At 70.5% G+C, this 55,867-nt stretch carries 56 protein-coding genes, 1 tRNA gene and 1 pseudogene (1 of these 58 cut by a window edge); 28 read left to right on the forward strand and 30 right to left on the reverse strand.

What is annotated here, in order from left to right:
- Nucleotides 1-285: 285 nt before the first annotated feature.
- Nucleotides 286-909, forward strand: coding sequence for a TetR/AcrR family transcriptional regulator (locus tag FPZ12_RS28355; protein WP_144749111.1), 624 nt, complete (start codon nucleotides 286-288; stop codon nucleotides 907-909).
- Between the two features lie 2 nt (nucleotides 910-911).
- Nucleotides 912-1,703: a maleylpyruvate isomerase family mycothiol-dependent enzyme gene (locus tag FPZ12_RS28360; RefSeq protein ID WP_144749112.1), complete on the forward strand. Its 792-nt coding sequence runs from the start codon at nucleotides 912-914 to the stop codon at nucleotides 1,701-1,703.
- A gap of 40 nt (nucleotides 1,704-1,743) precedes the next feature.
- On the opposite strand, the gene FPZ12_RS28365 is transcribed toward FPZ12_RS28360, so the two are convergent.
- From FPZ12_RS28365 to FPZ12_RS28395, 7 genes are all read right to left on the reverse strand, one after another.
- A complete protein-coding gene (locus FPZ12_RS28365; protein ID WP_208026048.1) occupies nucleotides 1,744-2,538 on the reverse strand; it encodes an aldo/keto reductase in 795 nt (264 codons plus the stop codon).
- 21 nt (nucleotides 2,539-2,559) lie between these two features.
- On the reverse strand, nucleotides 2,560-3,228 hold the full coding sequence (locus FPZ12_RS28370) for a M24 family metallopeptidase (protein WP_144749113.1): 669 nt from the start codon (nucleotides 3,226-3,228) through the stop codon (nucleotides 2,560-2,562).
- Between the two features lie 23 nt (nucleotides 3,229-3,251).
- Nucleotides 3,252-4,562, reverse strand: a complete 1,311-nt coding sequence (locus FPZ12_RS28375; RefSeq protein WP_208026049.1) for an MFS transporter — start codon at nucleotides 4,560-4,562, stop codon at nucleotides 3,252-3,254.
- A 144-nt stretch (nucleotides 4,563-4,706) separates the two neighbouring features.
- The gene (locus FPZ12_RS28380) at nucleotides 4,707-5,939 is read right to left on the reverse strand and encodes an aminotransferase class I/II-fold pyridoxal phosphate-dependent enzyme (protein WP_144749115.1); all 1,233 of its coding nucleotides are present in this window, start codon (nucleotides 5,937-5,939) and stop codon (nucleotides 4,707-4,709) included.
- 1 nt (nucleotide 5,940) lies between these two features.
- A complete protein-coding gene (locus FPZ12_RS28385; protein WP_208026050.1) occupies nucleotides 5,941-6,918 on the reverse strand; it encodes a 5-oxoprolinase subunit C family protein in 978 nt (325 codons plus the stop codon).
- Nucleotides 6,911-7,633, reverse strand: a complete 723-nt coding sequence (locus FPZ12_RS28390; protein WP_144749117.1) for a 5-oxoprolinase subunit B family protein — start codon at nucleotides 7,631-7,633, stop codon at nucleotides 6,911-6,913. Before FPZ12_RS28390 ends, FPZ12_RS28385 begins: the two co-directional genes overlap by 8 nt.
- Nucleotides 7,633-8,412, reverse strand: coding sequence for a LamB/YcsF family protein (locus tag FPZ12_RS28395; protein ID WP_208026051.1), 780 nt, complete (start codon nucleotides 8,410-8,412; stop codon nucleotides 7,633-7,635). Before FPZ12_RS28395 ends, FPZ12_RS28390 begins: the two co-directional genes overlap by 1 nt.
- A 134-nt stretch (nucleotides 8,413-8,546) precedes the next feature.
- Here FPZ12_RS28395 and FPZ12_RS28400 point away from each other — a divergent pair, with 134 nt between their 5' ends.
- Complete coding sequence (locus FPZ12_RS28400; RefSeq protein ID WP_144749118.1) at nucleotides 8,547-9,473, forward strand: LysR substrate-binding domain-containing protein; 927 nt, start codon at nucleotides 8,547-8,549, stop codon at nucleotides 9,471-9,473.
- On the opposite strand, the gene FPZ12_RS28405 is transcribed toward FPZ12_RS28400, so the two are convergent.
- The 11 genes from FPZ12_RS28405 to FPZ12_RS28455 all read right to left on the reverse strand — a co-directional run bounded on the left by FPZ12_RS28405 (nucleotide 9,443) and on the right by FPZ12_RS28455 (nucleotide 20,010).
- Nucleotides 9,443-10,306 (reverse strand): NAD(P)-dependent oxidoreductase, encoded by an 864-nt coding sequence (locus tag FPZ12_RS28405; protein ID WP_144749119.1) that lies wholly within the window; start codon nucleotides 10,304-10,306, stop codon nucleotides 9,443-9,445. The two genes, FPZ12_RS28400 and FPZ12_RS28405, sit on opposite strands and share 31 nt — an antisense overlap.
- Nucleotides 10,303-10,980 carry a 4-carboxy-4-hydroxy-2-oxoadipate aldolase/oxaloacetate decarboxylase gene (locus FPZ12_RS28410; protein ID WP_144749120.1) on the reverse strand — a complete coding sequence of 226 codons (678 nt, stop codon included), beginning with the start codon at nucleotides 10,978-10,980 and terminating at the stop codon, nucleotides 10,303-10,305. The genes FPZ12_RS28405 and FPZ12_RS28410 overlap by 4 nt, the downstream gene beginning before the upstream one ends.
- A gap of 17 nt (nucleotides 10,981-10,997) precedes the next feature.
- Nucleotides 10,998-12,023: a zinc-binding dehydrogenase gene (locus tag FPZ12_RS28415; protein ID WP_144749121.1), complete on the reverse strand. Its 1,026-nt coding sequence runs from the start codon at nucleotides 12,021-12,023 to the stop codon at nucleotides 10,998-11,000.
- Nucleotides 12,024-12,048: 25 nt separating this feature from the next.
- Entirely contained in the window at nucleotides 12,049-12,816 is a 768-nt protein-coding gene (locus tag FPZ12_RS28420; RefSeq protein ID WP_144749122.1) for an SDR family NAD(P)-dependent oxidoreductase, read from the reverse strand.
- Entirely contained in the window at nucleotides 12,813-13,580 is a 768-nt protein-coding gene (locus FPZ12_RS28425) for an SDR family NAD(P)-dependent oxidoreductase (protein ID WP_144749123.1), read from the reverse strand. Before FPZ12_RS28425 ends, FPZ12_RS28420 begins: the two co-directional genes overlap by 4 nt.
- Nucleotides 13,577-14,530: a sugar phosphate isomerase/epimerase family protein gene (locus FPZ12_RS28430; protein ID WP_144749124.1), complete on the reverse strand. Its 954-nt coding sequence runs from the start codon at nucleotides 14,528-14,530 to the stop codon at nucleotides 13,577-13,579. The genes FPZ12_RS28425 and FPZ12_RS28430 overlap by 4 nt, the downstream gene beginning before the upstream one ends.
- 31 nt (nucleotides 14,531-14,561) lie before the next feature.
- Nucleotides 14,562-15,311 carry an SDR family NAD(P)-dependent oxidoreductase gene (locus FPZ12_RS28435; RefSeq protein WP_144749125.1) on the reverse strand — a complete coding sequence of 250 codons (750 nt, stop codon included), beginning with the start codon at nucleotides 15,309-15,311 and terminating at the stop codon, nucleotides 14,562-14,564.
- Nucleotides 15,308-16,330 carry a 2-hydroxyacid dehydrogenase gene (locus FPZ12_RS28440; protein WP_144749126.1) on the reverse strand — a complete coding sequence of 341 codons (1,023 nt, stop codon included), beginning with the start codon at nucleotides 16,328-16,330 and terminating at the stop codon, nucleotides 15,308-15,310. Before FPZ12_RS28440 ends, FPZ12_RS28435 begins: the two co-directional genes overlap by 4 nt.
- A gap of 126 nt (nucleotides 16,331-16,456) precedes the next feature.
- A complete protein-coding gene (locus FPZ12_RS28445; protein ID WP_144749127.1) occupies nucleotides 16,457-17,200 on the reverse strand; it encodes an SDR family oxidoreductase in 744 nt (247 codons plus the stop codon).
- A 164-nt stretch (nucleotides 17,201-17,364) separates the two neighbouring features.
- Nucleotides 17,365-19,050, reverse strand: coding sequence for a serine/threonine-protein kinase (locus tag FPZ12_RS46095; protein ID WP_144749128.1), 1,686 nt, complete (start codon nucleotides 19,048-19,050; stop codon nucleotides 17,365-17,367).
- A gap of 321 nt (nucleotides 19,051-19,371) precedes the next feature.
- Nucleotides 19,372-20,010, reverse strand: coding sequence for a TetR/AcrR family transcriptional regulator (locus tag FPZ12_RS28455; RefSeq protein WP_150980536.1), 639 nt, complete (start codon nucleotides 20,008-20,010; stop codon nucleotides 19,372-19,374).
- Nucleotides 20,011-20,101: 91 nt separating this feature from the next.
- Here FPZ12_RS28455 and FPZ12_RS28460 point away from each other — a divergent pair, with 91 nt between their 5' ends.
- Nucleotides 20,102-21,064 carry an SDR family oxidoreductase gene (locus FPZ12_RS28460; protein ID WP_144749130.1) on the forward strand — a complete coding sequence of 321 codons (963 nt, stop codon included), beginning with the start codon at nucleotides 20,102-20,104 and terminating at the stop codon, nucleotides 21,062-21,064.
- A gap of 46 nt (nucleotides 21,065-21,110) precedes the next feature.
- On the opposite strand, the gene FPZ12_RS28465 is transcribed toward FPZ12_RS28460, so the two are convergent.
- From FPZ12_RS28465 to FPZ12_RS28485, 5 genes are all read right to left on the reverse strand, one after another.
- A complete protein-coding gene (locus tag FPZ12_RS28465; RefSeq protein WP_144749131.1) occupies nucleotides 21,111-21,491 on the reverse strand; it encodes a cupin domain-containing protein in 381 nt (126 codons plus the stop codon).
- 66 nt (nucleotides 21,492-21,557) lie between these two features.
- Nucleotides 21,558-24,434, reverse strand: coding sequence for an ATP-binding protein (locus FPZ12_RS28470; RefSeq protein WP_144749132.1), 2,877 nt, complete (start codon nucleotides 24,432-24,434; stop codon nucleotides 21,558-21,560).
- A gap of 53 nt (nucleotides 24,435-24,487) precedes the next feature.
- Entirely contained in the window at nucleotides 24,488-24,826 is a 339-nt protein-coding gene (locus FPZ12_RS28475) for a YciI family protein (RefSeq protein ID WP_144749133.1), read from the reverse strand.
- 29 nt (nucleotides 24,827-24,855) lie between these two features.
- On the reverse strand, nucleotides 24,856-25,239 hold the full coding sequence (locus FPZ12_RS28480) for a PPOX class F420-dependent oxidoreductase (RefSeq protein ID WP_144749134.1): 384 nt from the start codon (nucleotides 25,237-25,239) through the stop codon (nucleotides 24,856-24,858).
- Entirely contained in the window at nucleotides 25,239-25,796 is a 558-nt protein-coding gene (locus FPZ12_RS28485) for a dihydrofolate reductase family protein (protein WP_144749135.1), read from the reverse strand. Before FPZ12_RS28485 ends, FPZ12_RS28480 begins: the two co-directional genes overlap by 1 nt.
- A gap of 94 nt (nucleotides 25,797-25,890) precedes the next feature.
- On the opposite strand from FPZ12_RS28485, the gene FPZ12_RS28490 reads away from it, so the two are divergent.
- The gene (locus tag FPZ12_RS28490) at nucleotides 25,891-26,343 is read left to right on the forward strand and encodes a winged helix-turn-helix transcriptional regulator (protein ID WP_144749136.1); all 453 of its coding nucleotides are present in this window, start codon (nucleotides 25,891-25,893) and stop codon (nucleotides 26,341-26,343) included.
- Nucleotides 26,344-26,368: 25 nt separating this feature from the next.
- Here the strand turns inward: FPZ12_RS28490 and FPZ12_RS28495 are convergent, their stop codons facing one another.
- Entirely contained in the window at nucleotides 26,369-26,905 is a 537-nt protein-coding gene (locus tag FPZ12_RS28495; RefSeq protein WP_144749137.1) for a chorismate mutase, read from the reverse strand.
- Nucleotides 26,906-27,075: 170 nt separating this feature from the next.
- On the opposite strand from FPZ12_RS28495, the gene FPZ12_RS28500 reads away from it, so the two are divergent.
- The 13 genes and pseudogenes from FPZ12_RS28500 (at nucleotide 27,076) to FPZ12_RS46645 (ending at nucleotide 40,813) form a co-directional block, all read left to right on the forward strand.
- A complete protein-coding gene (locus tag FPZ12_RS28500) occupies nucleotides 27,076-27,720 on the forward strand; it encodes a TetR/AcrR family transcriptional regulator (RefSeq protein WP_144749138.1) in 645 nt (214 codons plus the stop codon).
- Between the two features lie 250 nt (nucleotides 27,721-27,970).
- Entirely contained in the window at nucleotides 27,971-28,546 is a 576-nt protein-coding gene (locus FPZ12_RS28505; RefSeq protein WP_144749157.1) for a TetR/AcrR family transcriptional regulator, read from the forward strand.
- Between the two features lie 230 nt (nucleotides 28,547-28,776).
- Nucleotides 28,777-29,391, forward strand: a complete 615-nt coding sequence (locus FPZ12_RS28510) for a cysteine hydrolase family protein (protein ID WP_243770072.1) — start codon at nucleotides 28,777-28,779, stop codon at nucleotides 29,389-29,391.
- Nucleotides 29,392-29,402: 11 nt separating this feature from the next.
- Nucleotides 29,403-30,143, forward strand: coding sequence for an alpha/beta fold hydrolase (locus tag FPZ12_RS28515; RefSeq protein WP_144749140.1), 741 nt, complete (start codon nucleotides 29,403-29,405; stop codon nucleotides 30,141-30,143).
- The gene (locus tag FPZ12_RS28520) at nucleotides 30,140-31,753 is read left to right on the forward strand and encodes an FAD-dependent oxidoreductase (protein WP_144749141.1); all 1,614 of its coding nucleotides are present in this window, start codon (nucleotides 30,140-30,142) and stop codon (nucleotides 31,751-31,753) included. Before FPZ12_RS28515 ends, FPZ12_RS28520 begins: the two co-directional genes overlap by 4 nt.
- 21 nt (nucleotides 31,754-31,774) lie before the next feature.
- Entirely contained in the window at nucleotides 31,775-33,877 is a 2,103-nt protein-coding gene (locus FPZ12_RS28525; protein WP_144749142.1) for a hydantoinase/oxoprolinase family protein, read from the forward strand.
- Between the two features lie 13 nt (nucleotides 33,878-33,890).
- A complete protein-coding gene (locus tag FPZ12_RS28530; RefSeq protein ID WP_144749143.1) occupies nucleotides 33,891-36,215 on the forward strand; it encodes a hydantoinase B/oxoprolinase family protein in 2,325 nt (774 codons plus the stop codon).
- Between the two features lie 166 nt (nucleotides 36,216-36,381).
- Nucleotides 36,382-36,942: a hypothetical protein gene (locus FPZ12_RS28535; protein ID WP_144749144.1), complete on the forward strand. Its 561-nt coding sequence runs from the start codon at nucleotides 36,382-36,384 to the stop codon at nucleotides 36,940-36,942.
- On the forward strand, nucleotides 36,938-38,383 hold the full coding sequence (locus tag FPZ12_RS28540; protein ID WP_424923650.1) for a dihydrolipoyl dehydrogenase family protein: 1,446 nt from the start codon (nucleotides 36,938-36,940) through the stop codon (nucleotides 38,381-38,383). The genes FPZ12_RS28535 and FPZ12_RS28540 overlap by 5 nt, the downstream gene beginning before the upstream one ends.
- A 112-nt stretch (nucleotides 38,384-38,495) precedes the next feature.
- A complete protein-coding gene (locus FPZ12_RS28545; protein ID WP_144749146.1) occupies nucleotides 38,496-39,311 on the forward strand; it encodes an alpha/beta fold hydrolase in 816 nt (271 codons plus the stop codon).
- Nucleotides 39,241-40,155 (forward strand): VOC family protein, encoded by a 915-nt coding sequence (locus FPZ12_RS28550; RefSeq protein WP_243770073.1) that lies wholly within the window; start codon nucleotides 39,241-39,243, stop codon nucleotides 40,153-40,155. Before FPZ12_RS28545 ends, FPZ12_RS28550 begins: the two co-directional genes overlap by 71 nt.
- Before the next feature lie 153 nt (nucleotides 40,156-40,308).
- Nucleotides 40,309-40,649 (forward strand): annotated as a pseudogene (locus FPZ12_RS46640) (SDR family NAD(P)-dependent oxidoreductase).
- Entirely contained in the window at nucleotides 40,577-40,813 is a 237-nt protein-coding gene (locus tag FPZ12_RS46645; RefSeq protein WP_243770074.1) for an SDR family oxidoreductase, read from the forward strand. Before FPZ12_RS46640 ends, FPZ12_RS46645 begins: the two are co-directional and overlap by 73 nt.
- A 143-nt stretch (nucleotides 40,814-40,956) precedes the next feature.
- Here FPZ12_RS46645 and FPZ12_RS28560 read toward each other — a convergent pair.
- Nucleotides 40,957-41,030: transfer RNA gene (locus FPZ12_RS28560), tRNA-Leu, on the reverse strand.
- 196 nt (nucleotides 41,031-41,226) lie between these two features.
- Here FPZ12_RS28560 and FPZ12_RS28565 point away from each other — a divergent pair.
- The 6 genes from FPZ12_RS28565 (at nucleotide 41,227) to FPZ12_RS28590 (ending at nucleotide 47,057) form a co-directional block, all read left to right on the forward strand.
- On the forward strand, nucleotides 41,227-41,844 hold the full coding sequence (locus FPZ12_RS28565) for an ANTAR domain-containing response regulator (RefSeq protein WP_144749147.1): 618 nt from the start codon (nucleotides 41,227-41,229) through the stop codon (nucleotides 41,842-41,844).
- A gap of 272 nt (nucleotides 41,845-42,116) precedes the next feature.
- Nucleotides 42,117-43,289, forward strand: coding sequence for a branched-chain amino acid ABC transporter substrate-binding protein (locus tag FPZ12_RS28570; RefSeq protein ID WP_144749159.1), 1,173 nt, complete (start codon nucleotides 42,117-42,119; stop codon nucleotides 43,287-43,289).
- A 91-nt stretch (nucleotides 43,290-43,380) separates the two neighbouring features.
- Nucleotides 43,381-44,376 (forward strand): branched-chain amino acid ABC transporter permease, encoded by a 996-nt coding sequence (locus tag FPZ12_RS28575; protein ID WP_144749160.1) that lies wholly within the window; start codon nucleotides 43,381-43,383, stop codon nucleotides 44,374-44,376.
- Nucleotides 44,373-45,446, forward strand: a complete 1,074-nt coding sequence (locus tag FPZ12_RS28580) for a branched-chain amino acid ABC transporter permease (RefSeq protein WP_144749148.1) — start codon at nucleotides 44,373-44,375, stop codon at nucleotides 45,444-45,446. The genes FPZ12_RS28575 and FPZ12_RS28580 overlap by 4 nt, the downstream gene beginning before the upstream one ends.
- Nucleotides 45,443-46,357, forward strand: a complete 915-nt coding sequence (locus tag FPZ12_RS28585) for an ABC transporter ATP-binding protein (protein WP_144749149.1) — start codon at nucleotides 45,443-45,445, stop codon at nucleotides 46,355-46,357. Before FPZ12_RS28580 ends, FPZ12_RS28585 begins: the two co-directional genes overlap by 4 nt.
- Entirely contained in the window at nucleotides 46,344-47,057 is a 714-nt protein-coding gene (locus FPZ12_RS28590) for an ABC transporter ATP-binding protein (RefSeq protein ID WP_144749150.1), read from the forward strand. The genes FPZ12_RS28585 and FPZ12_RS28590 overlap by 14 nt, the downstream gene beginning before the upstream one ends.
- A 54-nt stretch (nucleotides 47,058-47,111) precedes the next feature.
- On the opposite strand, the gene FPZ12_RS28595 is transcribed toward FPZ12_RS28590, so the two are convergent.
- Nucleotides 47,112-47,549: a PaaI family thioesterase gene (locus tag FPZ12_RS28595; RefSeq protein WP_144749151.1), complete on the reverse strand. Its 438-nt coding sequence runs from the start codon at nucleotides 47,547-47,549 to the stop codon at nucleotides 47,112-47,114.
- A gap of 62 nt (nucleotides 47,550-47,611) precedes the next feature.
- Here FPZ12_RS28595 and polA point away from each other — a divergent pair, with 62 nt between their 5' ends.
- The 4 genes from polA to FPZ12_RS28620 all read left to right on the forward strand — a co-directional run bounded on the left by polA (nucleotide 47,612) and on the right by FPZ12_RS28620 (nucleotide 52,045).
- Nucleotides 47,612-50,344: a DNA polymerase I gene (gene polA / locus FPZ12_RS28600; protein WP_144749152.1), complete on the forward strand. Its 2,733-nt coding sequence runs from the start codon at nucleotides 47,612-47,614 to the stop codon at nucleotides 50,342-50,344.
- Nucleotide 50,345: 1 nt separating this feature from the next.
- The gene (locus FPZ12_RS28610; protein ID WP_243770075.1) at nucleotides 50,346-50,855 is read left to right on the forward strand and encodes a helix-turn-helix domain-containing protein; all 510 of its coding nucleotides are present in this window, start codon (nucleotides 50,346-50,348) and stop codon (nucleotides 50,853-50,855) included.
- Nucleotides 50,856-50,917: 62 nt separating this feature from the next.
- Nucleotides 50,918-51,421 carry a VOC family protein gene (locus tag FPZ12_RS28615; protein WP_341771240.1) on the forward strand — a complete coding sequence of 168 codons (504 nt, stop codon included), beginning with the start codon at nucleotides 50,918-50,920 and terminating at the stop codon, nucleotides 51,419-51,421.
- A gap of 21 nt (nucleotides 51,422-51,442) precedes the next feature.
- Nucleotides 51,443-52,045 carry a Rossmann-fold NAD(P)-binding domain-containing protein gene (locus tag FPZ12_RS28620; protein ID WP_243770076.1) on the forward strand — a complete coding sequence of 201 codons (603 nt, stop codon included), beginning with the start codon at nucleotides 51,443-51,445 and terminating at the stop codon, nucleotides 52,043-52,045.
- Here FPZ12_RS28620 and FPZ12_RS28625 read toward each other — a convergent pair.
- From FPZ12_RS28625 to FPZ12_RS28640, 4 genes are all read right to left on the reverse strand, one after another.
- Entirely contained in the window at nucleotides 52,021-52,647 is a 627-nt protein-coding gene (locus tag FPZ12_RS28625; protein ID WP_144749153.1) for a TetR/AcrR family transcriptional regulator, read from the reverse strand. The two genes, FPZ12_RS28620 and FPZ12_RS28625, sit on opposite strands and share 25 nt — an antisense overlap.
- Nucleotides 52,644-54,524, reverse strand: coding sequence for a YhgE/Pip domain-containing protein (locus tag FPZ12_RS28630; protein ID WP_150980539.1), 1,881 nt, complete (start codon nucleotides 54,522-54,524; stop codon nucleotides 52,644-52,646). Before FPZ12_RS28630 ends, FPZ12_RS28625 begins: the two co-directional genes overlap by 4 nt.
- Nucleotides 54,521-55,138, reverse strand: coding sequence for a P-loop NTPase family protein (locus FPZ12_RS28635; protein WP_144762171.1), 618 nt, complete (start codon nucleotides 55,136-55,138; stop codon nucleotides 54,521-54,523). The genes FPZ12_RS28630 and FPZ12_RS28635 overlap by 4 nt, the downstream gene beginning before the upstream one ends.
- Nucleotides 55,139-55,222: 84 nt before the next feature.
- A protein-coding gene (locus FPZ12_RS28640) for a GNAT family N-acetyltransferase (protein WP_144762167.1) crosses the window boundary here: on the reverse strand, nucleotides 55,223-55,867 show its 3' portion. 279 nt of this gene lie beyond the right edge of the window; the window shows 645 of its 924 coding nt (coding positions 280-924); its start codon lies beyond the right edge, outside the window; its stop codon occupies nucleotides 55,223-55,225.

The following is a 55,867-nucleotide window of genomic DNA, read 5'->3' on the forward strand; positions in this document are numbered from 1 at the left end:
ATCCCCAGCCTGCTCTTGCGATCTTGACGCTGGGTCAAGGCATCTTTCCCGCCTTGACGCGGCGGCAAGATCGCGAACACTCACAGATCGGGGCGGTGGTGGGGTGTCACACAGCGCGGCCACGCGCGTCCGTTGCTGCCCCAACGCACCGTTGCTCCCCCCAACGCAACAACCGCAACAACCAACAACCAACAACGCAACCACCCAACCCACCTTGCACCCCACCCCCACAAAGCTATACCCTCTAGCCAAGCCCAAGCTAGACCCTATAGCCGGGAGTCCGGAATGCCACAGCAGGTCGCGCGGCGGCGCGGGGGAGAGACGCGGCGGGAGATCCTGGACGCGGCGGTCGAGGTGATGGGGGAGCGCGGCGTCGCGGGGCTCAGCTTGTCCGAGGTGGCAAGGCGCGTCGGGGTGCGGCAACCCTCGCTGTACAAGCATTTCCCGTCCCTGCACGCGGTGTACGACGAGCTGTTCCGGGCAGGCGCCGAGCGCCAGCGGGACGACGTGGCCCGCGCAGTCCGGGACAGCGCGCCCGGGCTGGCGGCGCTCACCGCGGCGATCGAGGCGCTCGGGCGGAACGCGATGGCCGGTCCGGTGGTGGCGCAGTTGTTGTCGTGGCGGCCGGTGCCGGAGTTCGAGCCTTCGGCGGCGGCGATGCGGCCGAGCATCGAGATGGTCGAGATCATCCGCGGGACGCTGAAGGACGCGGTGGCCGCGGGCGAGCTCGATCCGGCGGCGGATTCGGACGAAGGCGTCGCGCTCGTCTCGATCGTCGTCTCCGGGGCGCTGACCCAGCAGCTGGCCAACGAGCCCAAGGCGGGCTATGAAACCGGCCGTTTCAGCTCGCTGCTGCCCCGTGCGTTCGACATGTTCGTCCGGTACTTCGCCCCGAAAACGGAGGTGTAGGCATGCATCAGGTCCGCGCCGAGCAGGCGATCGACATCCCCCGGCCGTCGCCAGGGGAAGCGGCGGCCGAGGGACTGGCGGAGGTCGCGGCGCTCAACGCGTTGCTCGCCTCCCTCTCGCCGGACGAATGGCGCCTGCCGACGGCGAGTGCGGGCTGGACCGTGCGGGACACGGTCGCCCACCTCGTCGGCCAGCACGTCGAATCGGCCCGGCCGTGGACGATTCCCGGGAAACTGCGCCAAGCGCGCCGCCGGTTCCCGGGACGCACCGCCCTGGACGCGCACAATGCCTTACAGCTCAGCGAATACGGCCGACGTTCGCCGGAGGAGCTGCGCGGCCTGCTCGCCCGGTTCGGCCCGAAAGCGGTGCGTGCGCGGCGGCGTTCGCCGGGGTTGATCCGGCGGCGGAGCTTCGCGCGGTTCTTCCCCGAGGAGCAGCTGCCGGACCTGACGTTCGCCTACCTCTTCGACGTACTGTCCACTCGCGACACCTGGCTGCACCGCCTCGAAATCGCGCGGGCGACGAGACGTCCGTTCGTCACCGGGGACCACGACGGCGGCGTCGTGGCCCAGGTGGTGCGCGACCTCGCCCAGGCATGGTCCGGCCCGCCGGTCACCCTGGTGCTGAACGGCCGGGGCTGGGCGCTCGGCGGCCCCGAGCCGGTCGCGGTCGTGCGGGCCGAGGTGCCCGACTTCCTCTGGCACCTCTCCGGACGCGAGGGCAGCCCGCCGCCGGCGATCGACGGCGACCTCACGGCGGCCGACGCCGTCCTGGCCGCCCGCGTCGAGTTCTGACCTCGCGCGCAGGACGTGGCTGGGGGTCGCGTCCTGCGCGTCAACCGGTCGCGAGCGCGTTGATCCTGGCGATCTCCTCCGGGGACAGCGTGACTCCGGCCGCGGAGAGGTTCCGCTCCATGCGGTCGCGGTGCGCGGACTTGACCGTGACCGCGACCCCGTGGTGCAGGTTCCACGCGACGACGACCTCGTGCACCCCGCAGCCGTGGCGCCCGGCTGTTTCGGCGAACACGGGGTGGCTGAGATCGGTGCTGCGTAAGGGACTGTGCGCGCTGAGCACGATGCCGCGGCGCCGGTGGGCGTCGGCGAAGTCGGCGTCGTAGTCGCCCGGGCCCCACTGCCGCTGGTTGACCGCCGGGTACTCGCCCGTCGCGTCGTGCAGGGCGTCGATCAGCTCGACCGGATAGTTGCTGACGCCGATGGCGCGCGCCAGGCCCTCGTCGCGAGCCCGGCGGAACTCGCGCCAGCTGGTCACGCCCGGGTACCCGCCCGGCGGCCAGTGGATGAGCCACAGGTCCACGTAATCGGTGCCGAGCGCGGTGAGGCTTTCCTCCAGCGTCCGGCGCTCCAGGCCGACCCGGTCCGGCGGCATCTTGGTGGTGACGAACAACTCCGCGCGCGGCACGTCGGTCCGCGCGAGCGCGGCGCCCACGGCCTCTTCGTTGCGGTAGCGGGTGGCCGTGTCGACGAGGCGGTATCCCGCCGCCAGCGCGGTCAGCACGGCTTCGGTCGCTTCGTCGCCGCGCATGGGGTGGGTGCCGAAGCCGATCAGCGGCATGGCGCGGCCGCGCAGCTCGGCGGTGGGCACACGGTCCACTGTGGACTCGGTGGTCAAGGCTGTTCTCCTTCGACGGGGTCAGTACAGCTCGACGAGCCGCAGCGGGGTCTTCGCCAGTGGTTCCGCGCCGCCGGCCGTGATCGCGACGGTTTCGGCGAACTCGACAGCGCCGCCGCCCGGCACCGGCACGGTGGTGCGGACGCCGACGACGGTGCCGGGTTCCGCGACGAGGTCCCCGGGCAAGGGTTCCGCCGCGCCGCCCCGCAAGGCCACGATCAGGCACCGGGCTTGCGGGTCGGCCGCTTCGGCGTCGAAAGCCCGGTACGCGGTGTGCAGGGGAGCGCCGGGGGCGAGCGCCTCCAGGAGCGCGTCCGTTGCGGCGGAACACTTTTCGCCCGCCGCGCGCAACGGCGGGCTCGCCTTGCTGAGGATCGCGGTGGCCGCGGCGTACCCCTGCACTCCATCGAGCAGCGGGTGCAGGGTGTAGCGGACGGGCTCCGCCGCCGTCAGCGTGGCCGTGGCGGGATCGTGCCCGCGCAAGGTCACGAGGTCGGAGCCCGCCGTGCCGGGGGCGAGCTCCGGGTACCAGCCGAGCAGGCCGCCGGCGCGACGGGTGGAGCGGTCGACGTTCGCGGTGATCTCCCGGACGTCCTGGCCGGGGCGCAGGTGGTCCATCACCGCGGTGTAGCCGACGGCGGCGAGCTCGGCCGCGGCGGCGAAGCGTTCGAGGTCAAAGGTTTCCGGCATGGGCACCGTCCTTTCCGGACTGGTCAGCGCTTGAGTGGTTCGAAGGCGGTCTCGCGGATGCGCAGGGCGGCGAACCCGGCGGCCACGGAGGTGAGCACGAGATAGAAGGCCGGCACCCACGTGCTGCCGGTGGCGGCGATGAGCGCGGTGACCAGCAAGGGCGCCGCGCCGCCGAAGATCGCGGTGCCGAGGTTGTAGCCGATGCCGTAGGCCACGGTGCGCACACGGGTCGGGAACAGCTCCGCCAGCGTCACCTGCATGACGCCGTTGGTCCCGGCGAAACACAGCGACATCAGCACGGCGCCGAGCGTGGCCAGCGCGAACGAGCCCTGGGTGAGCAGCCAGTAGCACGGGAACCCGATGACCACCATGGCGAACGCCGACGTGGCGAGCATCCGCTTCCGGCCGACCCGGTCGGACAGCCTGCCCGCGTAGAGCACCGCGAACGTGCCGACGGCCAGCATGATCCCGGTGACCAGCAGCCCTTCGACCGCGGTGAAATGCATGTCGTTCTTCATGAACGAGGGCATGTAGATGAACAGGATGAAATAGCCGGAGCTGTTGAACAGCGGCAGCACGACGCACATCAGCATGGCGCGGACCGTGGCGCCGGAGGCGAACGCCTCACGCAGGGGGCTGCGCGTGACCTCGCCCTCGACCGCGGCTTCGGTGAACTCCGGGGATTCGTCGGCCGCGCGGCGGATCAGCAGGCCGATCACGCCCAGCGGCAGCGCGAGCAGGAACGGCAGCCGCCAGCCCCACGAGTGCATGGCCTCGGTGCTGAGCACCGCCGTGAGCAGCGCGGCGAACAGGGTGCCCAGCAGCATCGCGATGAAGGTGGCGGCGTTGGCGTAGCTGACGACGCGGCCCCGGCGCCCCTCGCCCGCGTGTTCGGCGAGGAACGAGTTGCCGTTGCCCGGTTCCCCGCCCATGGCGAACCCCTGCACGAGGCGCAGCGCCACCAGCGCGATCGGCGCGAACGCCCCGGACGCGGCGTAGCTGGGCAGCACGCCGACCAGGCCGGTGGACAGGCTCATCAGGGTCACCAGCACCAGCAGCACCCGTTTCCGGCCGAACCGGTCGCCCCACGAACCGGCCACGGCGGCGCCGAGTGGGCGGAAGAAGAACGGGATGGCGAACGCGACGAAGGTCAGCAGCACGCCCGTTTCCGGCGCGTCACCGGGGAAGAAGACGACGGCGAGCGTGCCGGCGACGAACCCGTAGACCGCGTTGTCGTACAACTCGATGAAGACGCCGACGAGGCCGCCGAAGATCGAGGTTCGGGTGGAGCGGGCCGGGGCCCGGACCACCGTGGCGGAAATATCACTGTTCACGAGGACCACCTTTCTCGGGGGTGACTCCGTCGTCACCGGAAGGTTAGCGCGAAAGAACTGTGACCCCCTGATATTGCGCTGACATTACCGGGATGAATGCGCGGTTACCAGATCCAGTCGTATTACGGGTGGCGCCATCGCGGATCACGATTTCCGTTGGCGCAGCAAGGAAACAGCCCGGCCGATCCCGGTGACGGCTTCGGCGAGCGTGGCGGAATCGAGTGCGAAACTGGCCCGGAAATGGCCGGGGCAGCCATAGGAGTCCCCGGTGATCACCACGACGCCCGCGGTTTCCAGGAAATACTCCGCGAGATCGGCGTCGGTTTCCAGGACACGGCCTTCCGGGGTGCGGGCGCCGGACAGCGCGGAGGCGTCGGTCCACACGTAGAAACCGCCCTCGGGGGTGAGGGGGCGCAGGCCGGCGACGGCGTCCAAACCGGACACGAGCAGGTCCCGGCGTTCGCGGTAGACGGCCACCGTTTCGTCGATGAACTCCCGCCCGCCGTTCAGCGCCGCCGCGGCGGCGGCCTGGCTCACCGAGGAGGGGCACGAGGAACTCTGGGACTGCAGGGTCGAAATCGCCGCGCACAACTCGGGGGAGCCTGCGCCGTACCCGATGCGCCAGCCCGTCATGGCGTACGCCTTGGACACCCCGTTGGCGAGGAAGATCCGCTCTCTGAGGTCGGGTGCGACGGTGACCAGGCTCGGTACCGGCCGCGTGCCGAAGTTGATCTCGTCGTAGATTTCGTCGCACAGCACGGAAATCCGGGGATGCGCGCGCAGCACACCGGCGAGCGCTTCGAGTTCGGCCTCGCCGTAGACGGCACCGGTCGGATTGTTGGGGGTGTTCAGCACGAGCCATTTCGTGCGGTCCGTAATGGACTCGCGCAGCGCCCGGGCCGTGAGCTTGTACCCGGTTTCGGCTCCGGCGGCGGCCAGCACCGGGCTGCCGCCGTTGACGGTGACCATGTCCGGATAGGACACCCAGTGCGGCGCGGGGACGATCACCTCGTCGCCTTCGTCGAGTGTGGCGAGGAAAGCCAGGAAGATCAGCTGTTTCGCGCCGCCGCCCACGGAAATCTCGCCGGGACCGTAGGCCTGCCCGGTCTTGCGGAGCAGCCGGTCCCGGATCGCCGCCTGCAGCGCCGGGGTCCCGTTCGCCGAGGTGTACTTCGTCTCCCCGGCGCGGATCGCGGCGATCGCCGCCTCCTTGACGGGGCCCGGGGTGTCGAAGTCGGGCTCGCCGATGGTCAGCGGCAGCACCTTCCGGCCCGCCGCCTGGAACTCGCGGACCCGGTCGGCGACGCGCGAGCTCGGTGACTCCTTGACCCGCGACATCCGCCCGGCCAGTCCGGGCGCGGCCTCGGTGACGGTCATTTCAGGTTCCTTTCGTGGTGTGGGCCGCGAACGCGGTCCTCGCGCGGACGGCGACCCGGTCGAGCAGGCGGCGTTGTTCCAGGAAAGCCGCGGTGGCGGCGGTGACCGTGGTGCGGCGGAAGCGGATCCGCTGCCCCGGCCGCAGCTGCGCCGCGCGGTCCTGCGCGAGCGAAGTGAGCACGGCGAGCACGGGGTAGCCCGCGGTGATCCCGCGCCCGCGCATCAGCACGAGCAGCTCGTCGCCGGTGGGAGCCTCGATCGCGCCGACCGGCACGCCCCGCGACAGCACTTCACCGGTGACCGACCGGCGGGGCACGTGGCCGCTCAACCGCAGGCCGACGTGGTCGATGCGCGGCGTCACGGTGTACGGCGCTTCGAAGAGCTTGTCCAGTTCCGGGCCGAACTCCCCGGCGTCGGGCCCGTCGATCACGTCGAGCACCGACGGCGGCGCCGGGACGGACAGGCCGAAGTGGAAGACGGTCGCGCCGAACAGCGAGTTGACCAGTGGCGGGTGGGAGCGCAGCAGGCGCAGCCGCGAGCCGGGCCGCACGCCGGTGCCGAACCCGATCATCGAGTCCGGCGCGCAGCTGCCCAGCAGCCGGGGCACGTCGAACGACCCGTGCACGGCGACGTAGGCGCGCAGCCCGGTCTCGGAGATCCCGACGTGCACGGTCTGCCCGGCGCGCACCGACAGCGGTGACCAGGGCGGCTGCGGTTTCCCGTCGACCGTGGGCACGGCGGGCGTGCCCGTGACGGCGATGAGGACGTCGTGGCTGGGCCGGAAGGTGAGCCCGAACCCGGTCACTTCCAGCAATGGGTCCGTCGCCCGGTTCCCGGCCAGCGCATTGGCCGCGCGGGCCGCGAACTGGTCGAGCGCGCCGTTGACGGCGAGCCCGCGCGCGGGGCCCGCGGCGCGGCCGAGGTCGGTCACCACGCACGAGCCCGCCGGCCCGACGTGGAGCACGGGCCCGTCAGTCATCGTCCCGGTACCGCATCGGGACGCCGTCCAGCGCGGCGTACGTGCGTTCGTCGATCGCGGTGAACCGCACGCGGTCCCCGGCACGGTAGGGCACGACCTGTTCGCCCTCGGTGCGCAGGATGGTCAGCGGGGTGCGGCCGATCTGCCGCCAGCCGCTGGGCGCGGCGACCGGCCCGAGCACGGCCTGCCGTCCGGCGACGGACACGGCGCCGGGCGGCACCCGCAGCCGCGGGGTCGCCAGCCTCGGGATGGGGACGCGGAAATCCGGCCCGTCCGTCATCGCGGAGGCGGCGGGCCCGCCGAGGCAGCGGATGAGGTACTCGCGCTCGCACAGCATTTCGACGACCCGGCCCACCGGCTCGCCGGCGATTTCGGCGACCCACGGCAGATCCGGGCCGTGCTCGCCGCCGAACAGCACCGGCACGTCGACCACCCGCGAGGGCGCCGGATCCGCCGGCGCGACGGCGAAATCCTGGGAGAGGATGCGGACCGTCAGCTCGTCGGCGGTGGTCCGGTACGGGTCGAACTCCACGAGGACGGCGTCATAGGTGGGCACGGCCGACACCGTGCCACCGGCCTCGCCCCGGTTCAGCCGTTCCGCCAGGTGGTGCACCGTGGCCCACACCTCCTCGCTGTCGGCGCCGTCGACCTTGATCCGCAGCGCGGCGTCCCCGCACGGGGTGATCTCGGTCTTGGCCGCGGTCCAGCCGTCCATCACGCGGCCGGCAGGCCGAGGACGCGGTCCAGCGGCGCGGGCCGGACACCGGCGGCCTCCAGCTCGCCGCGGATCCGCTTCGCCAGCCGCAGCGCGGTGGGCCCGTCGCCGTGCAGCTGCACGCAGTCGGCCTTGATCGGCAGGTCCTTCCCGTGCCGGCTGGTGAGCAGGCCCTCGGTCACCATCCGGACCGTGCGGCGGGTGACCTCGTCCGGATCGGACAGCACCGCGCCCGGTTCCGAACGCGACACCAGCGTGCCGTCGTCCTCGTAGGCGCGGTCGGCTATCCCGACCATCGCGATCCGCAGCCCGCGTTCGCGGGCCAGCGCGGCCATTTCCCCTTCCTGCACAAGGATCACCAGCGAGGAGTCGAACGCCTCGACGGCGTCGGCGACCGCGCGGGCGTAGTCGCGACGCGTCACCACGAGGTTGCCGAGTTTGCCGTGCGGCGCGAGGTGGCTGATCCGCGTGCTGTGCGCCCTGGTGAACGCGGACAGCGCGCCGAGCTGGTACAGCACGTCGGTGCGCACCTCGTCCTCGGTCAGCTCCATGGCCCGGCGGCCGAACCCGGCCAGATCGGGAAAACTCGGGTGGGCGCCGATCCGGACCCCGCGTTCCACACAGGCGCGCACGGTCCGGTCCATCACCCTCGGGTCGCCGGCGTGGAAGCCGCAGGCGATGTTCGCGGACGTGAGCAGGTCCAGCAGCGCGGCGTCGTCGCCCATGGTCCACGCGCCGAAGCTCTCGCCGAGGTCGGCCACCAGATCGACGATCGTCACGCCGGGCTCCCTTCCACGTTGGGTTATGTTCTGCTGTGAGACGGTAGTTCCGGTTCCGGCAGGGACGAAGCCACATCGCGAAGCCCCATGGCCGCATCTGCTTTCCCGATGGGGCTTCGCGCGGGAGGAGCACGATGGACACGCGCAGGCTCGGCTACTTCGTCCGCGTGGTCGACATCGGGAACATCACGAGGGCGGCGGACTCGCTGCACATCGCGCAGTCCGCGCTGAGCCAGCACATTTCCGCGCTGGAGAACGAGTTCAAGACGCGGCTGCTGGAACGGACCGGGCGCGGGGTGGTCGCCACGGGGCCGGGCCGGTCGCTGTACCGCTACGCGCAGGGGATCCTGCGCCTGGAGAAGGCGGCCCGGCTCGATCTGCGCGACGGCACGGATTCCCCGGCGGGCCTGGTGACGGTCGGGCTCGCGTCGTACAGCATGGCCTCCAGCGTGGCGGTCCCGTTGCTGCGCGTGGTCCGCGAGCGCTACCCGGAGATCCAGCTGCAGCTGATCCAGAACCTGACCGTGGTGATGAGCCAGGCCGTGCTGCTGGGCCAGGTGGACATGGCGCTGATCTACGACCCCGGTTACGTCAAGGGGGTGGCCTTCGAGCGCGCGCTGGAGGAGGAGTTCCACCTCGTCGTCAGCGCCAGTGCGCCCAGGGTGACCCCGCGCGGTGACACGGTGACGCTGCGCGAAGCGTCCACAGTGGACTACATCCTGCCGAGCGAGGTGCACACGGTCCGGCAGCTCACCGACGGCGCGTTCCACGCCGCGGGCCTGCACTGCCGGGTGGTCGCCGAGATCGAGCCGAGCACCGTGCTGCGGGACGCGGTCGTGAGCGGGCTGGGCGCGACGATCCTGCCGCTTTCGGCCGCGCGGACGTACTTCGCGCCCGAAGAGGTGCGCGTGTACCGCTTCAGCGACGCGCGCCTGCGGACCAGGATGTCCTTGTGCACCTCGGAAGCACAGCCGTTGTCCGAGCCCGCCGAGCTGGTGGCGGAGGTGCTGCGCGGGCTGCTCGCCGAGGTTCACGGCTCGTCGGCGGACACCACTTCGTAGACGGCCGAATGGTCCGCGTCCGCCAATCCACAGTGGACGGTCTCGGTGAACAGCGCGCCGGCTTGGCGTGCCTGGGAAAGCCGGGCGCCGAGCTCGTCGGCCAGCGCGATCGCGTACCGCAGGTCCTTGAGCTGGTTGCCCGAGCTGCCACCGAGGCTGTACTCGCGGCCCAGGATCTTGGGCGCTTTCGCGTCGAGCACGGCGCTGGACGCGAGCCCCGCCCGCAGGACCCGGGCGAGCTGGGCGCCCGGGATCCCGGCCCGGCGGGCCAGGTCGAACGCCTCGGCCACGCCGACGAGCGTCGAGGCCACCACCACCTGGTTGCACAGCTTCGCCACCGTGCCCGCGCCCGGCGGCCCCAAGTGCTCGATGACCGCCGAGAACGACCGCAGCACGGGCTCGATCGCGGCGTACGTTTCCGGGCCGGCGCCGACCATCAGGCTGAGTTCGCCCGCGCGGGCCCCGGCGTCGCCGCCGCTCATCGGCGCGTCGGCGACGGCGATGCCGGACGGCCCGAGGCGCCCGGCCAGTGCGTGGATCTTGTCCCGCGACGTCGTGCTGAGCACGACCACGTAGCGCGTGCCGTGCGCGGCCCACGCCCGGACTACAGGGCCGGGCGCGATCTCGTCGAACTGGTCCACGTCGGGCAGCACCGACAGGACGATCTCCGCCCTGACGTCCGCCGGGGTCGCGATCGCCTTGTCCCCGAACGCTTTCGCCTTCGCGCGGGTGCGATTCCAGACCTGCAGCGGGAACCCGGCCCCGGCGATATGGGCGGCGACCGGCGCGCCCATCGGGCCGAGGCCGAGCACCGCGACGCTGGGCGCGCTCACTCTTCGACGACCAGTCCCTTGGCCTTCAGCTTCTCCGCGAGCCCGTGCACCTCGATCAGCGACCGGTCACCGCGGCGGTGCCGCTCGCGGATCTCCGCCTCGTGGTCTTCGCGCTTTTGGCTCAGCCGCGCGACTTCTTCGGCCTCGAGCGGGTCGACCACGACGATCCCGTCGGCGTCGCCGCGCAGGATGTCGCCGGGGCGCACGATCTGCCCGCCGACGGCGATCGGCCGGTTGACCGGGCCGAGCGTCTCCTTGACGGTGCCCTCGATGCAGACCGAGCCGGAGAACACCGGGAAGCCGAGCCTGCGCAGGTCCGCGCTGTCGCGGACGCCGGAGTCGGTCACGAACGCGGCGAGCCCTTTGCTCTGGCACGCGGTGGCGAGCACGTCGCCGAAGGAGCCTGCCTGCTCCAGTTCGCCCGCCGCCACGATGATGACGTCACCGGGCCGGGCGTAGGAGATCGCGACCTGCACCATGATGTTGTCGCCCGCCTGCGCCTCGACCGTGAAAGCGGGTCCGCAGAACGCCATCGCGGGATCGACGGGCTTGATCCGGTGCGACAGCGCGCCTTTGCGGCCCTGTGCCTCGTGGATGGTCGCCGAGGAGTACCGATCGAGCGCGGCGACGACTTCAGGGGAGGGCCGGTCGAACTTCGTGTGGACGTGCACCATGAATACGCTCTCTTCGGTCAGGAGATGTGCAGGATGGTTTTCGCCGACTGCGAGGAATCGGCGGCGACGGCGAACGCTTTCGTCGCGTCGTCGAGCGGGAACTCGTGGCTCACCACGGCTTCCAGCGAGGGATCGGCCGCGAGCAGGGCGATGGCTTCGTCGAGTTCGATGTCGAAGCGCTGCGAGCCGAACAGCGTGAGCTCCTTGGCGATGACCGTCGACATCGGGACCGCGACGGGCTCGCGTGGGAGCATTCCCAGCTGCAGCACGGATCCGCCGGGGCGGACCGCGTCGAGGATCGACACCAGCGACGGCACCGCGCCCGCCGCTTCGACCACGACATCGAACGACGACCCGGGGAGCGTGTGCCTGCGCGAGAGGTTCAGAATCGTCCCGGCCCCCACGGAAGCGGCGATCTTCAAGGGGAACTCCTGCAGATCGGCGGCGACGATCTCCGCCGCGCCCGCGTGCCGGAGCGCGGCGATCGCGAGCGAGCCGATCGGGCCCGCGCCGCTGACGAGCACCCGCGCGCCGCGGACGCGGTCGCCCAGCCTGCGGACTCCGTGCAGCGCGACCGCGAAGGGCTCGGCGAGCACGGCCCGGCGCAACGGCAGTTCGTCCGGCAGGACGCGCAACTGGCCGGGCTGGACCTCGAGCAGCTCGACGAACCCGCCTTGGGTGTGTGGCCGGGTCGAGGCACTGCCGAGATAGGTTCCGCCCTGGCGCAGGTGCAGGCCCGTCGGCTCGATCGCTCCTGCCGGGGCGGCCGGGGTCGCGGGGTGGATCGCGACCGGCGTGCCGACCGCGGGGGCGTCCCGCACGTCCCGGCCGACCTCGGCGACGACACCGACCACCTCGTGGCCGAGCACCAGCGGTTCGGTCACGGTGTACGGCCCGTTGCGCCCGTCCGCGGCGTAATGCAGATCCGATCCGCAGATGCCGCCGTACACGATGCGCACGACGACGCTGTCCGGCGCGGCTGCGTGCCCGGGCACGGTGTCGACGCGCAGATCTCGCGCCCCGTGGACGACGATGGCCTTCACGGCAAGGGTTTCCTTTCTCCGGTGGTCAGCGGGCGAGGTAGCCGCCGTCGACGGGCAGCACGGTCCCGTGGACGAACCGCGCGGCGTCGGAGGCCAGGAACAGGGCGGCACCGGCGATGTCTTCGGCCTTGCCCCAGCGCCCGGCCGGGATCCGTTCCAGGATCTGCCGGTTGCGGGTCTCGTCGGCGACCAGCGCCACGTTCATCTCGGTGTCGATGAACCCTGGCGCGATCGCGTTGACCCGCACGCCCTTCGGCGCCCACTCGTTGGCGACCGATTTGGTGAACTGGGCGACCGCGCCCTTCGACGCCGCGTACGCCGACGCGGTGAACCCGCCGGTGAACGACAGCATCGAGGCGAGGTTGATGATCACGCCGGAGCCGCGCGCGAGCATCGGGCGGCCGAACGCCTTGGTCAGCTCGACGACCGTGCCGAGGTTGGGCCGCTGCACGCGATCCCAGTCCTCGAACGGGAAATCCTCGAAGGGATGGCGGAGGTTGAGCCCGGCGTTGTTCACCAGGATGTCCACCCGGTGCTCCCGCAGCACCCCGGCCACGGCGGCGCGAGTCTGCTCCTGGTCGGCGAGGTCGGTCACGACCGGCACGTACTCGCCGCCGTGGCCGGTGACCGCGCGGCGGTGCAGGCCGACGACCGTCGCCCCATTGCGCAGGTACTCCTCGGCGATGGCGTATCCGATGCCCGAGCTGGCGCCCGTGACGACGGCGGTCTTCCCGGTGAGGTCGGCGGTGAACGGAGAACCCACTGCGCTGCTGCCTTTCTCGTGCTCTGTCATGCGATGTGCGACCCGCCGTTGACGTCGTAGGTGACCCCGGTGAGATAACCGGCTTGTTCGCCCAGCAGGAACGAGACGACCGCCGCCACGTCGTGCACCGTGCCGATCCGGCCGACCGGAAGCTCCTTGAGCAGCACGGCTTTCCGCTCCTCGGACAGCCGGCCGCCCATGATGTCGGTGTCGATCGAGCCGGGTGCCACGGAGTTCGCGGTGATGCCGTACGGCCCGAGTTCGCGCGCGAGCGTGCGGGCGAAACCGAGGAGCGCCGCCTTCGACGCCGAGTACGCGGCACGCCCGTAGACCCCGCCGCCGCGTTCGGCCGACGTCGACGAGATGTGCACGATGCGGCCGATCCCGTTGTCCGCCATGATCTTCGCCGCGGCCTGGGTGACGTGGAAGGTCCCGTGCAGGTTCACCTCGACCACCCGGCGCCATTCGTCGTCGGTGACCTCGAGGAACGGGACCGGCGAGCTGACCCCGGCGTTGTTGACCAGCCCGGTCAGCTGGGGGAGGTGCTCCCGCACCCGGTCCACCGCGGCGAAGACGGCGTCCCGGTCACGGATGTCGACGCCCAGCCCGAGGCACGGAAGCCCGTGCTGCTCGCGCAAACCCGCGGCCAGCTTCCGGCAGGCGTCACCGTCCACATCGAACACCGCGACGGACCAGCCCTGTGCCGCCAGCGATCCGGCGATGGCGCGGCCGATCCCGCGTTCGGACGCCGCGCCCGTCACGATGGCCGTGCGCTCGCGGGGAAATCCGGTCATCGGCCCTCCTCGCGCGGCAGGATGCGACGCAGGTACTCGGCGTTGGCCGCGCCGACGCTCAGCCCGTCGCCGCCGTAGTGCTCGGCGACGAACGCGCCGCGGAACCCGTGCGCGATGGCGTAGCGGACGGCGGCCCGGTAGTTCACGATGCCCAGTTCGAGCGACGTGGGATGGGTCAGCACCGTCCCGGTGGCCGGGTCCTCCAGACGCGCGTAGTTCTTGACGTGCCAGTAGTTCATGCGCGGCGCGGCGACCGACATCAGGTACTCCCAGGTGTCGGCGGGGCGCTGCGCCCGGAGCAGATTGCCGAGATCGGGGTTGAGGCCCACGGCGTCGTGCCCGATGTCGTCGAGGAACCGGATGGCCTCGTCCCCGCTGCCGAGGTACGTGTTTTCGTACAGCTCCAGGGAAAGCTCCACCCCGGCGCGTGCCGCGTGGTCGCCGAGCTCCCGGAACCGGTGCACGGCGAGCTTGTACACCTCGGGGTCGTACCGCTCGTCCTGCGGCACCGTCCAGAACCACAGCGCCCGCTGCTGTTCCGGCGTCAGCGCGTCGTGCAAGCCGAGGCAGACCACGCCCGCGCCCAGAGCCGCGGCGGCGTCGATGGTGCGATGCGTGAACGCGAGGTTGGCTTCGCCGCGTTCGGGATGGATCACGCTTTGCCGCACCACACAGACTCCGGGCACGCCGAGGCCCGCGTCCGTCAGCACGTCGCCCAGCGCGTTCAGGCGTTCCGGCGCGAGGTCCCCGAACGGCATCCACGACGTGGACAGCTCCAGTTGGCTGAACCCGGCGTCGACGACCGGTTGCAGCAGGCGCCGCCACTGCTCCGGCTCCAGCCCGGAGACCGGCGTCCCGTCGGCCGCGTGCGACGGGAACTGCAGCATCGCGGCGGCGATCGGCCAGTCTTGCGGCGCGTACGCGGGGGAGAGTTCGGTGGGTGTGACCATCGAGGGCCGTTCGTGGTGGGCAGGCGCCGACTCAGCCAATGCGGATACCCCCGTTGATGTTGTAGGTGGCCCCGGTGATGTACCCGGCCTCCTCGCCGATGAGGAACTCGACGAGCGCGGCCACCTCGCGGGGCGTGCCCAGCCGTCCCACGGGGAGTTGCGCCAGGAAGGCGGGCGCGCGCTCCTCGGTGATCCGGCCGCCCATGATGTCGGTGTCGATGGTGGCCGGGGCGACGACGTTCACCGTGACCCGGTGCGGCGCCACCTCCAGCGCCAGCGCGCGGCTCAGGCCCTCGATGGCGCCCTTCGACGCGGCGTAGGTGGACTTGCTGTAGGTGCCGCCGCCGTTCTGCATCGCCGTCGAGCCGAGGTTCACCACCCGGCCGTACCCGCGTTCCACCAGGCCGGGCACGACGCGTTTGCAGGTGACGAACGTGCCCGTGGCGTTGATCCGCAGGACCCGTTCCCAGGTGGCCAGGTCGGCGTCCACCAAGGGCACCGGCGAACTGACGCCCGCGATGTTGACCAGCGCGGTCACCGGCGGCAGGTCCGCCTCGAACACCGACACGGCCGCGTCCACCGCGTCCGGGTCGGCGATGTCCGCGACCGCCCCGGCGGCCGAAACCCCGTGCGCGGCGGCCAAAGCGGCCGCGACCTCTTTCACCTCGGGGTCGATGTCGAGGAGGCCGAGGTGCCAGCCGGCGCCCGCCAGCCGTTCCGCCAGCGCCCGCCCGATCCCGCGCTCGGACGCCGCGCCGGTGATGATCGCCGTGCCGTTCATGTCACTTTCCCGTCGTCGCCGCGGGGCCGCGCGCCCTGCGGAAATGGAATGTTCACCGCGTGGCGCGGCCGTTCGCCCCGGCTCACCGCCAGCACGGATTCCCGGACGCTCGCCGAAACCGCGGCGCTGAACCGGTCGGTCCAGCACAGCGAATGCGGTGCCAGCACCACGGTGTCCAAAGTGGTCAGTGGGCTGCCCGGTTTCAGCGGCTCCTCGGTGAACACGTCGAGCCCCGCGCCGGCGAGCCTGCCGTCGGTGAGCCGGGCGATCAGCGCGTCCTCGTCGACCACCGAGCCGCGGGACACGTTCACCAGCCGCGCGGACGGCCGCATCAGGTCCAGTTCCGTTTCGCCGATGAGGTGCCTCGTCCCGCTGTTCCCGGCGACCGTCACCACCACGTAGTCGCTGTGCCGCAACACCTCCGCGAGCGGCAGCACCTCGACACCGGCCTCGGCCGCCTCCGGCCGGTGACTCCGGTTGTACCCGAGCACGCGCAACCCCAGCGCCCGCAACCGGCGCGCCGTCTCCAGCCCGATCCCGCCGAGGCCGATCACGCCCACGGTCGCCCCGGCCAGACCGGGGCCCTGCCACGAACCACGTTCGGCCCACCGGCCCTCGCGCACCAGCCGGTCCTTGACGACCAGGTTGTGCGCCAGCGCGAACAGCAGCGCGAGCACCGAGTCGGCCACCGGTTCCCTTACGGCGTCCGGAGTGTTGGTCACCACGACCCCGCGCCGGGCGCACGCGTCGAGATCGATCGCGTCGAACCCCGCACCGAAGCGGGCCACGTGCCGCAGCGGCCCGGACGCCGGAATCGAGCTCGCCGTGACCCGCTCGTGCCCGAGCACGATCACCGCGTCCGCGCCTTCGAGCTGGTCGGCACGCAGTTCTTCGGCCGCGTCGTCCAGCACCCGCCACGCCAGGCCGGCATCGCCGAGCCGGGACAGGCCGATGTCCCCGAAAATCGTGCTCCCGTCGGGTTCGGCGTAACCACGGGTGACCACGACCTGATAAGCCATGAACGCCTCTCTGAGTCCGGGGAATCCTTTCCGCAGCCTAAAACGGTTTCCGCGCCGCGCCGCCCATCATCAAGAACGCCCATGGCGGCATCTGGGGTGGAGATAGCGGGTCACGACCGTCGTGGGTCAACTCGCCCGCCGCTCGAACTCGAGCCCGCCGGGGACCTGGAACGTCGGGAGGATCTCGATGTGGCCGACGTTCATGTGCCGCGGCGAGTCCACGGCGAACTCGAGGGCGGAAGCGATGTCCTCGGGTTTGAGCGACTCGTAGCCGTCGTAGAACTCCCGCTGCGCTTTCTCCCTATCGCCGAGCAGGCGGCCGAAGATCTCGGTCTCCACCCGGCCGGGGCAGATCTCGGTGACCCGGACGCGCCTGCCGAACCCGTCCACCCGCAGCTGCCGGGACAGGGTGTGGACGGCGGATTTCGTGGCGTGGTAGATGGTGTTGCCGCCGAAGTTGTAGACCCCGGCGATGGAACCGATGTTCACGATGTGCCCGAGGTCGCGCTCGACCATCCCGGGCATGACCAGCCGCACCAGGTGCAGCACCGCCCGCAGGTTCACCGCGATCTGCTCGTCCACGGCGAACTCGTCCGCGGTGAGGATGTTCCCGGTGCGGGAGACCCCGGCGTTGTTGACCAGCACGTCGATGTCCAAACCGGACACCACCGCGGCGAGCGCCTCGGTGGAGGTGATGTCGGCCGTGTGCGGGACGCAGCCGGTGCGCCCGGCCAGCGCGTCCAGGCGCGCGGAGTCGCGGGCCACGGCGTGGACTTCGAGGCCGCGCTTCGCGAGCCGCTCGACGATCACCGCCCCGATCCCGGTCGAGGCTCCGGTCACCAGCGCGGTCCGGTAGTCGGAAAAGGGCATGGCGGCGCACTCCTTGGTGTTTCGGGGGTCATCGGGCGAACACCACTTCCGCGCGGATTACTTTTCGTTCCGCGGCATTCCCGTTTTCCCGACTCTAAGGCGGCGTTACGGCGGACACCAATAGCGGTTTCGCGTGACGCGATCGGGATTTCTGATGTCTCGCGTTAGTAGTTCTCCGGCCCGGCGGACGCCGCGCCCGCATCGACGGCCGGGTCGAGCCGGGCCCGGAGTGCGCTTTCGTCGGAGAGGTCGTCGAGGTCGGTGGGCGCGGCTACGGCGGCGATCACGTAGCGGTGGTCGGCGAGGTTCGTCTCCACGCGGTAGCCCCGGTTTCCGTTGTCCTGGCAGGGTTTGCTGCCGATCCCGGTCGGCGTGCACCACGTGCTGAGGTTCCAGCGCACCCCGCCGTCCAAGTAGTCGCGCGTGTCGCTCGCCGTCGCCGAGTCGGCGAACGCGAAGACCTGGATCGACACGTGGATCGCGTCCGAAGCGGTGCCCTCGGAATCCTGCTCCAGATACACCCCGGTCATCACCTGGTCACAGCCGCGGGAGGTGAGTTCCGCGACCACCGAGGCGCTGCTCTCGGGCCCCTGGCCGTTGGCCGCCTCGTCACACGGTTTCGCGCCGCCCGCCACCCGGGCGTAGGTGACGCCGTCGTCGTCGGTGAACTGCTCCGGCAGCAAGGCGCCCTCGGTGAACGGCGTTTCGTCGGTGTCCTTGCTGTCCCACGTGTCCTCCTCGCTCGAAGTCTCCGTGGTGTCGGTGGTTTCGGTGGTGTCGTCAGTGGTTTCTTCGGTGGTGGTTTCGTCGGTGGTGGTGGTTTCCTCGGTGGTGGTGCTCGTGCCGGTGGTCCCGGAATCCCCGGAATCCCCGGACGACGGATGCGTCCAGTGCACCGCCAGGTAGAGCACCACCACGAACGCCACCAGGGCCGTCGCGAGCAGGCCGACCCGGTCGCGCATCGGTTTGCCCACAGCGGACTCTGGCGCCTCCGGGATCAGCTTCGTGAGGGCCTTCGTCCGCTGCGGGCCGGCCGGTGTTCCCGCCATGGCCAGTGCCTCGGCGATCGTCGGCCGTGCGGCCGGATCCTTGTCGAGCAGCCGGGTGAGCAGGGGAGTGAGCCGCCCGGCCCGTTGGGGTGCGGGTACTTCCTCCAGCAGGACCGCGCTGAGCGTGGCGACCGGGGTGGAGCGGCGGAACGGTGAAACCCCTTCGAGCGCCTGGTAAAGCGTCACGCCGAGGGAATACAGATCGCTCGCCGGAAGGTCGTCGACGCCGCGCAACCGTTCCGGGGCCAGGTATTCCGGCGAGCCGATGACGAGGCCGCTCGCGGTGAGCGTGGTGTCGCTCTCGCGGACCGCGGTGCCGAAGTCGGTGAGCAGCACTTTTCCGGAGTGGGCGAGCATCACGTTGGCGGGCTTGATGTCCCGGTGCACCACGCCTTCCCGGTGCGCCGCCTCGATCGCCGTCAGCAGGGCCTTCGCGACGTCCGCGGCCGCGTCGACGGTCAGCGGGCCGCCGGTTTCGAGGTGCTCGGCCAGCGAGCCACCCTCGATGAGCTCCATGACGATCCATGGCAGCCCGTCCTCGACGAGGACGTCGTGAATCGCGACGATGTTCTCGTGGTTCCGCAGCCGCGCCGCGTTGCGTGCCTCGCGGGTGGCGCGGGCGAGGCGCTCGTCCTGCTCTGCTGCGGACATGCCCGGGACCAGCCGCAGTTCCTTGATCGCCACCGCGATGTCGAGGGTCTCGTCGTGAGCCTCCCAGACGCGCCCGAACCCGCCGGACCCCAACTCGGCCACCAGCCGATAGCGTCCGCCGACCACGTACCCGGCCCGCGCCGACGTCATGCCGCCCCCGTCCCGCCGCGCCCCGGCGGCGCGGATGGTGGATTAAGTTACGGGCGCCGGTGGGGGTGTGGTGGCGCGCGGCCGGAACCTGCCGCGCGCGAGAATTCAGGGGTGGCCGGGTGCCGCCGCGCGCCAGGATTCAGGGGTGGCCGAGCAATCCGCCCACGGTGAGACGCGACGCCATGCCGCCCCGCCGTGTCGCGGTGGTGGCGGGAGGGGTGCGTGCGGCCGGAACCTGCCGCGCGCGAGGATTCAGCGTCGGCCGGAACCAACTGCGCGCCACCACTCAGCGTGCGCCCGGATCCTGCCGCACCCCACCACTCACCGTCGGCCCAGTAACCCGCCCACGATCAATCCCGCGAGTTCGCGCGCGGCGCGTTCCTGGCTTTCCCGCGTGCCCGGGTCGGCCCGGCCGAGCCTCCGCGCGAGCGGCAGCTGCACCAATCCGGCGACGGGGCTGATGACGGCGAAGAAGAGCACATCCATCGACACCACCGGCATGCGGCCGGCCGCCATGAGCCGGTCCACCGCCGGGATCAGCGGCCCCAGCGTCGGCTCCACGTAGTTCTCGTACAAGTAATCCAGCCGCTCGGACTCGTGGCTGAACTCGTCGGCCAGCAAGCGGCCGAACAGCGGCGCCCGGACCGCGACCTGGTAGAAGTGCTCGATCACGGACCGCACGCGCTCGGCGTCGTCCACGTCGGCTTCCAGCAGCCGCCGGCGTTCCCGCTGGTCGTCCGCCAGCGCGGCATCCACCACGGCGCGCCAGAAGGTGGCCTTGGAGCCGTAGCGGTCGTTGATGAAGTTGTGGCTCACGCCGAGGCGGCGCGCGAGTTCCCTCGCCGAGGCCCGGTCGTAGCCGAGTTCGGCGAACGCCTCCATACCGCGTCGAAGGATCTCGGCCTCGGACGGCACCGGCCGCGCGCCCGCCCCGGGCCGCCCCGGCTTGCGCAATGCCATACCCCACCTCTCCCGGGGGGACAAAACTTGACACCCGTCAGAATACGCTTAATCTGACACTTGTCAGCCCCTCGTTCCAGGAGCAGGAACCATGCCCAAGCCCACGCCGGACATCCCGGTTTCCGATCTGACCGGCAAGCTCGCGGTCGTCACCGGCGCCAGTGACGGCGTCGGCCTCGGCCTGGCGACCCGGCTCGCCGCGGCGGGCGCCGAGGTCGTCATGCCCGTCCGCAACCCGCGCAAGGGCGAGGCCGCGATCGCGAAGATCCGCGAGCAGCACCCCGGTGCGGAGCTCTCGCTGCGCGAGCTTGACCTGTCCTCTTTGGACTCCGTCGCCGCCGTCGCGGACCAGCTCACCCAGGAGGGGCGGCCGATCCACATCCTGGTGAACAACGCCGGGGTGATGACGCCGCCCGAACGTCAGTCCACAAAGGACGGGTACGAGCTGCAGTTCGGCACCAACCATCTGGGTCATTTCGCCTTGGTGGGCAGGCTTCTCCCGCTCCTGCGCGCCGGCAAGGCGCGGGTCACCTCGCAGATCAGCGTCGCCGCCGACCAGCACGCCATCAACTGGGACGATCTCCAGTGGGAACGGAAGTACAACGGCAACGGCGCCTACAGCCAGTCGAAGATCGCGTTCGGCCTGTTCGGCCTCGAGCTCGACCGGCGCGGCCGTGACGGCGGCTGGGGCCTCACCAGCACCCTCTCGCACCCCGGCGTGACTCCCACGAATCTGCTGGCCGCACGGCCGGAAGTCGGCCGCCGGCGCGACACGATGCTGGTGCGGATCATTCGCACGCTGTCGGCGCGCGGCATCCTGTTCGGGAAGGTCGAGTCGGCTCTCCTGCCCGCGCTGTATGCCGCGACTTCGCCCGGCGCGCAAGGCGGCCATCTCTACGGCCCCAGCGGTTTCCGGCACCTCGCCGGCCCGCCCGCGGAGCAAAAGCTGTACTCCCGCTTGCGTAGTACCGAGGACGCCCGGCGGATCTGGGAGATTTCCGAGGAACTCACCGGAGTTCGCTTCCCGGCCGTGCGCACGGAATCCTCGGCCTGAGTCCAGCGAAACGGGTGCCGGGCGCGGGCCCGGCACCCGTCCTCACTCAGGTCCCGGCCTTCATCGCGGCCACGTTGCGGGTCACGACGGCCATCGTCGCGGCCAGCGGGCCGGACGGGCTGAACTCGATCAGCTCGGTGCCGGCGAACAACAGGGGCACATGCCCGGGCGCGCCGTAGTAGGCGTCGCCCGCGGTGTACTCCTCGTCGTGGTCGGCGTACCGGAACACGATCTTGCCGGCGCGCACCACGCCCCAGTGCGGGCACTGGCAGCGGTCCCCGGGCAGCCCGGAGAACAGCGGGGCGGGGTCGAAGTCGGCGCGATGGGTTTCGAAGCCGACGGTGTAGTCGCCGAGTTCGGCGTAGCGTCCCTCGATCATGGGTTCGTCGACGCTGACGGGGGTTTCGGTCTTGCTGGTCCGGGGCATCACGGCCTCCTCGTTCGGTTCGGCTGTCACCCCGGAGGCGTGAGAACGGTTCGCACGGTGTGCGATTCAGGTCTTCCACTCCCGGCGCGGTTCCGGGTCGTAGACGCAGAACGTGCCGGTGTGGACCGCGAGAGTGAGGTGCCGGCCGAGCGCGGGGTCGGTGGCGGAGATGCGCCGGATCGCGTAGCGGATCCGCGCGGTCACGGCGGTGCGCGCGCGTTCGGCGGAGGAGCCGGTGTGGCGGGCGCGGCCGCCTAGCCCGTACGCGCTCGTGAGTGCCGCGATCAGCGTTTCGCGCTCGGCGCCGATGCGGGACGCGCGTTCGACATCTCCGGCGGCGTCGGCTTCATCCGCCTCGGTTTCGAGCTCGCGCAGCCGTCCCTGATAAGCGGTGCGCGCCGCCGGGTCGAGCAGGTCACCGGTGTCGTTTTCGATGACGGCGCCGGCCAGATCGAGCGCGGCGAACGACCGGCCAGGGTGCGCGAGCAGCACGCCGAGATCCCGCAGGCCCTTGCTGTCGGGCAGCCTGGTGCACACTGCGGCGTGCCGGATGGTCCAGTACGCGCCGTCGCGGCGGAACTCGTCGGGCTCGCCGGAAGGGGCGTCGAGCCGATCGAGGAACCCGCGGACCGGACCGCGCAACGCGGCCCCGATTCCTTCCACCACGAACAGATCCGCGTACGGGGTGAGCGCCCGGCGAACCTGTCCGGCCAGCGGATGCGGGCCCGTCAGCGCGATCGTTTCGGCGAGCTGGGCCATCGCGGGCAGCCATTCCGAATCCCGCGGCAGCCCGGGCAGCAACGACGCCACGGAGTCGAGCTGCGCCCGGGCTTCGGGCAGGCGGCCGAGCTGGGCCAGCAGCAGCCCCCGGGTGATCCGCGGCCAGACACCCGGCAGATCGAGCCGGTCGAATTCGGCGAACATCGCGGCCAGCCCGTCCCGGTCGCCGGATTCCGCGGCGAGCAGCCAGCGCTGGGTCGACACGAGGAGCGCCGCGTTGTCGCTGCCCGCGCGCTCACCGATATCGGCCGCCTCGGCGAGCGCGGCGCGGCAGTCGCCGAACCGTTTCTCGGACAACGCCCGCATTCCCCGCCACAGTGGTACATACCATTGGTACAGCGGATGACGGACAGCACCGGCCACGCTGCGATACGTGGTGATCTCCTGGTCCGCGGCGGCGAGCTCGCCGGTTTCCAGCAACGCGACCAGTCGCAGCCGCCTGCCCAGCAGGACGAGCAGGGGATCGCGGCGCCGTTCGGCGATGCCGACGATTTCCGAGGCCGCACTGAGCCGGGCCAGGCAGTGATCCGGTCCGGCCATCGCGTCGCACAACGCGGCCAGCGCACTGGCGAGAGCGCCCTCGTCGCCACTGCCGCGCGCGAGTTCGACGGCCTCGCGGGCCAGCACGAGCCGGCGCTCGTCCGAGCCGATCAGGGTGAGCGCCACCGACAGCCGCGCGGTGACCAGTGCCCGCGTCGCCTCCGGCAACGCCGCGCCGCGAACCTGTTCGAGGAGGTCGATCTGGCGCTGATCGAGGAGCCCGACCTCGAACCCGGCCGGCCCTGTACCCAGCTCCAGCACCGCTTCCGCGACGAGATCCGGGCGCTGGGCGCGTTCGCCCTGACCGGCCGCGTCCAGCAGGCAGGCCCGTGCCTCGGCCCGCCGCCCGGCCGCGTTGAGGGCCACGCCGAGTCCGATCCCACAGCGCGCCTTGTCCACAATGGACCCCCTGGCCGCTGCCAGGCAGTCACCGGCCTGCCGGTACCACTGGACGGCGTCCTCGGAAGCCAAGCGCCGCAACGCTTCCGCCCCGGCCGCGCACGCCTGCGCGGCCGCCTCACCGAGCGCGTCGGGCCCGGCCTGCAGCAGATGACCGGCGATCTCGGCGGCGTCGGCCTCGCGCCCGCGATCGGCCAGCGCTCGCAGGACACCGGCCGCGCGCCGATGCAGGGCGGCGCGTTCGTCCGAGGGCAGGGCCTCCTGCACGGCGTCACGGATGAGGGCGTGCCGGAACCGGCCGTGCCCGGGTTCCGCGCGCTCCACCAGGCCGGCGCCGTCGGCGATCGTGGCGCCGACCCGGGTCAGCGAACACCCGGCCAGCTCGGCCAGCACGTCGAGCCGGAACCGGCCGCCCAGCACCGCCGCGGCCGACACGAGGGCGCGTTCGGTCTCCGGCAGCGCGACGAGCTGGGCGGCGATCATCGCGCGCAGCGAGGTGGGGACGGCGGTCGCCGGATCCGGGGCGGCCGCCAGCTCGCACAACAGCAGCGGATTTCCCTTGGTGCGCTCGGTGATCGTGTCGATCGCGGGGCGCGGGAGCGTGAGCCCGGCGGACGCCAGCAGTTCCGCGACCTCCTCGGTGGCGAGCGCCTGCGGCCGGATGTGCTCGGCGAGCCGGTTGAGCACGCCCCACGTCTGCTCCCGCCCGCGCCAGTCGTGCTCCCCGTCGCGGGCCGTGGCCAGCACGACCGCCTGTGCCGAACGCAGCGCCGGTGCCAGCTCCGCCAGCAGCCGCAGCGAGGATTCGTCGGCGTCCTGAAGGTCGTCCACGATGACGAGCACCGGCCCCGATGCGCGCATCAGGTCGGCCAGGTCGAGCGACAAACGCCATCGCGCCGCCCCGGCGTCACGGATGTCCGGCGGCGCGGCGGCCCCGGCCAGCGAAGCGAGATCCGGCAATCGGTCCACCAGAGCGCCCCCGGGGCCGTCGGCGAGCGTTCGCACGATGCGTGACCAGGGCTGCAGCGCGGGGCCCGGGGCACACCACACCCACACGATCCGGAACCCGGCCGCGATCCTGGCGGTCTCCTCGGCCAGCCGCGTCTTGCCGAGGCCGGCTTCTCCCGTCACCAGCACGAGCCCGCCGTGGCCCTCGCGCGCCGCTGCCAGCACGGCGCCGACCTCGGAGATCGCGCCGGCCCGCGCCACGAGCGGAAGCCGCATGACTCACTGTCGCACAACCGTCCCGCCCATTCACCTGCTCAGGACGTGCACGGTCACCCGGGCAGGGAGTCGCCGGGGAAGCCGAGGCAGGGGTGGGTTTCGCAGGTCATCATCCCGGCTTGGACGCACGGATCCCCGGCCATGATTTCCGCGGCTTCCTCGGCGGTGGCGGTCATGACGGCCATACCGGCCAGGGCGCCGGAGGGGATCGGGCACAGGATCGCGATCTTTCCGCCGGCGCGCAAGGAAACCATGCGCCGCTGGTGTTCGAGCTCGATCGCGTCGGCGCCGTCCTGGTCGCGCCTCGGCGCCCACCGGAGCAACACCAGGCTGCAGGGCTTGGCGGTGGCCGCCAGGTCGCGGATCTGCTCGTCGGTCACGGTCGGGTTCATGGTCTCGCTCCTTGCTCGTTTCGGTGCGCTCAGCCGAGGCCGACGCGATGGTGGTCGATGCGGATGAGGCCGGCGACGCGTTCGGAGTCGCGACTGTAGGGCCCGCCGGTGTATTTCGTGGCGATTTCGTCGACCGCGGCCCAGCCCTCGTCGCCGTCGAGCCAGGCGACCACGTGTCCCCGCAGCATGACCGGAGAGTACGGGGCGTCCGGGGGAGTGAGGGAGAGCGCGACGCGGGGGTCGCGGCGCAGGTTGCGGGCCTTTTGCGAGCCGGGCCCGGTCATGATGACCACGTAGTCGTCGTGCGTGCCGACCCACAGCGGCACCGAGTGGGGTGAGCCGTCGGGCAGGACGGTCGCCAGGTGAGCGATGGGCGTGCCGTCGAGCAGCGCGCGGATTTCGGGGGTCAGCATCACTTCTCGATCCGGTAGCGCAGGTGGAGGACACCCGCCGCGGGCGTGGCCTCGATGAGGGCGAGGCGCGTCTGACCGGGCAGGTCGTGGAACAGGCGCCGCCCGCCGCCGAGGAGGACCGGAACCTGGTGGATCACGACCTCGTCGACCAGGCCCGCCGCGATCGCCGCGGTGAGCGTGACGCCGCCCTGGATCGCGACTTCCTTGTCCCCGGCCAGTTTCCGGGCCTGCTCGATGGCGGACTCGATCGAGCCGGCGAAGTGCTGCGTGCCGGAGTCCGCGTATTCGGCCGGGGCCGGGCGGTGGGTCACCACGACCATCGGCGCGCTCGGGTGCGGGCCTCCGCCGTCGAACCCCTCGGAGTCGTCGTAGGTGGTACGGCCGGTGACCACGGCACCGACCCGGTCGACGAGCCCCTGGTAAACCGCCGCGTTGCGCGGATCGGAGTACCAGTCGAAGAGGACCCCGCCGTCGCCGAGCCCATGGCCGGGCCGCGGATCGCGGCCGGTGATGTACCCGTCGGCCGAAGTGGCCAGCGCGCTGAAAACCTTGCTCATGATCACCGCTCCTGAGTTCCTTGAAGAGACCCAACGGGGAGAACGGTAGCAGGCCAGGTTCCCTGAGGGAACCCCGTTTGCTAAAGTCGGTGTCATGCAGCGCACCCGGTTCGGCGAAATGGCTTGTTCGATCGCGCGCACGATGGACGTGATCGGGGAGCCCTGGTCGCCGCTGGTGCTGCGCGACGTGTTCGCGGGCCTGCGGCGCTTCGACGAGATCCAGGCCGACCTCGGGATCTCGCGCAAGGTGCTCACCGAGCGGCTCAACCACCTCGTGGATGAGGGTGTTCTCGAACGACGGCCCTACGATTCCCGGCCGCGGTTCGAGTACCACCTCACCGGGAAGGGCGCCGAGCTGGTGGACCTGCTGATGGTCATGGTCGCCTGGGGTGACCGGTGGCTGGCGGGCGAAGCCGGTCCGCCCGTCCTCTACCGGCACCACGCCTGCGGCGAAGTGAGCCACGTCGACCTGAGCTGCGCCCACTGCGGCGAGCCCATGCACGCCGGTGACGTGGATCTGCTGCCAGGGCCCGGCTCAGGCCACTGACACGACTCGCGCGCCGGATTCCCTTCTATCGCACCGAACTCGCGCAGACGGACCGCGCCGCCGTGCCGAGTGCCCGGCGGTGCAGGGCGTCCAGCCGCTGGAGGACCGTCGCCGAAGTCGTGGCCAGGATGAGCTGGACGGTGCAGCCCGGCTCGGCGCGAACGTCCACTGTGGCCTTGAGCTGCTGGAGCATGCCGGTGGTCAGCTGGTCGAGCCGCGTGCGGATCTGCCCGAGATCCGGCCGGGTGGCAGGAGCCTCGCCCGGATGCGCCGTCCAGCGGGCGAACAGTCCTTTTTGGACCACCTTGCTCGCGGTGATCTGGTCCTGGAAGAACGCTGCCGTCGCTGCCGGGGCCAGTCCGAGTGCCGTCGCCTGGTCGCGGACGTGGTCGAGCACCTGCTGCTCTCGCGCGGGGTCGTCGATCGGCGAGCCGGTCCCGAATTTGGCCGCCGCCACGTCGTCGCTCACGCGAAGGCGTTCGACGACGAGGCCGGTGAGCGCGCCGAGCCTGCCGAACGAGCTGCCCGCCGCGGGCGTTTCACGGGAGGATCCGGAGTTCATGGAAGTACCTGCGGCCTGCGTCCGCCCCGCCTTTCCGTGTGCCTATATGTAGCGATCACTCTACAGATCATCACCCACGCCGCTCCGCGCTGCCGCGCCGGCGGTACGGGAAGGTCACCATCGCCGCGCCCGGTGGGGGAGTGCCGCCCAGGTGGACCTATCATGGCCGGATGGTGAGGGATTCCGGCTCCGCGCCGGCCGCTGCGGGCTTCAGTAGCCGAGAGGTCATCTTGAACGCGGCGCGCACCCTTGTCGGCGAAAAAGGCTACGACGGCATGGCCATTTCGGACCTGAGCGCCCGGTCGGGCTTTCCGCCCAGCTCGATCTACTACCACTTCGGGAGCAAGCTCGGGGTCCTCGCGGCGCTCCTCGAGCGGACCTTCGAAGAGCTGCACGCCTTGTTCCCCACCCCGTCCTCGTTCGACGACCTGGCGCCGCTCGAGCGCCTCGAAGCGTGGCTCTCGGCGGCCTGCGACTCCCTCGACCGCAGGCCGGACTACCTGCGGCTCCTGGTCGCCATCAGCATCGGCCCGCAGAAGGACGCCGCCGAGGTCCAGGCCACCGTGCGGCGCATCCGCGAGTTCAGCCATGCCTCCTGGGTGGACGCGCTCACCCCGGTTTTCGCGCCGAACGGCGGCAAGAACAAGGAAGCCCTCGTCCAGCAGCTGGCCATCCTGGGGCGTGCCCTGACGGACGGCCTTTCGGTGGCCAACAGCTTCGACGGCGTGAGTTACAGCTCGCAGGTGGGCCCGTTCGTCGCCATGGTCAGCGGCCTGGCCGGGCAACGGGACGGCGCGGCGAAGCGAAAGCGCTGACGCCGGGTCGAATAACGAGCGCTCCACATAGCCGCTCACGCGGGTTCGGCCGTGGGCAACGGCGTTGCCGAGAAGACACCCTCCGGATCCATTGCCGCCTTGATTCGTTAGATCCAGCGTCAGGCCCCCGTCCGCGAGGGCGCGCCCGGCATAGTCGCCGCCTTGGCCGCGGACCGAGAGCGGCGCTCGCGGTGATACCGATCGTTCTTTCTGCTACGGTGGTGTGGTGGTGGGTGACAACCGGGAGCAGGTGTCCGAAGCGCGGTCGAGGCTGCTCGCGACGGCCACCCGGCTCTTCTACGCCGAGGGTCTGCATTCCGTGGGGGTGGACCGGATCGTCGCGGAGGCGAAGGTCACCCGCGCCACGCTGTACCGGCACTTCGCCGGTAAAGAAGATCTCGTCGTCGCCTACCTGGAGAGCGTCCACGAGATGGAGCGCGGTGCGATGGGCGCGGTCCTTTCCGATGGCCGCCCGGCGGACGACACCCTGCGGGCGATCGCCGGGTCGATCGCGGAGAGCATCCGCTCGGCCCACTTCCGCGGCTGCGCCTTCCTCAACGCGGCGGCGGAGTACCCGCACTCCGACGACCCCGTGCACCGGGCCGTCATCGCGCACCGCGACTGGTTCCTCCGCGTCATCACAGGTTTGTTCGCGCAGCTCGGCGGAATGCCCGCGGAGCAGGCGAGCCGGCATTTCGTGATGCTCCGGGACGGCGCGATGGCCTCGGGATGCCTGTCCGACCCGGCGGAGGTCGGCGAAACGTTCCTTCGGGGAGTCGAAGGGCTCCTGCGGTCCGCGTCGACGAAGGAGAACGTTCGGTCTTGACCGCCCGACGGAGCGCCGCTACCGTCGTCACGACCAGTCAGTGTGGACCTCCATCTGTCACTGAATCCCAGCGCCCCGGGAACTGTAGCCAACGCACTTTCGGCACTGTAGAGTGAGCGTTACATACAAAACCGGAAACGCCGTTCACGGCGGGCTTCCGGTGCCGGCCCAGGGCTCTCGGGGGCTGATCCGATCATCGCGACGAAGCGAGGTTTGCCTTGAATGTTCCCGTGATCGACGCGGCCCGCACCGCGGTGCTCGTCATCGACATGCAGAACGATTTCGTCGAGGAAGGCGCGCCGCTCGAATTCCCCGAAGGACGACGCGTCATCCCCGCCATCCGGAAGGTGCTCGAAGCGGCGCGCGGCCGGAAGATCCCGGTCGTCTATGCCGCGCACGTCCATCGCCCCGGCGGCGCGGACATGGGAGTCCATCGCGAGCTGTACCCACCCGTCGCCGCCGGTGAGGCTCTCGTCGACGGCGGGCGCGGGGCGGAGATCCATCCGGCGCTCACCCCGCTTCCGGGCGAACCCGTGATCAAGAAACATCGCTACAACTCCTTCTATGCCACGGATCTGGAGATCATCCTGCGGGGTCTCGGCGTGGAAACGGTGGTCCTGACCGGGATGACCACCGAGTGCTGCGTGCTGGGAACGGCCCGCGGCGCCCTGGAGCGCGGGTTCCGCTCGGTCGTGCTCCCAGACGCTTGCGCGTCCTGCGACTACCCGGATCTGGGCGCGGGCCCGATGTCCGCCGCCGAGATGCACCTGGCCGCGTTGCGGGTGATGTCCCTGACCTCGTCCCAGCTGATCGGTACCGACGACTTCCTCGCGCGGCTGCCGTGACGCCGTCCACAATGGATAGACCGCCTCTCGTGCTGCTGCACGGTGGCGGTCCGGGCGTCGACGCCGCGAGCAACTGGGCGAGCGTCCAGCCCCGGCTGTCGAGCCGATTTCGGTGCCTGGCACCGGATCTTCTCGGGTTCGGCACGCGAATCGCGGGTACGGGAGGGATCGAGGGCCCGCAGGCGTGGGCGCTGGCCCGGGCACGGCAGATCCTGGCCCTCCTCGACAGCCATGGCCTCGACCGAGTGCACGTTCTCGGTAACTCGGCCGCGGGCGGTGCCGCCGCGCTGGCACTCCTGAGCGTGGCGCCGGAACGGGTCGGCCGCGCGATCGTCATGGGCGGCGCGGGCACCGGCCCCCTGCCGCCCGCGGTTCCGTTCTATGACCATCCGACCAAGCAGTCGATGCGGGCCACCCTCGGCAGGCTCGTCGCCGACGAGAGCGAGCACGGCGCGCTACTCGATGAACTCGCCGAGGTCCGGCTGCGCCAGGCACTGCGTCCCGGGGCTGAAGCGGCCTTCCGGTCGATGTTCGCCGAGGGCCCGTTGAGGGTCGATCCCGCGACGATCACCAACCCGGTGCTCGTCCTGCACGGGCAGCGCGACCGGGTCTCCAGGGTCGGGGTCTCCGAGCGCCTCGCCGCGACGCTGCCCCACGCCCGCCTCGAAGTGGTGGCGGGGGCGGGGCACTGGATCCACGTCGACCGGCCGGACCGATTCCGCGGTCTGGTGGAGGAGTTCCTGAACGCATGACACAGCACAGCGCAGACCGGGCCGATGTCCTCATCGTCGGTGCCGGACCCGCCGGATTGACCCTGGCCCTCGACCTCGCCCAGCGGGGTGTGGAGTGCGTCGTCGTGGAGGCGGAGGAACAGCGGGCCGCCAACCCGCGGTGCAACACGACGTCCGCGCGGTCGATGGAGATCTTCCGGCGGCTCGGGCTGGCGGAAGAGATCCGGCGCGCCGGGCTGCCCGGGGACTACCCCACCTCGGTCTGCTATCGGACGACGCTGACCGGCGACGACATCTTCCGCCTCCCGCTGCCTTCCGCGCACGACGTACTGGCCGGTGCCGGTAAGGACAGCTGGCCCACGCCGGAACCCCAGCACCGCATCTCGCAGCTCTACCTCGAGCCCGTGCTGGAGCGGCACGCGAGCGAGCGGCCCGGGGTGAGCCTCGAACGCGGCACCCGGCTGGTCGATCTGCGGCAACACGACGACCACGTCGAGGCGGTGGTGGAGACCGCGGGTGCGCGGCGCACTGTCCACTGTGGATACGTGGTCGGCTGTGACGGCGCCCACAGCACCGTCCGCCGCCTGCTGGGCATCCGCTACGAGGGTGTCGACGCCATCCAGCGGTTCGTGTCGACCTTCGTCCGCTCACCCGAGCTAAGCCGGCTGACGGCGTCTGACCCCGCGTGGACGTACTGGACCTACGGCCGCCGCATCGCCTCGCTGATCGCGATCGACGGGGATTCCTTGTGGCTCAACCACGTCGCCTTCGCCCCCGGACACGACACCGAAGGCGAAGATCCCGAGCAGCTGCTGCGAGAGACGGTGGGCCGCCCGGTCGAGCACGAAATCCTCGGCGTGGTGCGCTGGACCGGACGGCGGCTCGTCGCCCAGCGCTACGGCGCGGGCCGGGTGTTCCTGGCCGGCGACGCCGCCCACATCTGGATCCCGGTCGGCGGGTTCGGTATGAACGCCGGGATCCAGGACGCCGCGACGCTCGGCTGGATGCTGGCCGCGGTCCACCACGGATGGGCGCCACCAGAGCTGCTGGACGCCTACGAACAGGAGCGCAAACCAGTCGGCGAGCAGTTCGCCGAAGCCGTTGGCGCGCAAGCACGTAGCTCGTTCGCGGAGGTCTCGCGGGACATCCACCTGCCCGGCAAAGACGGCGAGTGGGCGCGCGCCGAGCTCGCCGACCGGCTCGCTTTCACGGAACCACAACGATATTCCCCCGACGGCTTCAGCTTCGGCTACCACTACGCGGACTCGCCCCTCGTGGTCGGGGGCGAAAACCACGCGATCACCATGGGGGACTACCAAGATCGAGCGCGGCCCGGATTCCGGCTGCCGCACGTCTGGCTCGACGACGGCCGCCCGGCGCTCGACCTGCTCGGGCCCGGATTCACCCTGCTGCGGACGGACAACAGCGCCGACGTGGCGCACTGGGCCGACGCCGCGCGTGCGCTGGGGATCCCGCTCACCGTGGCCGATCTGCCCCGGGACGACCGTTATCCCGCCGCGCTCCTTCTCGTGCGCCCGGATCAGCACGTCGCCTGGATGGGCGGCGCGGACGCCCGGCCCGGGGAGCTCCTGCACACAGTCACCGGGCGCGTCCTCGCCCGCCAGCGGTAACGAGCATCTGGAGAAACGGATATGCCATACGCACTGGGCATCGACGTGGGCGGCACGTTCACCGACGCCGTCGCCTCCGACGGGGCCGGCCGGATCGTGTCGGCCAAGACCCCGACGACCCCGCCGAATCGCGAGGCCGGAGTCCTGCGCGCCATCGAGGATCTCGCCGCGGAGCTGGGCATCGGCGTCGGCGAACTGCTGGCACAGACCGATTACATCGCCCACGGCACCACGGCTTCGATCAACGCGCTCGTGCAGGGGACGGTGGCCGACGTCGGCCTGATCGCCACCAAGGGGCACCGGGACTCGATCTACATCATGAACGCCGAGGGCCGCACCCTCGGCCGCTCCGCACACGAAATCCAGGACACCCTCCGGCAGCGCAAACCCGCGCCCCTGATCCCGAAGTACCGCGCGCTCGAAGTCACCGAGCGGATCGACCACGCGGGCAAAGTCCTGGTGCCACTGGACGAGGACGAGGTCCGCCGCGTCGCACTGTCCCTTGTGGACCAAGGTGTCGAGGCGATCGCGGTCTGCCTGTTGTGGTCGTTCAAGAACGCCGCGCACGAGCGGCGCGTGCGGGAGCTGATCCACGAGATCGCGCCCGGGCTGTACGTCACGCTGTCGTCGGAGGTCAGCCCCCGTATCCGGGAGTTCGCGCGTACCTCCACGACGATCATGAACGCGCAGGTCGGGCCCCGGCTGCGCCAATACCTCACGCCGCTGCGGAAACAGCTGGAGGAGCGCGGGTTGAAGGGCCCGCTGCTGGTGATGCAGAGCGAAGGCGGCACGATCACGGCCGACCGGGCTCCGGACCACGCCATCACCACGGTCGGCTCGGTCCTTTCCGGAGGCGTGATCGGCGGGCTGCGCCTCGCCGGGCAATTGGGGCACCGCAACGTGATCACCACCGACGTCGGCGGCACGACCTTCCTCGCCGGCCTGATCGTCGACGGCGAGCCGGTCATGGCGCCCGGCTCGGTCGTGAACCAGTTCCCCGTCAACGCGGCCACGATCCGGGTGCACACCATCGGCTCGGGCGGCGGGGCTCTCGCCTCGGTGGACGCGGGCGGGAATCTCCGGTTGGGGCCCCAAAGCGCCGAGGCCGTCCCGGGGCCCGCGTGTTACGGCAACGGCGGCACGAAGCCCACGAACACCGACGCCAACCTCGTCCTCGGCATCCTGAGCGAACGCGGTCTGCTCGGCGGCCGCAAGCCGCTGCGGCGGGACCTGGCGCGGGAAGCGATCCGCGAGCACGTGGCCGAACCGCTCGGTCTCACGGTCGAAGAAGCCGCCATCGCCATCCACGAGGTGCAGAACGCGCAGGCAGGCGACCTCCTGCGGCGAACCGTCGTGCAGGCCGGATACGACCCGCGTGACTTCGTCGTCTACGCCTTCGGTGGCGCCGGGCCCGCCCACTGCGCGGGCTACTGCCAGGACCTCGGGGTGCGTGAAGTCGTTGTGCCCCTTGGTCCTGTCGCGTCCGCGTTCTCCGCCTACGGACTCGCCGCTTCGGATGTCGCCGTGAGCGCGGAGCTGTCCGACCCGTCGTCGTTCCCGGTCGAGCACACCCGTCTGGAGGCCCACTACGCGCGGCTCGAAGCGGACCTGCAGCGCGCCCTGGACCGGCAGAAGGTCAAGTTCCACGACGTGACCCTGCACCGGGAGATCGACCTGCGGTACTCCATGCAGGTCACCGAACTCGCCACGGCCATCCCCGGCACGGAGTTCACCGCGCACACCGGCGACGAGATCCTCCAGCGCTTCGAAGAGCAGTACGAGCGCATCAACGGATCCGGTGCCGGCTACCGCGAGGCGGGCGTGCAGGCCATCACCTACCGCGTGCGGGCCAAGGCGGGCCTCGGCTTTCCTGTCGTGCTGCCGGACATCCCCGAGGCGGACGGCCCGGACCCCGACTCGGCCTTCCTCGAACAGCGGCCGGTCTGCCTCGACTCACGGACCGGTTTCGTGCCCACCCCGGTCTACGACTACGCCCGGCTCCGCGCCGGCCACGAGATCACCGGGCCGGCGATCATCGACGTGCCGACCACCGTGGTCGTGGTCCCCGCCGGGGTCACCGGCCGCGTCGACCGTCTCGGCAACCTCGTGCTGCGCTACCAGTGAGGACGATTTTCCCATGACATCAAGGATTCCCGGGGCGGACGAGTTCACCAGCCGTCCGCTTCCGCGCGAGGAACTGCTGCGGAGCATCCCGCCCGCGCTCGCGCTTCACCGGATCGGCGACGACGCGGTGGACGCGGTCGGCGCGCTGACCTACGAGGTCGTCCGGCACCGCCTGTGGGCGATCACCCAGGAGATGGGGGAGACGCTGCGGCGGATGTCGGGCTCGCACGTCGTCACCGAGTCCAACGACTTCAACTTCTCCATCTGCGACGAGCTCGGCGAGCAGGTCCAGGTCGGCACCTACAACATCGGCCTGATCGGCTCCATGGACCTCGCGATCGTCTGGACCCTGCGCCACCGCGCGGAAAACCCGGGCATCGAAGAGGGCGACATGTTCCTGTGCAACGACCCGTGGATCGGCGGCGGGCTGCACCAGAACGACGCCGCGATCCTGGCCCCGGTCTTCTTCGAGGGCAAGCTTTTCGGCTGGACGACGGCCATCGCCCACCAGGTCGATCTCGGCGGTCCGCGCCCGGGCTCGTTCAGCCCGTCGGCCCGCGACGTGTTCGGCGAAGCCATTCCCACGCCGCCGCTCAAGGTCGTCCGCGGCGGGGTGCTGCAACGCGATGTCGCCGACGCCTGGGTCCGCCGCTCGCGCCTCCCGCATCTGGTCGGGCTCGACCTGCGGGCGAAGATCGCCGCCAACAAGAACGCGGCGGAGCAGATCCTGCGGCTCATCGGCAAATACGGCGCGGACACCGTCAAGGCCGTGATGCGGCGGATGACCGACGACGCCGAGCAGCGGCTGCGCGCGAAGCTCGAAACCCTGCCGGACGGGACGTGGTCCGCGGTGGGGTACCAGGAACAGTCGGGAACCGGTGACCGCGGCCTGCACCGGATCCAGGTGGCGATGACCAAGGAAGCCGGCAAGCTGGTGTTCGACTTCCGCGGCACCGCGGGGCAGACCGGCGTCATCAACTGTCCCTATCCGGGGTTGCGCGCCGGGATCGTGTTCACCCTGCTTCCGTTGCTGGCCGGGGACATCCCGTGGGCCGCGGGCGGCCTGATGCGCTGTTTCGAGATCATCACCGACGAGGACACGATCACCAACGCCTCGTTCCCGGCGGCGGTGGGCAAGGGGCCGTTCGGCCCGGCGTGGGGCGCGGGGAACCTCGTCGCCGAGGTACTGGCCCGGATGCTGGACGCCGAACCGGCGCACCGCACCGACGTGCAGTCGATCTGCAACGGCACCACCGATCTCTGCGTGGTGTCCGGTGTGGACAATCGGGGTGGCGGCAGCAAAGGGTTCGTGTCGCCCGTTTTCGACGTCATGGCTGGCGGATACGGCGCGCAGGTCTACCACGACGGCGTCGACACGGGCGGCCGCCTGATCATCCCCTCGGCGCGGGCCCCTGACGTGGAGATGACGGAGTATCTCTACCCGCTGGTCGCGTTGTGGCGGCGCGAGGAGACCGATTCCGGCGGGCCCGGCCGGCAGCGCGGCGGGATGAGCGGCTCGGTCTGCTATGTCCAGCACCCGGACCAGGACGGCACGATGTCGTTGGTCGTGTCCGGCACCGGCAAGGCGGCGAACCAGAACGTCGGCCTCGCCGGGGGTTATCCGGGCAACTCGCAGCTCGATCTCGTGGTGCGCGGCATCGACGAGCCCCAGCTCGCCCAGGCGGCCGCCATCCCCGGCGGCCTGGGCGAACTGGGCGGGAACGTCGAAGTGCTCCCCTGTGAAGGCGAATCGGAGCTGGGCCCCGGCGACGCGCTTTACCTGCACTGGCAGGCGGGTGGCGGTTACGGCGATCCCTTGCTCCGTTCGCCCGAGAGCGTCCGCGACGACGTGTCACAGGTACGCGTTTCGGCGGAGGCGGCGCGGGACGTCTACGGTGTTGTGCTCGGCGAGGACGGCGAAGTGGACGTGACCGCGACGGACCGGAGCCGTTCGAAGTTGCGGCGGGATCGTGCGTCCGGCGCCGGATTGCCCGACGCGGCGCTCGCGCCGATCTCGACGCCGGACCTGCGGGCCGCGCGCCGGCTCGACGACAACCTCGCGGTGCGGGAATCGCCGGACGGCGGGACCGTGGTGTGCGTCCAGTGTGGCACCGAGATCGGGCCACTGTCCGAGGGCGCGTTCGTCGCGGCGCTGGCCCGTCGTGAGTCCGCACCGAGCGACGCGGGCCCGCACATCTGGCACGACCCGCAGGAGTACGTCGACGCGGACATGGTCTTCCGCCAGCTGTGCTGCCCCGGCTGCCTGACCGCGGTCCACTCCCGGATCGTCCCGGTCGGCCACCCGCTGCCTGCCGACGACTACCGCAGCTGGGCCTGAGTCCGCGCTGATCCTCCGACGCGGTCCACTGTGGACTTCCGGACGGCCGCCGAAATCGAGAGAGGGAGAAAGAACGTTCTCTCTTGACAACCGGCGGGCGGTGGGCCACTCTGGAACGAGATAGAACGTTCGGTATCGCACTCTCCCCTGTTTCGGAAGGATCATCGTGACCACCGTTGACTCACCCGCCGCGAGCGGAATCGCACCGGCGCTGCGCCGGCTCTACTTCGTGCGGTTCGGCTTCGCCCTCGTCTGGGCGGTACTGCTGTTCGTCACCTCCCAAACGCACCTGGGCCCGATCGGCGTCGTCCTGGTCGTGCTGTACCCGCTGTTCGACGTCGCGGCCGCGGTCGTGGACGCTCGTTCCTCCCGCGCCACGGGCCCGGCCAAGGGCTTGTACGTCAACATCGTGATCAGCCTGCTCGCGGGCGTCGGCCTTGGCATCGCTTCGGCGTCCGGAGTGCCCGCGGTGCTGCGGATCTGGGGCGCCTGGGCCATCGTTTCCGGTCTGGTGCAGCTGATCGTGGCCGTCGCGCGCCGCAAGATGGGCGGCCAGTGGCCGATGATCCTCAGCGGCGGGATTTCCGTGCTGGCGGGCGGTTCCTTCATCGCCGGGGCCGGCGCGCCGAACCCCGCGCTGACCAACGTGGCCGGGTACGCGGTGCTCGGTGGCGTCTTCTTCCTCGTCTCGGCGATCCGGCTCGGCCGCGCCGCTCAGGGGAATTGACGTGGACACCACGACCTACGACGTCATCGTCCTCGGTGCGGGCCCGGTGGGGGAGAACCTCGCGGACCGGGTGGTGCGGGGCGGGCTGAGCGCCGCCATCGTCGAGCGCGAGCTGGTCGGCGGTGAATGCTCCTACTGGGCGTGCATGCCGACCAAAGCCTTGCTGCGGAGCGGGGCGGCATTGCGGGCGGCCCGGCAGGTGCCCGGCGCGCGGGAAGCGGTGACGGGTGACCTGGACGTCGCGGCCGTGCTCCGCCGTCGCGATGCCTTCGCCTCGAACTGGCAGGACGACGGGCAGGTGGCCTGGCTCGAGCGCGCGGGCATCGCGCTGTACCGGGGGCACGGCAGGATCGGCGCCGACCGGGTCGTCGAGGTGACCGGCGCCGGGGGAGTCAGGACGACGCTGACCGCCCGGCACGCGGTCGTCGTCGCGACCGGGAGCGGTGCGCTGGTCCCGGACATCGAAGGCCTGCGCGAGGCGGCGCCATGGACCAGTCGGGAGGCGGTGGCGGCACAGGAGATTCCCGGCAGGCTCGCCATCATCGGCGGCGGGGTGGTGGCCTCGGAAATGGCGACCGCGTTCAGCGCGCTCGGCTCGTCGGTGACGATGCTGGCCCGCGACGGCGTCCTGCCCCTCGCGGAGCCGTTCGCGGGGGAGCGGGTCAAGCAATCGTTGCGGGACAACGGGGTCGCGGTGCGCGTCGGGGCCGAGGCCGGGTCCGTCGAACGCGCCGGAGACGGAACGGTGTCCGTCACCCTGACCACCGGCGAGCGGATCGAGGCCGACGAGCTGCTCGTCGCGATCGGCCGCACGCCGAACACCCAGGACATCGGGCTGGAGGCTGTCGGCTTGAAGCCGGGGGCCTGGCTCGACGTGGACAGCACGATGCGGGTCGTCGGGGAGGACGGAGCGCCGCTCGGCGACGGGTGGCTTTACGCGGCCGGGGACGTGAACCACCGTGTTCTGCTTACGCACCAAGGCAAGTACCAGGCCCGTGCCGCCGGGGACGTCCTCGTGGCGCGTGCAAAGGGGGAAGCCGTCGACGACGGCCCGTGGGGCCGGCACGCGACGACGGCCGACGAACGCGCTGTGCCGCAGGTGGTGTTCACCGAGCCGGAGATCGCCTCGGTCGGCCTGACCGCGGTCGCCGCCGAGGCGGCCGGGCTGCGGATCCGGGTCGTCGACTACGACCTGGCGGCCGTCGCGGGGTCCGGCCTGCATGCCGAGGGGTACCAGGGGCACGCGCGGATGGTCGTCGACGAGGACCGGAAGGTGGTCGTGGGGTGCACTTTCGTCGGCCCGGACGTCGCGGAAATGCTCCATGCGGCGACGATCGCCGTGGCCGGTAAGGTGCCGCTGGATCGGCTCTGGCACGCGGTCCCGGCCTATCCCACCGTCAGTGAGGTGTGGCTGCGCTTCCTCGAAGCCTACGGCCGCTGAGGCGTCCTGGCCCGTCCGCCGCGCACCGGCCGGGCGGGCCACGTCGGCGATATTGGAAAACGCCGCCCTCCTCTGTAGAGTGAGCGTTACATACAAAGAAGAGGACGGCGAAGTGACGAGCACAGTGGATGTCGGGGACGCGCGGCTGGCCTATACCGAAACCGGTGCTGGGAGTCCGGTCGTCTGGCTGCACGGCTCGGGGCCGGGTGCCACGGGCCTGAGCAATTTCGGCGGCAATCTGGCGGCTTTCCCGGACTACCGGAACATCGTGATCGACCTTCCGGGATGGGGAGGGTCGCCGCGGCCGGAAACGGACGAGCCGTTGATCTTCCACGCCGCCGACAGGGTGTGCCGCGCGATGGCGTCGCTCGGGGTCGAACGTGCCCATCTGGTGGGCAATTCCTATGGCGGCGCCGTCGCGATGCGGATCGCCATGCGGTATCCGGACAGCGTGGACCGGCTCGTGCTCATGGCGCCCGGCGGGGTCCTCCCGGCGGACGCGCCGCCCTGGCCCGCCGGGCTCGAACGCCTTTTCGCCTACATGGCCGCGGAAAAGCCGTCGCGCGAGGCCATGGCCGAGTTCGTCCGGCTGATGGTCTTCGACGAGTCCCTGGCCACCGGGGAACTCATCGACGAGCGTTTCGAATCGAGTCTGCGGGTGCACCCCGAATTGCCGATTCCGCCGAATTTCGGGGACCTGACGCCGGATCTGAGTCTGATCGGCGCCGCCACTTTGCTCGTGTGGGGCCGTGAGGATCAGACGGTTCCGCTGGCGTGGGCGGGCAAGATCCTCGAGGGTATTCCCGATGCGGAACTGCGGGTGCTGCCGCATTGCCGGCACTGGGTCCAGTACGAGCGTGCGCCCGAGTTCAACCACATCGTCCGCGAATTCCTGCAGGGCGGGGCCGCGGCCGCCGCGGAGGGATGACATCGTGGGAATCAGGAAGCTGGGCTATGTCGGCCTCAACGTCACCGATCTCGGCGCGTGGACCGATCTCCTCGGGCGCACGCTCGGCATCGGCGTGAGCAAGTCCGGATCGGGCGAAATCGCACTGGCCGAACTCGACGAATTCCAGTATCGGCTCGCGCTTTATCCCTCCACTGAGGACAGTCCGCGCGAACTGGGGTGGATCGTCGATTCTCCCCAGGAGCTCGACAGGCTGAGCCGGCGTTTGACGGATGCCGGTTTCACCGTCGAGGAGGGATCGGCGGACGAGAAGGAATTGCGCGGCGCGACCGAGCTCCGGTGGTTCACCGACCCGGTGGGGTACCGCGTTGAGCTGGCTGTCGGTGAAGCGAAGGTGCGGGACCGGCGCGGCGCCACCGGTTTGGGGCACTTCGTGCAGGCCGGTCCGCGGCTCCCGGAGCTTCGGGAGCTGTATGAATCCGTGCTCGAGTTCAGGCTGACCGATTATCGTGCTCCCGGCCTGTTCTTCTTTCGCTGCAACCGGAATCATCACAGCATCGCGCTGGCGAGCGCGGACACGGCGTCGATCCACCACCTCGAACTGGAGCATGGCTCGATCGACGATGTGGGGCGGGCGTATGACCGGGCCAAGGCGCAGAGCGTGCCGATTTCGATCAGCCTGGGCAGGCACATGAACGACAAGGCGATCTCCTTCTATGTCCGGAATCCCAGCGGGTTCCATCTCGAGATCGGCTGCGGCGGCATCGAAGTCGGCGACGATTGGCTCCCGCACGATTTCGGCCGTTCGGATGAGTGGGGTCACCACCACGCCGACGCCAACCCGTTCGCTTCCCCGGCGTCGTGATGAGTGCCGTAGCGGGCCTTTCGGGTCGACGCCGGGGGAGCGGCGCGGACGGCCGACCGGATCGGCGGCGAGCCCCTGCCGCTCGACCTGAGCGAAACCGCGGCCCTGGCCGGGCGGGAGTTCGACGCCGGCATCCTGGTCAACAACGCCGGGATCCAGCATGTCGCCCCCCTCGAACACTTCGAGGCCGAACGGTTCGCCTTCATGCTGCGGTTGATGCTGGAGGCGCCGTTCCTGCTGAGTCGTGCCGTAATCCCGCGGATGTATGAGCGCGGGTGGGGCGGATCGTGCACGTTTGGAGCATCCACGGGTTGCGGGCAAGCGCTTACAAATCCGCGTACGTCAGCGCGAAGCATGGTCTCCTGGGGCTCTCGAAGGTCATCGCGCTGGAAGGCCCCGCCAAGGGGGCACGAGCAACTGCGTGTGCCCCGGCTACGTACGAACCCCGCTGGTCGAAAAGCAGTTGGCCGACCAAGCCGCGGTCCACGGCGTGAGCCGCGAGGAGGTCATGTCGGACGTCCTCCTGGCCCGGACGGCCGTGAAGCGCCTGATCGACCCAGCCGAGGTCGCCGGCGCGGTGGCGTTCCTCTGCTCGCCCGCAGCTCTCTCCGTCTCCGGCACGGAACTACTCCTGGACGGCGGCTGGAGCGCCTCGTAACGGCGGCTGGCCCCCGAGCCCCGCCGGTTCGGGGTTTGTGCGGCTTCTGGCCGGTCCGCGGTGAAGAGTCACCCGGAGGACATGAGATCGGCCCCTCGTCCTGCTCATGCAGGCGTGGGGCCGTTTGTCTTTGGTAAAGGGAGTGCCCCCGGTGAGATTCGAACTCACACTGGACGGGTTTTGAATCCGTTGCCTCTGCCAGTTGGGCTACGGGGGCGACGCGGGCAGACTTTACGCGTACCCTCGGCGACCGGGCGCGGCGGGGTAGCCCTGCGTGACGGTCGCTTACACCGTACGGACCGTTTACACCACGTGGTGAACACCATCTCACGAACTGGATCGTTCCCGGTAGGCTGATGTCCTGCGGTACGCCGCGTAGTTACCCATTCCGTCGAGCACGCAGGAGGACCCCGGTGACCGAACAGGCTGCCGAGGCAAGCGGTGTCGCCACCGAGCCGCAGCGTCGAGTGCTCGTCGCCGAAGACGAAGCACTGATCCGGCTTGACCTCGTCGAGATGTTGCGCGAAGAGGGATACCAGGTGGTGGGCGAGGCAGGCGACGGCGAAGAGGCCATCAAGCTCGCTGCCGAGCTGAGGCCGGATCTGGTGATCCTGGACGTCAAGATGCCCAAGCTGGACGGTATCGAGGCGGCCTCGAAGATCACCGGCGACCGGGTCGCGCCCGTCGTCATCCTGACCGCGTTCAGCCAGCGTGACCTGGTCGAACGTGCCCGTGACGCGGGCACCATGGCCTACCTGGTCAAGCCGTTCGCCAAGCGGGACCTCGTCCCGGCGATCGAGCTGGCGATCAGCCGCTTCAGCGAGCTGCAGGCGCTGGAGGCGGAGGTCGCGGGGCTGACCGACCGGCTGGAGACCCGCAAGATCATCGACCGGGCCAAGGGGCTGCTGATGAGCCGGCAGGGGCTGTCCGAACCGGACGCCTTCCGCTGGATCCAGCGCACCGCGATGGACCGGCGCACCACGATGAAAGCGGTCGCCGAAGCTGTGGTGGAAAGCATCGGCTCACACTGAGCCGGTAACCCGCTCGGATGAGCGGGGATCACCGATTGTCGACACCCGGTTGTTTCATTGAGACAACCGGGTGTTAATCGTCGATAAACGTTTGCTCTAACCGTCACGATGTGGATACAACACCGGCGGTAACGCTGTGCAGCGCCACTCCGGAAGGCTACGTTTCGCTCCCAGTCAGGTCCCTGTGAAGAACCAGGGGCCACGGCCGCCCACCAGGCGGCCCAGGGCAATGGGAGGAACGAGTGGCAAGAGCACGACTCACGGGAGTCATCGTGCTGGCGGCCGCGGCTGCGCTCGCGCTGGGCGCGTGCTCCGCGCGCGATCAGGGAAGCTCGTCGGGCAGCAACACCGGTTCCGCCGCGGCGCCTTCGCAGGCCGCGAACGCGGCGAACCCCGCGGGCGACGGTAAGGCCGTCTGCTCGGGCGTCTCGCTCGCGTACGCCGGCACCATCAACGGCGCCAGCGCCGCGCTCGGCCAGAACATCCTGCGCGGTGCCGACCTGGCGGTGAAGCAGCACAACCAGGCCAACCCCGGCTGCCAGGTGACGCTCAAGCAGTTCGACACCCAGGGCAAACCCGACCAGGCGCCCGGCATCGTGACCCAGGTGATCAGCGAGGCCGACATCATCGGCGTCGTGGGCCTGCCCTTCTCCGGCGAGTCCAAGGCGGCCGGCAACCTGTTCAACCAGGCCGGCCTGGTCACCATCTCGCCGTCGGCGACCAACCCGGCGCTGTCCACCAACGGCTGGAAGACGTTCTTCCGCGGCATGGGCAACGACTCGGTGCAGGGCCCCGCGGCCGCGAAGTTCATCACCGACACGCTCAAGGCCAACAAGGTCTGCGTCATCGAGGACGACTCCGACTACGGCACCGGCCTCGCCGCGCAGATCACCCAGGCGCTCGGCGCCAAGGCCAGCTGCCAGGACAAGGTGAAGACCGGCCAGACCGACTTCTCCGCCGTGGTCAACAAGATCTCGACCGAGAACCCGGACGTGGTCTTCTACTCGGGCTACTACCCCGAAGCGGGGCCGTTCGCCCAGCAGCTCAACGACAAGGGCGTCACGGCGAAGTTCGTCGGCCCGGACGGCGTGAAGGACCCCGAGTTCGTCAAGGGCGCGGGCGCCGGCGCGAGCAACGCCTACTTCACCTGCCCGTGCGTCCCGGAGGACAACTTCAAGGACTTCACCGCCGCGTTCAAGCAGATCGAGGGCGCCGACCCCGGCACGTACTCGCCCGAGGGCTACGACGTCACCACGATCATGCTCAAGGGCATCGACTCGGGCGTGAAGGACCGGGCGGGCCTGCTGGACTTCGTCAAGAACTACGACGGCCAGGGCCTGACGAAGCACTTCAAGTGGAACGCGCAGGGCGAACTGTCCGACACGCCGGTCTGGAGCTACCGCGTCGAAGGCGGGAAGATCGTCAACAACGGCCAGATCAGCTGAAAACCGACCGAGACACGGGCATGCACACGGCCGACCGCCGTGTGCATGCCCGCTCCGTACCCGGGAATAGAGTGAACCCTTGAACCCCGCGATGACCGCTTCCCTCGTCCACACCCAGACCTGGATCCAGTTCGACGTCCACGGCCTGGCGCAGCAGTTCTGGAACAACACCGTGGACGGCCTGGCGCAGGGCGGCATCTACGCCCTGATCGCGCTCGGCTACACGCTCGTCTACGGCGTGCTCAAACTGATCAACTTCGCCCACTCCGAGGTGTTCGTGGTGGGCGCCTTCGCCACCTGGATCACCTTCTACCTCTTGGGTTTCCGCACCGGCGCGACCCCGGACCTCTCGGTGGTCGAGACCATCGGCTTCCTCGCGATCGCCTGCATCGCCGCGATGGCGGTGTCCGGCGCGACCGCGGTGGCGCTCGAACGCATCGCGTATCGCCCGCTGCGCAACAGGAACGCGCCCCGGCTGGTCTTCCTGATCACCGCGATCGGCGCCTCGTTCGCCATCCAGCAGACCCTGAAGCTGATCTTCGGGCTCAACCAGCAGCCGCAGATCCGCCTGCTGCAGCCGGAACCGCTGTTCCGGCTCTTCGGCGCGTCGGTGACCAACATCCACATCATCCTCGTGGTCGCCGCCGTCGTGCTCTGGTACGTCGCCGACTACTTCGTCAACCGGACCCGCCTCGGCCGCGGGATCCGCGCCGTGGCACAGGATCCCGACACCGCGACGCTGATGGGCGTGAACAAGGAACGCGTCATCATCGTGACGTTCCTCGTCGGCGGCCTGCTCGCCGGCGCGGCCGCGATGTTCTACATGATGCGCATCCCGCAGGGCGCCATCTACAACGGCGGTTTCCTGCTCGGCATCAAGGCGTTCACCGCCGCCGTGCTCGGCGGCATCGGCAACCTGCGGGGCGCGCTGCTGGGCGGGCTGATCCTCGGCCTCGTCGAGAACTACGGCCAGTCGCTGTTCGGCGGCGGCTGGAAGGACGTGGTCGCGTTCGTGGTGCTGGTGATCGTGCTGATGTTCCGCCCGACCGGCATCCTCGGCGAGTCACTCGGGAAGGCGCGGGTATGAACATCAGCCAGCGCTGGAACAACCTTTCCCGGCCCGCGCAATGGGGTTTCCTGGTCCCCGTCGTGGTGCTCATCTACTTCCTGCCGGTGCTGAACCCGCCGCTGATCGCGACCACCGGCACCGACTTCCCGACCGCGATGTTCGACGTGGCCCGCTACGCGCTCGTCGCGATCGGGCTGAACGTCGTGGTCGGGCAGGCGGGCCTGCTGGACCTGGGCTACGTGGGTTTCTTCGCCGTCGGCGCGTATGTCGCGGCGCTGTTCACCAGCCCGGACTCCTCGCTGCACAAGATTCCGTACCTGTGGACGCTGCCGCTCGCGATGGCCGTCACGATGATCTTCGGGATCATCCTGGGCACCCCGACGCTGCGGCTGCGCGGGGACTACCTGGCGATCGTGACGCTCGGCTTCGGCGAGATCATCCGGCTGCTGGCCGACAACGTCGACCCGCTGCGCGGCCAGGTGGGCTTCCAGGCGGTCGGCACGGTCGGCGGCAAACCGCTGTTCGAGAACGCCACCCAGTGGTACTGGCTGACGATCACGATCATCATCGCGGTGCTGATGCTCGTCGGGAACCTCGAACGCTCGCGGGTGGGCCGCGCGTGGGTGGCCATCCGCGAGGACGAGGACGTCGCCGAGATCATGGGCGTGGCCACCTACAAGTTCAAGATCTGGGCGTTCGTCATCGGCGCCGCGATCGGCGGGCTGTCCGGCGCGCTGTACGCGGGCAAGGTCGGCTTCGTGAACAACCAGTCCTTCGACGTGGTGACCTCGATGCTGTTCCTGGCCGCGGTGGTGCTCGGCGGCGCGGGCAACAAGGTCGGCGTGCTGCTGGGCGCGGCCGTGGTGGCGTACCTGCCGTTGCGGTTCGTGCAGATCGCGCAGTACAACTTCCTCATCTTCGGGATCGCGCTGATCGTGCTGATGATCTTCCGCCCGCAGGGTCTGCTCGGTGCCCGCCAGCGCCTGCTGGCGCACGGAAGAAAGGCGTACCAGCGGCTGATCGGGCGCGGTGAGCAGCTCAGCGGCGAGAGCGCGCTGGCGAGCGAACGGGCGGGGGAGAGCCGATGACGAACCCGGAAGAAGAACCCCTCGAAGGCGGCATCGTCGCCGAAGTCGCGCACATGACCGCGGAACAGCGCGCCGAGCACGACGCGGAAGTCGCCGAAGCCGTCGCGCCCGGCCGCGAGATCCAGGTCGAGATCGGCGAGACCCTGCTGGAACTGCGGGACGTCACGCTGAAGTTCGGCGGCCTCACGGCGCTGGATTCGGTGTCGTTCGGCATCCGGCGCGGCGAGATCCTGGGCCTCATCGGCCCGAACGGGGCGGGCAAGACGACCTGCTTCAACGCGATGACCGGGGTCTACCGGCCCACCTCGGGCAAGGTGCTGCTGGAGGGCAAGCCGATCGGCAAGGCGGCCCGGCACAAGATCACCCAGCGCGGGATCGCCCGCACGTTCCAGAACATCCGGCTCTTCGGCGAGATGACGGCGCTGGAGAACGTGGTGGTCGGCGCGGACGCGCGGCACAAGACGAGCGTGCTGGGCGCGCTGATGCGCCTTCCCCGCCACCAGAAGGAGGAGTGGGAGGCGGTCGAGCGCGCGATGGCGCTGCTGGAGTTCGTCGGGATCGCCGACCGCGCCGCGGACAAGGCGAAGAACCTGCCGTACGGCTACCAGCGGCGGCTGGAGATCGCGCGGGCGCTGGCCACCGAGCCGAAGCTGCTCTGCCTCGACGAGCCGGCGGCCGGGTTCAACCCCGCCGAAAAGGAAGGGCTCATGGAGCTGATCCGCAAGATCCGCTCCGACGGGTACACGGTGCTGCTGATCGAGCACGACATGCGGCTGGTCATGGGCGTGACGGACCGGATCGTGGTGCTCGAGTTCGGCAAGAAGATCGCCGACGGCGTCCCGGCCGAGATCCGGGAGAACCCGGCGGTGATCGCCGCGTACCTGGGGGTGGGTGAAGATGACGCTGCTTGAGCTGGCCGGGGTTTCGGTGCACTACGGCCGGATCCAGGCCGTGTCGGAGCTGTCGATCTCGGTGGATGAGGGCGAGATCGTCGCCCTCATCGGGGCCAACGGCGCGGGCAAGTCCACGACGATGCGCGCGATCTCCGGCATCCGGCCGCTCTCGGGCGGCCGGATCAGTTTCGCCGGCGAGGACATCACCAAGCTGCGCGCGGACCTGCGCGTGGTGCGCGGGATTTCGCAGGTGCCCGAAGGCCGCGGCGTGTTCCCCGGGATGACGGTGGCCGAGAACCTCGACATGGGCGCGTACGCGCGCAAGGACCGCAAGAACCTCCCGGCCGATCTGGAGCGCGTGTACGAGCTGTTCCCGCGGCTGAAGGAACGGCGGACCCAGGCCGGCGGCACACTTTCGGGTGGAGAACAGCAGATGCTGGCGATCGGCCGCGCGCTGATGGCCAAGCCGAAACTGCTGCTGCTGGACGAACCGTCGATGGGGCTCGCGCCGCAGTTCATCGCGCAGATCTTCCGCATCATCACGGAGATCAACCAGCAGGGCACCACGGTGCTGCTGGTCGAGCAGAACGCGCAGCAGGCGCTTTCCCGCGCCCACCGCGCGTACGTGCTGGAGACCGGGCAGATCACCAAAACGGGCGCGGGCAGGGATCTGCTCGCGGACCCGTCGATCAAGGAGGCGTACCTCGGCGTCGCCTGAGCCGCGCGCGAAAAGGCCCCCGCTCGCGAGAGCGGGGGCCTTTTCCTTGGTACGTCAGGCTTCCGGCCGGTCCCGCACGATGCAGGACAGCCGCGCCGTGCAGGTGCGCTTGCCCCTGTCGTCGGTCAGCACGATCTCCGTGGTGATGGTGCCGCGCCCGACGTGCACGGGAACGGCGGTGCCGGTGACGACGCCGCTGGTGACCCCGCGGTGGTGGGTGCAGGACAGCTCGAAGCCGAGCGTCATCTTGGCGGCGCCCGCGTTCAGCGCGGCGACGGTCGAACCGAGCGCCTCGGCCAGCACCGCGTTCGCGCCGCCGTGCAGCAGCCCGTACGGCTGCAGGTTGCCGGCCACCGGCATCGTGCCGACCACCCGCTCCGGCGTCACTTCGACCAGCTCCAGCCCGATCTTGTCGTTGAGCTGCTGGTCGGCGACGGCCGGGTTGATCCCGGCCAGCTGGTCACGGATCTCTTCCGAGAGGTTTTCGGTCACGCACGGCTCCTATTTCGATACGACAGGCGAGGCTGTCAGACCCTCACCCTAGACTCGCTCCCGTGAGCCCCAGCCAGAAGCAGACAGTAGCGAACACCACAGCGAGCACGGCCCCCGCGGAGCCGCGCCTGCTGCTGATCGACGGCCACTCGATGGCCTACCGCGCCTTCTTCGCCATCCCGGCGGACAACTTCCGCACCTCCACCGGGCAGGTCACCAACGCGGTGTTCGGGTTCACCTCGATGCTGATCAACCTGCTGCGCGACGAGCAGCCCACGCACCTCGCGGTCGCGTTCGACGTCTCCCGGCAGACGTTCCGCTCGGAGCGCTACGCCGAGTACAAGGCGGGCCGCTCGGCCACCCCGGACGATTTCAAGGGGCAGGTCGACCTGGTCAAGGACGTGCTCGCGGTGCTGGGCATCCCGTCGCTGGCGGTGGAGTCGTACGAGGCGGACGACATCATCGCGACGCTCACCACCGAGGCCGTGCAGGAGGGCTTCGAGGTGCTCATCTGTACCGGTGACAGGGACGCGCTGCAGCTGGTCGGCGACACGGTGACGGTGCTGTACCCGCGCAAGGGCGTCTCCGAGCTGACCAGGTTCGACCCGGCGGCGGTGACGGAGAAGTACGGCCTGAGCCCGCTGCAGTACCCGGACTTCGCCGCGCTGCGCGGCGACCCGTCGGACAACCTGCCGGGCATTCCCGGCGTCGGCGAGAAGACGGCCACCAAGTGGATCCAGCAGTTCGGCTCGCTGAACGAGCTGATCGACCGGGTCGACGAGGTCAAGGGCAAGGTCGGGGACGCGCTGCGCGCCCACCTGCAGTCGGTGATGCTGAACAGGCAGCTCACCGAGCTGGTGCGCGACGTCCCGCTGGAGACCGGCCCGGGTGACCTCGCGCTGCGCCCGTGGGATCGCGAAGCGGTGCACAGGCTCTTCGACGAGCTGGAGTTCCGCGTCCTGCGGGACAGGCTGTTCGCCACCCTGCAGAGCGCCGAGCCGGAGGCCGACCAGGGCTTCGAGGTCAGCGGCGCTGCGCTGCCGACGGGCGGGCTCACCGCGTGGCTCGCGGAGCACACCGGGGAGGGCGAGCCGGTCGGGCTTTCCTTCCGCACCACCGGTTCGTCGGTCGCCTCGGACGTGCAGTCCATCACCTTCGCCGCGGCCGACGGCCAGGGCGCGTACGTCGATCTGTCCACAATGGACGCCGAGGACGAGAAGGCGCTGACCGCGTGGCTGGCCGACCCGTCGATAGCGAAGACGGGGCATTCGCTGAAGGTCGCGCTGCACGGGATCCTGGCCCGCGGCTGGCGGATCGCCGGGCTGAAGATGGACACCGCGCTCGCGGCGTACCTCGCGCGGCCGGGGCAGCGCACCTTCGAGCTGGACGACCTCGCGCTGCGCTACCTGCACCGGGAGCTGCGCTCGGACAGCGACGAGGGTGACGGCCAGCTGTCCCTGCTCGACGGGGACGGGGGCGACCAGAAGCTGGTGAACGGCGAGCTCGTGCGCGCCCGCGCGGTGGCGGAGCTGGCCGTGGCGCTGGAGGAGGAGCTGGGCAAGCTCGGCGGCAGCAAGCTGCTGGCCGAGATCGAGCTGCCGCTGCTGGAGGTCATCACCGAGGTCGAGGCCGCCGGCGTCGCGGTGGACGTCGAGCAGCTGACCGACCTGGAGTCGCATTACGCGTCCCGCGTGCGCCAGGCCGAGTCCGACGCGTTCGGGGTCATCGGCAAGCAGATCAACCTCGGCTCGCCCAAGCAGCTGCAGGTGGTGCTGTTCGAAGAGCTGCAGATGCCGAAGACCAAGCGCACCAAGACCGGCTACACCACCGACGCGGACGCGCTGCAGACGCTGTACGAGAAGACCGAGCACCCGTTCCTGCAGCATCTGCTGGAGCACCGCGACGCCACCCGGCTCCGGTCCACTGTGGAGGGTCTGATCAAGTCCATCGCGGACGACGGCCGGATCCACACCACGCTGCACCAGACCATCGCGGCCACCGGGCGGCTCTCGTCGGTGGACCCGAACCTGCAGAACATCCCCATCCGCACCGACGAAGGCCGCCGCATCCGGGACGCGTTCGTGGTCGGGGCCGGCTACTCCGAGCTGATGACCGCGGACTACAGCCAGATCGAGATGCGGATCATGGCGCACCTCTCGGAGGACGCGGCGCTGATCGAGGCCTTCCAGTCCGGGTTCGACTTCCACGCCGCCACCGCCGCGAAGGTGTTCGGCGTCGAGCCGGCGGACGTCACCGGCGCGCAGCGCGCCAAGATCAAGGCGATGAACTACGGGCTGGCCTACGGCCTGTCCGCGTACGGGTTGTCCAACCAGCTCAGGATCTCCACCGAGGAGGCCAAGGGGCTGATGGACGACTACTTCGACCGCTTCGGCGGGGTGCGCGACTACCTGCAGAGCATCGTGTCGGTCGCGGCGAAGAGCGGGTACACGGAGACGATCTTCGGCCGCCGGCGCTACCTGCCCGACCTCAACAGCGACAACCGGCAGCGCCGCGAGATGGCCGAGCGGATGGCGCTCAACGCGCCCATCCAGGGCAGCGCGGCGGACATCATCAAGGTCGCGATGCTCAACGTGCAGCGCGCGCTGAAGTCCTCGGACGCCTCGAGCAGGCTGCTGCTGCAGGTGCACGACGAACTGGTGCTGGAGATCCGCGACGGCGAGCACGAGCAGGTGGAAGCGTTGGTGCGCAAGGAAATGGGCGCCGCGTACGACCTGGCCGTGCCGCTGGAGGTGTCGGTCGGGTTCGGCCGCTCCTGGAACGACGCGGCGCACTGACGTGGGCACGGCGGCGGCCCGCCCGGCCGTGGAGCACCTGCGGCGCGCCAAGGACTGGATGGACGCGCACTACGCGGAGCCGCTCGACACCGAACGGGGCGCCGCCGTCGCCGGCTGGTCGCGCCACCACTTCCCGATCCGGCCGAAAAGCAGGCCGCCCGTGGCCGACCGTGGCCGACCGGGAGCCGCCCGCGCCAGGCGGATAGCCGTGACTGTCGGCCGGATCGGGAACGATCAGCGCAGTATCCGGTGCGTCGCGGCCGCGTATGGGGAGACGCCCAAGGCGTATCTCACGCGGCGGCGGATCGAGCGTGCGCAGGACCTGCTGCGGTCGGTGAACCTGTCGGTCACCGAGATCTGCGTGGCCGTCGGCTTCACCAGCCTCGGCACGTTCACCGAGCTGACAGGGGAGTCCCCGTCGGCGTACCGGGCGAAAGCGCACGCGGACGGCCCGCCCGCGGTGCCCGGCTGTTACCTGATGATGTGGACGAGGCCCAGCAACCTCGGATAAGCACTCCCGCCGGTCCTGCGGCCAGCGTCGACCGCGGCAAGTTCCGGCAAGGGAGGCACACCATGATCACCGGCCTGTCACACGCGAGCATCTCCGTGCTCGACCAGGACTCCGCGAAGGAGTTCTACACCGGGAAGCTCGGCTTCGAGGTGCGCGACGACCTGCGCGCCGGGGACTTCCGCTGGCTCACCGTCGGCCCGCCGGGGCAACCCGACTTCCGCCTCATCCTCATGCGGCCGGGCCCGCCGCAGCAGGACCCGGAGACCGAGAAGCTCATGCGGGAGCCCATCGCGAAGGGCGCGGTCAGCTCGGGCGTCTGGCAGACCAGTCGACTGCCGCAAGACCCACGCGGAGCTTTCCGCCCGCGGCGTCACTTTCCTGCAGGAGCCCCCCGAACGCCCTTATGGCGTCGAAGCCGTGTTCCGCGCCGGCTCCGGCAACTGGTTCAGCCTCACCGAGCGCTACGGCGAAGGGCTCGACCTGAGCAAAGGCTGGGGCTGAGGGCGCCTGTGAACAGCGTGTTTCCTTCCGAAAAAGCCCCGGATGGCGTCCTGCGCGTGGCCTGACGCGACGGTAGCGTCGGGCCCATGGCAGGCGGGCGAGCTCTTGTTCTGGCGGGCACCGGAATGCTGCCGGAGGTGGTCGAAGCGTTGGTGGCCGAGGGCTGGCACGTGGTGCTGCCGAGCCGCAGGTACAGCCCGATAGCCGAGCCGGAGACGAAACCGGGCATCGCCGCGCTGCGCAAGCTCCGCCCGCGCGGGAACCGGCCCACCGCCAACGGCGCCAAGGGGCGCGGGCCCCGCGCGATCTGGGTCGAGGCGCACTGGGACAGGCCGCGCGAACTGGCCGGGAAAGCCGGATCCGCGCTCGGCGGGCCGGCGGACCTGCTGGTGGCGTGGGTGCACGAGCAGTACCGGCGTTCGGTGCTCGGCGCGTGCGAACGGCTGCTCGCCCCGGGCGCCCCGGTGGTCGAGGTGCGCGGCGCGGGCGGCCCGCAGGACCACCCCGAGCCGGTGCTCGCCGCGCACCCCACGCAGCTGGTGCTCGTCGGCGCGATCTCCGAGGTGGGGGACCGGCCGATGGGGCACGCCGAGGTGAGCCAGGGCGTGCTGGAGGCGGTGAGCCGGGCGGCCGCCGGGCGGCCGGCCTCGCTCCACCAGCTCGGTCAGTCGCGTCCGCTGGTGCTCTGAGTCCTGCGCTGTTTGTTACTGATCCGGCCACGGCCGGGATCGGTGAATCCGCGCAACAACATCAGGATCGAGTCACGGACGTCCGCGCGGCTGCGGTGGGTCTGGAACGTCTGCCAGTCGAGCGCGACCACGAGCAGCGTGCCGAAAAGCCCCGCCGCGGCCGTGGACACGTCCACGTCCGGCGGGAGCCGTCCGGCATCGGCCATGCGCTCGAGTTGAGCCTTGACGATCGACACGACTTCTTCGCGCATCAGGGTCAGCGTCTCGTGCCACTGGCCCGGCGTGCGCCACATTTCGCTCACCAGGATCTGCGAAAACCCCCGGTACTCGGCGATGAACCCCAGCCCGGTGTCCACAAGGGACTCCAGCCCGGTCACCGGGTCCGGCTCGCTTTCGTGCTCGCGCAACCGGTCCGCGAGCTGCCCGACGCCGTAGCGCAGCAGCGCGTCGATCAGCCCGTCCTTGCTGCCGAAGTTGTAGTAGACCGTGCCCTTGGCGACCCCGGCCTCGGCCGCGATGTCGTCGACGGTGAGCCCGACCAGGCCGTGGCTGCCCGCGAGTTTCAGCGTGGCTTCGAACAGGCGCTGCTTCGTGGAGGTCACAGGATCAGCTCCGGCTGCAGTTTCGACACCGTCCACACTCGTTGTTTGCGCGCGGCCAGCGCCGAACCCAGCACGGCGACGACGAGGTAACCGCAGAGCACCGCGATGTCGGCCAGGCTGCGCAAGGACGCGCCGGTGTAGAACAGGTGCCGGAATCCGTCCACCACATAGCTCATGGGTAGCACGACGTGCAGCGGGTACAGCGCGTCGGGCAGGGTCTGCCACGGGAACGTGCCGCCCGCGCTCACCAGCTGCAGCACCAGCAGCACCAGGCCGAGGAACTTGCCGACGGCGCCGAACAGCGCGTTCAGCGCGTGCACGATCGCGGTGAACGTCAGCGACGCCAGTATCGCGAACCCGATGGCGCCCAGGGGATTCGCGACATGGATGCCGACGAGCCAGGTGACCGCGCCGAAGAGCACGAGCACCTGCAGGATCCCGAGTATCCCGGCCGCGAGCCAGCCGCCGATCGCGACCCGCAGCGGCGAAACCCCGGCGGCGATCGCCCGCGTCGAGAGCGGGCGCAGCAACAGGAACAGCACGAACGCGCCGATCCACGTGGCGAGCGCGATGAAGAACGGCGCGAGCCCGGCGCCGTAGGTGCCCGCCGAGGCCACCCCGGCGTTGTCCACGGTCACCGGGTCGGCGATCGTGTCGGCGGTCGCGGCGCGCGTCGGGTCGTTCGGGTTGGGGATCTGGTTGAGCCCCTCCCGCAGGCCGTCGCGCAGCTGTCCGGCGCCGGTGGCCAGTTCGGTGCTGCCGGAAAGCGCTGTCTTCTGGCCGTCGTTGAGTTTCGCCGCTCCCGCCGACAGCGAGTTCGCGCCGTCGGAAGCCTGCGCGATGCCGTTCGTGAGCTGGGGTGCCGAGGCGGCGAGAGTGGCCGCGCCGGTGGCGACCTGCTGCGAACCGCTGGCGAGCTGGTTCAGCTGCGACGACGCGCTCTGCACGCGGGCGTTGGCCTGGTCGACGGGGGAGCGGAGTTCGGAGAGGACCGAAAGTACCTGCTGCACCTGGGTTTCCGGCACGCCATCGGCGCGAAGCCGTTGCGCCAGCTGGTCGTTGACGTTGTTCAGGGTGTTCTGCAGATCGGCGGACCCGTTGGCGAGCGTGGCCCCGACAGCGGCGACCTGCGCGTTGCCCGCCGAAACCTGGGCCGCGCCGTCCGCGAGCTTCTTCGTGTCCGCGGGCAACGAGGAAGTGCTCGATTTCAGCGTGGTCAACCCGCTCGCCAGTGTGGTGCTGCCGGAGGCGAGTTGCGCCGCGCCATCGGCGAGTTGCTGCTGCCCGCCCTGTAGCTGGGCGGCGCCGTCGGCGAGCTTCGACGCTCCGTCCGCGGCTTCCTGGGTTTTGCCGTAGATCGTGGAAAACCCGATGAGGAACCGGTTCGCGGCCTCGGCGCCGACCTTCTCCGCGATCGTGCTGCGGATCTGCTCCGCGACCTGGTTCGCGATCGTGTGCGAGAGGTAGTTGTTGGCGTCGTTGGTGGTCAGCCGGATGGTCGCCTGTTCCGGGGTGAAGTTCCCGGACGAGGTCAGCGCGGTGGAGAAGTCCTTCGGGACGGTGATCGCGAACGAGTACCTGCCGTCCTGCACGCCTTGCTGCGCTTCGTCGGCCGAGGTCTCGTGCCAGCTGAAGGTGCCGGACTTGACCACGTCGCCGGTCACCTCCTGGCCGACGTTGCGGTCGCCGGAACCGGCGTCGAGGTTGACGATCGCGGCGGGCAGTTTGCTCAGCCTGCCGTACGGGTCGTAGTTCGCGTAGAGGTAGAAGGACGCGTACAGCAGCGGCACCAGCACGAGCGCCACGACGGCGAGCTTCGGCAGCGTGCCCGCGGTGAGCCGGCGCAGTTCGTTGACGGCGATGCGGAAGCTGGTCACGGCTGTTCTCCGATCCGGGCCGGGGTGGCGGGCAGGGATTCCAGCGGGGTGGTGGCCGTCAGCACGACCACGGCGAGCCCGTTCTCGGCGTGCTTGCGGGCGAGATCCGCCCAGCTGTCCACGTCGCTGGTGTGCCGGTCGGGGGTGTCGAGGACGAGCAGCCGGACCCCGCGCCGGTCCGCGGCGAGCTCGGTCAGCAGCCGCGTCCGCGTTGCCGCGCCGAGGTTTTCGAAGCGCACGTTCGCCAGCCCGGCCGCGTCGTGCTCGGCCAGCCAGCGCGCGACGTCTTCCTTCCCCGCCGGGCGCCGGGCGAGCGCGAGCTCCTCGCCGGCGACGACGCGCAACGGCAGCGCGCCCTCCGGTTCGCTGATGCCGGGCGCGTCCACGACCGCCGTGAGGTCGCGTAGCCGGGCGGCGTCGATCTTGTCGTCGAGCGTGACGACCCCGGTCCGCGGGCGCATCCGCCCGGTGAGCGCGAGCCCGAACGCGGTCACCCCGGCGCCGGGCTCACCGTGCACGAAGGCGAGTTCGCCGTCGGCGACGGACAACGAGGTCGGGGGCAGGAGGGTGCCGTGCGGCCCCTCGATCGACACCCGGTCGGCGCGCACGAGCACGGGAGACTCCTTTGAACTGACTGGTCAGTTCAAAACGCTACGACGGGTGCGGCCGACCCGCAACTCGCGGCGGTGCCGATGTGGTCAGCGCAACGCCGAAGCGGGCTGCGCCTCCCAGTAAGTCCACAGTGGACGATAACCCTGCCGGGGCCAGAACTGCGCGGCGAGCGGGTTGGTCGGGTTGAAGTAGAGGTAGGTCCCGGTCGCCCCGGACGCATGGAAGTCGCGGTGCACGGCCGCCATCAGCGCCCGGCCCGCCCCGCCGCCCCGGGCCTCGGGCCGGGTGGCCACGTTGTTCACGTAACCCCAGCGCCCCACGGGAAGCAGCTCGGCCGCCCACGAACCCGGCGCGGCTTCGACCCAGCCGCAGTCGGCCACCGCGACCGCGACGCCGTCGCGCTCGGCGAGCCAGATCGGCGCTCCCGCGTCGAGGCTCCGGCGCAGCTGCGGCGCGATGAGCTCCCGGACGCCCGGCCGCGCGCGCAGCGTGACCTGCGCGGTGTAGTCGAAGGTGACCATGATCAGGTCCAGGGTCTCCTCGAAATCCTCCCGCCGGGCCCGCCGGATGGTGACGCCGCGCGGCGGCGCGCCGTCGGCTTCGGGGCGGGCGGTGCGCACGGCGAGCACGGACGCGGGGATGAGGCCATGGCTGAGAAAAGCGTGGATCGCCGGGGCGTCGCGGCTGGGCCAGGTGACCGTGCACGCCGAGTCGGGGCCGGGAGATTCCGC

Source organism: Amycolatopsis acidicola (assembly GCF_007713735.2).
In the GTDB taxonomy this organism is placed as follows: Bacteria; Actinomycetota; Actinomycetes; order Mycobacteriales; family Pseudonocardiaceae; genus Amycolatopsis_E; species Amycolatopsis_E acidicola.

Coding starts and splice junctions, on each gene's coding strand:
- FPZ12_RS28360 (WP_144749112.1), top strand. CDS start 912: ATGCATCAGGTCCGCGCCGAGCAGGCGATCGACATCCCCCGGCCGTCG.
- FPZ12_RS28420 (WP_144749122.1), bottom strand. CDS start 12,816: ATGACAGAGCACGAGAAAGGCAGCAGCGCAGTGGGTTCTCCGTTCACC.
- FPZ12_RS28590 (WP_144749150.1), top strand. CDS start 46,344: ATGACGCTGCTTGAGCTGGCCGGGGTTTCGGTGCACTACGGCCGGATC.
- FPZ12_RS28575 (WP_144749160.1), top strand. CDS start 43,381: ATGACCGCTTCCCTCGTCCACACCCAGACCTGGATCCAGTTCGACGTC.
- FPZ12_RS28445 (WP_144749127.1), bottom strand. CDS start 17,200: ATGCCCTTTTCCGACTACCGGACCGCGCTGGTGACCGGAGCCTCGACC.
- FPZ12_RS28460 (WP_144749130.1), top strand. CDS start 20,102: ATGCCCAAGCCCACGCCGGACATCCCGGTTTCCGATCTGACCGGCAAG.
- FPZ12_RS46095 (WP_144749128.1), bottom strand. CDS start 19,050: ATGACGTCGGCGCGGGCCGGGTACGTGGTCGGCGGACGCTATCGGCTG.
- FPZ12_RS28515 (WP_144749140.1), top strand. CDS start 29,403: ATGGATAGACCGCCTCTCGTGCTGCTGCACGGTGGCGGTCCGGGCGTC.
- FPZ12_RS28495 (WP_144749137.1), bottom strand. CDS start 26,905: ATGAACTCCGGATCCTCCCGTGAAACGCCCGCGGCGGGCAGCTCGTTC.
- FPZ12_RS28525 (WP_144749142.1), top strand. CDS start 31,775: ATGCCATACGCACTGGGCATCGACGTGGGCGGCACGTTCACCGACGCC.
- FPZ12_RS28390 (WP_144749117.1), bottom strand. CDS start 7,633: ATGGACGGCTGGACCGCGGCCAAGACCGAGATCACCCCGTGCGGGGAC.
- FPZ12_RS28470 (WP_144749132.1), bottom strand. CDS start 24,434: ATGCGGCTTCCGCTCGTGGCGCGGGCCGGCGCGATCTCCGAGGTCGGC.
- FPZ12_RS28485 (WP_144749135.1), bottom strand. CDS start 25,796: ATGAGCAAGGTTTTCAGCGCGCTGGCCACTTCGGCCGACGGGTACATC.
- FPZ12_RS28430 (WP_144749124.1), bottom strand. CDS start 14,530: ATGGTCACACCCACCGAACTCTCCCCCGCGTACGCGCCGCAAGACTGG.
- FPZ12_RS28455 (WP_150980536.1), bottom strand. CDS start 20,010: ATGGCATTGCGCAAGCCGGGGCGGCCCGGGGCGGGCGCGCGGCCGGTG.
- FPZ12_RS28490 (WP_144749136.1), top strand. CDS start 25,891: ATGCAGCGCACCCGGTTCGGCGAAATGGCTTGTTCGATCGCGCGCACG.
- FPZ12_RS28465 (WP_144749131.1), bottom strand. CDS start 21,491: ATGCCCCGGACCAGCAAGACCGAAACCCCCGTCAGCGTCGACGAACCC.
- FPZ12_RS28520 (WP_144749141.1), top strand. CDS start 30,140: ATGACACAGCACAGCGCAGACCGGGCCGATGTCCTCATCGTCGGTGCC.
- FPZ12_RS28425 (WP_144749123.1), bottom strand. CDS start 13,580: ATGACCGGATTTCCCCGCGAGCGCACGGCCATCGTGACGGGCGCGGCG.
- FPZ12_RS28380 (WP_144749115.1), bottom strand. CDS start 5,939: ATGACCGTCACCGAGGCCGCGCCCGGACTGGCCGGGCGGATGTCGCGG.
- FPZ12_RS28530 (WP_144749143.1), top strand. CDS start 33,891: ATGACATCAAGGATTCCCGGGGCGGACGAGTTCACCAGCCGTCCGCTT.
- FPZ12_RS28620 (WP_243770076.1), top strand. CDS start 51,443: ATGGCAGGCGGGCGAGCTCTTGTTCTGGCGGGCACCGGAATGCTGCCG.
- FPZ12_RS28475 (WP_144749133.1), bottom strand. CDS start 24,826: ATGAACCCGACCGTGACCGACGAGCAGATCCGCGACCTGGCGGCCACC.
- FPZ12_RS28410 (WP_144749120.1), bottom strand. CDS start 10,980: ATGGTGCACGTCCACACGAAGTTCGACCGGCCCTCCCCTGAAGTCGTC.
- FPZ12_RS28585 (WP_144749149.1), top strand. CDS start 45,443: ATGACGAACCCGGAAGAAGAACCCCTCGAAGGCGGCATCGTCGCCGAA.
- FPZ12_RS28400 (WP_144749118.1), top strand. CDS start 8,547: ATGGACACGCGCAGGCTCGGCTACTTCGTCCGCGTGGTCGACATCGGG.
- FPZ12_RS28440 (WP_144749126.1), bottom strand. CDS start 16,330: ATGGCTTATCAGGTCGTGGTCACCCGTGGTTACGCCGAACCCGACGGG.
- FPZ12_RS28480 (WP_144749134.1), bottom strand. CDS start 25,239: ATGCTGACCCCCGAAATCCGCGCGCTGCTCGACGGCACGCCCATCGCT.
- FPZ12_RS28435 (WP_144749125.1), bottom strand. CDS start 15,311: ATGAACGGCACGGCGATCATCACCGGCGCGGCGTCCGAGCGCGGGATC.
- FPZ12_RS28615 (WP_341771240.1), top strand. CDS start 50,918: ATGATCACCGGCCTGTCACACGCGAGCATCTCCGTGCTCGACCAGGAC.
- FPZ12_RS28580 (WP_144749148.1), top strand. CDS start 44,373: ATGAACATCAGCCAGCGCTGGAACAACCTTTCCCGGCCCGCGCAATGG.
- FPZ12_RS28385 (WP_208026050.1), bottom strand. CDS start 6,918: ATGACTGACGGGCCCGTGCTCCACGTCGGGCCGGCGGGCTCGTGCGTG.
- FPZ12_RS28500 (WP_144749138.1), top strand. CDS start 27,076: ATGGTGAGGGATTCCGGCTCCGCGCCGGCCGCTGCGGGCTTCAGTAGC.
- FPZ12_RS28370 (WP_144749113.1), bottom strand. CDS start 3,228: ATGCCGGAAACCTTTGACCTCGAACGCTTCGCCGCCGCGGCCGAGCTC.
- FPZ12_RS28355 (WP_144749111.1), top strand. CDS start 286: ATGCCACAGCAGGTCGCGCGGCGGCGCGGGGGAGAGACGCGGCGGGAG.